This window comes from Sphaerotilus mobilis, assembly GCF_004216565.1.
In the GTDB taxonomy this organism is placed as follows: Bacteria; Pseudomonadota; Gammaproteobacteria; order Burkholderiales; family Burkholderiaceae_C; genus Sphaerotilus; species Sphaerotilus mobilis.
Genome location: NZ_SGWV01000009.1, coordinates 1 through 56,389, shown reverse-complemented (window position 1 = coordinate 56,389; position 56,389 = coordinate 1). Strand labels below are relative to the sequence as shown.

Genomic DNA, 56,389 nt, shown 5'->3' with positions numbered 1-56,389 from the left:
TGCGTCCAGCAGGTTGAAGGTGTGGGCGGCCTTCAAGACCTGCTCGTAGGCCGGCAGCGCGAGCTGCTGCGTGATCAGGTGCTGGGCATTGCCCTCGTGCGCGCCAAAGGCGCTCAGCAGGAACTCGACGTTGCTGTGCTCGAAGTTGTAGGTCGACTGCTCGACCTCGTTCTGGTGGAACACGTCGCCGTACTTGAGACCGTCTGCGTAGACCAGGTCATAGACGTTCTCGACGCCCTGCAGGTACATCGCCAGCCGTTCCAGGCCGTAGGTGATCTCGCCGGTGATGGGCTTGCAGTCGATGCCGCCGACCTGCTGGAAGTAGGTGAACTGGGTGACTTCCATGCCGTTGAGCCAGACCTCCCAGCCCAGGCCCCAGGCGCCCAGTGTGGGGTTCTCCCAGTCGTCCTCGACGAAGCGGATGTCGTTCTTCTTCAGGTCGAAGCCCAGGGCTTCGAGCGAGCCGAGGTAGAGGTCCAGGATGTTGGCCGGCGCCGGCTTGAGCACGACCTGGTACTGGTAGTAGTGCTGCAGGCGGTTCGGGTTGTCGCCATAGCGGCCGTCCTTGGGGCGGCGGCTGGGCTGCACGTAGGCGGCCTTCCAGGGCTCGGGGCCGAGGGCGCGCAGGAAGGTGGCGGTGTGGCTGGTGCCGGCGCCGACTTCCATGTCGTAGGGTTGCAGCAGGGCGCAGCCCTGGCGGTCCCAATAGTCTTGCAGGCGCAGGATGATGTGCTGGAAGGTCAGCATGGTGGCGGGCGGGCCGCGACAGCCCGCGAGGTGCAGAGGGCGAAAGGCGAAAGAGGCGAATTCTAGGGGTCAGCCCCCAGCCGCCGATGCGCGATCTGCCTGTGTTTGCCCACCCCCGGCCGGGCGGTCGATCAGGCCGGTTGCAGGGCCTGCCACTGGGCCGGCGTGCCGACGTTTTCCCAGCGCCCACCATGCATCGACACCGAGATGCGGCCTTGCGCGACGGCCTCGTGCAGCAGCGGCCCGAGCGCAGCGCGCTGGCCCCGGCCGACGCCGCGGCACAGCGCAGTACGCATCAGCGCGAGGTTGGCGTAGGTCGCGCCCGGCCGCGCCGCGTCGATCGGTGCGGCCAGGCAGGCCGCATCGTCGATGTCGACCCGGGCGGGGCCGCAGGCGAAGTCGCCGCGCGGATGGAAGGGCGGGTTGGGCACCAGCCACAGGTGGGCGTCCAGGCCGCTGGCGATGAAGCGCCGGGCCAGTTCGGCGTCGAAGCGGAAGTCGGGTGACCAGATGTCGGCCGAGACGACCCAGAAGGCCGGCCGGCCGTCTTCGCACAGCCAGTCCTGCACCTGGGCGATGCCGCCGGCGGTCTCCAGCGCCTGACCGAAGGCGGCGCCTTCGTGCGAGTAGCGCAAGGACATCCCGAGCCGGCTGCCATCGCCCAGCGCGGCGGGGAACTGGTGTTCCAGCCAGGCGGTGTTGACGACCGCCTCTTGCACGCCGTCGCGCGCCAGCGCCAAGAGCTGCCACTCGATCAGCGGCCGGCCAGCCACCGGCAGCAGCGGCTTGGGCGTGTGGTCCGTCAACGGCCGCATGCGCTCGCCGCGGCCGGCGGCAAGCACGATGGCGCGCAGGGGCGGGTGGGGCGCTTGGTGCGGTTGGGGCGGTTGGGGCGCAGAACTCATCCGGCCAGTTTAGGGACCGTCCTCAACCGAGGCCGATCGGCGCCGGTGCGCGGTTGACGATGCGCCGGAACAGCGCTTCATAGACGGCATCCGGCGCGTGACCCGTCATCGGGTCGGCGTTCTCGGTAAATGCGGCGTCGAGCAATCGCCAGTCGCCCTCGTCGAGCGTGGCCAGCGCGGCGGGCAGGACGATGTCTTCCTCGGCCCGCATGTGGCTGCGGTAGAAGTCGATGTAGTTGGTCAGCGCGACCTCGAAGGTCTCGCGGCGCGGCTCGCCGAGCATCTCCCAGCCCAGCAGCGCGTGTTCGAGCGAGCGGATCGCGCGCTCGCCAGCGGCGTGATCGCGGTCGAGCTTGTCGAGCGTGTCGACACAGGGCGCGCCGCGCTCGCGCAGCATCGGGAAGAGCAGCTGCGACTCCTTGCGGTGGTGCAGGCGCTCGGGGAACTCGTCGATGTAGAACAGCATGGCCCGCAGCAGCTCGAAGTCGGGCGCCAGTTTGTCGCGGCGGTAGTGCGACAGCAGCAGCGTGATCGACTGCAGCATCGCGGCAAGTGCCTCGTGTTCGGCGCGGATGATGCGCAGGGCGGCGTGGTTCATGGCGGGTCTCCGGACTCCGGTGGGCGGGTGGCGCCGGGTCTTGGGACGACCGGCTGTGCGAGTCGCCAGCGTCGCAGCCTGCGGCCGGTCGCGTCTTGACCTGACTCAAGCGTCGACGTCGATGCCAAGCGCCGTCCGCCGGGTGGTCCGGGGCCGGTTCGCGCTCGGTAAAATCGCCGGTTTCGTCCCCGTTTCACCACCCCTTTCCGGATCTCGCGCGCATGGCCGACACCCTCGACACCTCCCCCGCCCAGCTCGCCAACGCCATCCGGGCGCTGGCCATGGACGCCGTGCAGCAGGCCAACTCCGGCCACCCCGGCGCACCGATGGGCATGGCCGACATCGCCGTCGCGCTGTGGAAGCGTCACCTCAAGCACAACCCGTCTGATCCGCAGTGGGTCGACCGCGACCGCTTCGTGCTGAGCAACGGCCATGGCTCGATGCTGATCTATGCGCTGCTGCACCTGACCGGCTACGACCTGCCGATCGAGGAGCTGAAGGCCTTCCGCCAGATGCACAGCAAGACGCCGGGCCACCCGGAAGTTGGCGTGACCCCGGGCGTCGAGACCACCACCGGCCCGCTCGGTCAGGGCATCAGCAACGCGGTCGGCATGGCGCTGGCCGAGAAGCTGCTGGCCGCCGAGTTCAACCGCGAAGGCCATTCGGTGGTCGACCACCGCACCTACGCCTTCCTGGGCGACGGCTGCCTGATGGAGGGCATCAGCCACGAGGCCTGCGCGCTGGCCGGTGCCTGGAAGCTCAACAAGCTGATCGCGCTCTACGACGACAACGGCATCTCGATCGACGGCCAGGTCGCGCCCTGGTTCATCGACGACACGCCGGCCCGCTTCAAGGCCTATGGCTGGAACGTCATCGGCCCGGTCGATGGCCATGATGTCGACGCCGTCGATGCCGCCATCGCGCAGGCGAAGACCAGCGCCGACAAGCCCACGCTGATCGTCTGCAAGACGTCCATCGGCAAGGGCTCGCCCAACCGCGCCAACACCGCCAAGGCGCACGGCGAGGCGCTCGGCGCCGAAGAGATCGCGCTGACCCGCGCGGCGATCGGCTGGCCGCATGCGCCCTTCGAGATCCCCGCCGACATCGCCGCCGCCTGGGACTGCCGCACCGCCGGCGCCGCCGCCCAGTCCGACTGGGAAGACCGCTACTCGCTCTACGTGCGCGACTTCCCCGCGCTGGCGGTCGACTTCGAGCGCCGCATGGCCGGCGACCTGCCCGACAACTTCGCCGAGATCGCCGTGGCCGCCGTCGCCGCCGCCCACGAGAAGGCCGAGACCGTTGCCAGCCGCAAGGCCAGCCAGATCGCGCTGGAGCACTTCACCGCCGCGCTGCCCGAACTGCTGGGCGGCAGCGCCGACCTGACCGGCTCCAACCTGACCAACACCAAGAGCACGCCGGCCCTGCGCTTTGGTGCCGACGGCAGCGTGGTCGTCAACGAGGCCGGCCAGATCGGTCGCCACGTCAACTACGGCGTGCGCGAGTTCGGCATGGCTGCGGTGATGAACGGTGTCGCGCTGCACGGTGGCTTCATCCCCTATGGCGGCACCTTCCTGACCTTCAGCGACTACAGCCGCAACGCCATCCGCATGGCCGCGCTGATGAAGCTGCGCGTGGTGCATGTCTTCACGCACGACTCGATTGGCCTGGGCGAAGACGGCCCGACCCACCAGTCGGTCGAACATGCCGCCAGCCTGCGCCTGATCCCGGGCCTGGACGTCTGGCGTCCGGCCGACACGGCCGAGACGGCGGTTGCCTGGACCATGGCGCTGGCCAACAAGCACCGCCCGAGCGCGCTGCTGCTGAGCCGCCAGAACCTGCCCTATGCGCCCAAGACCGATGCCGACGTCATCACCAAGGGCGCCTACATCCTGGCCGAGCCTGCCGAGGTCGGCCTGAAGAAGAAGCCGGTCGCCGTGCTGCTGGCCACCGGCTCCGAGGTCCAGCTCGCGCTGATGGCCCAGGCCGAACTGGCCAAGCTGAAGATTCCGGTCCGCGTGGTGTCCATGCCCAGCAACACCGTGTTCGACCGTCAGGACCCGAAGTACCAGAAGGAAGTGCTGCCCGCCAAGCTCCCCCGCATCGCCATCGAAGCCGGCGTCACGTCCGGCTGGTGGAAGTACGGCTGCGCGGCGGTGATCGGCCTCGACACCTATGGCGAGTCGGCTCCGGCCGGCGTGCTGTTCAAGCATTTCGGCTTCACCACGGACAACGTCGTCGCCACCGTGCGCACGGTGCTGGGCCGCTGAGCGGAGTTCGTACTCGCGCCGTAACCGTGGCTGCGTCAAACTGGACAGTCCCCTGTCCTGCCACGACGCCGCCGCGGCCTCAAGTTCCCGTCACATCCAGGAGTCAGACATGACCATCAAGATCGGTATCAACGGATTCGGCCGCATCGGCCGCATGGTGTTCCGCGCTGCGGTGCAGAACTTCAAGGACATCGAGATCGTCGGCATCAACGACCTGCTCGAACCCGACTACCTCGCCTACATGCTGAGCTACGACAGCGTGCATGGCCGCTTCAAGGGCGAGGTCTCGGTCGATGGCGACACGCTGATCGTCAACGGCAAGCGCATCCGCCTGACGGCCGTCAAGAACCCCACCGAGCTGAAGTGGGACGAGGTCGGCGCCGACATCGTCGTCGAGTCGACCGGCCTGTTCCTGACCAAGGAAACCGCCGAGGCCCACCTGAAGGCGGGCGCCAAGAAGGTCATCATGAGCGCGCCGTCCAAGGACGACACGCCGATGTTTGTCTACGGCGTCAACGACAAGACCTACGCCGGCCAGGCCATCATCTCCAACGCGTCGTGCACCACCAACTGCCTGGCGCCCGTCGCCAAGGTGCTCAACGACAAGTGGGGCATCAAGCGCGGTCTGATGACCACGGTGCACGCCGCCACGGCGACGCAGAAGACCGTGGACGGCCCGTCCAACAAGGACTGGCGCGGCGGCCGCGGCATCCTCGAGAACATCATCCCGTCGAGCACCGGTGCCGCCAAGGCCGTGGGCGTGGTGATCCCCGAGCTGAACAAGAAGCTGACCGGCATGGCCTTCCGCGTGCCGACCTCCGACGTGTCGGTGGTCGACCTGACCGTCGAGCTCAACAGCGAGGCCAGCTACGCCGAGATCTGCGCCGAGATGAAGGCCCAGAGCCAGGGCGCGCTCAAGGGCGTGCTGGGCTACACCGAGGACAAGGTCGTCGCGACCGACTTCCGCGGCGAGGTCTGCACCTCGGTGTTCGATGCCGAAGCCGGCATCGCGCTGGACAAGACCTTCGTCAAGGTGGTGTCCTGGTACGACAACGAGTGGGGCTACTCGAACAAGGTGCTCGAAATGGTGCGCGTCGTTGCGGCCTGATCCAGCGACCTGAACGCGCTTGAAGCCACCCGGTGACGGGGGCTACTCGGGCGCCACTCGGGCGCTACTCCCGACCAACCCGCCGCTCCGCAAGGGCCGGCGGGTTTGTTTTTGTTGGCCGGCTTCGCGCTCAGCGGCCGCAGGCCCGCAGCGGCTTGCCGCGCACCAGTTCGCCCAGCGCGGCAGCCTTCTGCTGCAGTTCGGCATCGGCCCTGGGGATGCGCAGCACGTGTGTCGTGCTCGGCGGCTCCAGCCGGACGACACGGGCAAAGCGCACCTTCTGCGCCAGCAGTCGCTGACGGGCGGCGTTGGCGTCGGCCTCGCTGGTGTAGCGGCCGAACAGGAAGCCGGGTTCGTACTCGGGCAGGTCACGCACCTCCTCGAAGGCGACCTCGCGCTTGCGCAGCTCGTCGGCACGGCGCTCCATCGTCGCCTTCGACGTGTAGCGGCCCATGTAGACCATCCAGCTGCCGGGCCGCTCGCGGCTGATCTGCGACCAGCCACCCTCGGGCAAGAGCTGACGCAGCGCGGCCTCGGCCGTCACCAGCTCGGCGCCGCTCAGCGGTCCGGCCTCCAGGCAGACCGGCGGCGGCGTGCGCCGGGCCAGCGCGGCCGGCGTCAGGATCTGCAGGGCCTCGGGCGCGACCTGGGCCTCCAGGCGCTGCGGTTCGCGCTCGCGCATGCCCGCGCCGGGGCCGAGCAGGCCGTCAAGCCAGCCCAGCTGCCGGGCCCCGAGCAGGGCATTGGCCAGCAGCAGCAGCAAGAGCAGGCGGCGCAGCATCATCGGGCGGCCTCCAGGGCGGTCGACCCGCGCGGACCTTGCGGGCGCACGCTGACCTCGCCGCTGTGCACCGTGGCAAACGTGCCGTCTGCGCTCAGGATGCGCAGCGAGCCGTCGGCGGCGATGCCGTCTGCGCGCCCTTGCACGACACCGGCCTGCACCGGCCGCCCGGCCAGCACATCGCGGGACGACCAGGCCGCCAGCAGCGGGCCCAGCCCGTCGCGTTCATAGGCCTGCAGCGCGCGCCACAGCGGCAAGGCGATGCGGTGCAGCGCCTCGGGCGCCGTCATGCCGGGAATCAGCTCGGCCAGGCCGGCGTAGCCGCTGCCGTAGACCGGCGCGGCGCCGCCCGCATCAGCGTCCGGCGGCTGTGCGGCGATGTTCAGGCCGATGCCGATCACGACCGGGCGGGCGTGCGCGTCGGCACCCGTGCCGCTGCTGACCGTCTCGATCAGGATGCCGCCGAGCTTGCGGTCGGCATCGCGCAGCCACAGGTCGTTGGGCCACTTCAGGCCGATGCGCGGGTGCAGCGCCTCGGCCAGCGCCAGGCCGACTGCCAGCGACAGGCCGGACCAGTCGGCCGGTGTCATCGTCAGGCCGACCGAGACGGTCAACGAGGCCCCGGCCGCTGCGCTCCACGGTCGACCGTGCCGGCCGCGACCGGCCACCTGCCTCTCGGCCACGAGCAGCGCCGGGGAGTGGTCGCCGTGTCGGATGCGGTCGAGCAACGCCGTGTTGGTCGAGCCGACCTCGGGCAGGACCTCGATGGAGACGCCTGGCACGTTGGCCTGCAGCGCCAGCCAGAGGTCCTCGGCGCGCCAGTCCAGCGCCGTGGCGGCGAGAGCGCCCGTGTTCATCGGCCGCCGCGCTTGGGCGCCAGCATGGTGCCGCGGCAGCTGTCGGCGCCGCACCAGCAGGCGTATTCCTTCTTCAGCTTGGGCGTGTAGCGCTCGTCGATCACCAGGCGGTAGTCGAAGAACAGTTCTTCGCCGGGTTGGATGTCGCGCAGGGCCTTGATGAAGATGCGGCCGTCGTCTTCCTCGGCCTCGCAGTTGGGTTCGCAGGCATGGTTGATCCAGCGTGCCGCGTTGCCGCCGACGGCGCCGTCGATGACGTGCTGCTCGTCGATGTGGAAGTAGAAGGTGTGGTTGGGCTGGCTCGGGTCGTGCGGATGACGGCGCAGCGCCTCAGGCCAGTCGATGACCTCGCCCTTGTATTCGATCAGCGTCTCGCCCTCGGCCAGCGCCTTCAGCGCGAACACGCCCTTGCCATGCACCCCCGAGCGCCGCACCTGGATGCGCCGCGTGTCCTTGCGCTCGACCGGGGCGGGGGCGACAGGGCGGACTCGGCGCGTGGGCATGTGGGTTTCAGTTTTGGTTAGATTGAGGGTGTGGGTGCGCGCGTGCACATGCGTACATGTGTGTGCGTGCGCGCGAGAGAGCCGGATTGTATGGAGCGCCCTGGGCACTGCCGGGGCCGTCAAGGTCACAAGACATGAGCAAAGCACTGGTCATCGCCGAGAAGCCATCCGTCGCGCAGGACATCGTCCGCGCCCTGACGGCCACCTCGGGCAAGTTCGAGAAACACGCCGAGCACTTCGAGAGCGACGACTACGTCGTCACCTCAGCGGTCGGCCACCTGGTGGAGATCAAGGCCCCCGAGGCCTACGACGTCAAGCGTGGCAAATGGAGCTTCGCCAACCTGCCGGTGCTGCCGCCGCACTTCGACCTCGAACCGATCGACAAGAGCAAGGGTCGGCTCAGTGCCGTCGTCAAGCTGATCAAGCGCAAGGACGTCACCCAGCTCATCAACGCCTGTGACGCGGGCCGCGAGGGCGAGCTGATCTTCCGGCTGATCGAGCAGTACGCGCTGGGCGCCAAGGCCGGCAGCAAGCCGGTGCAACGCCTGTGGCTGCAGAGCATGACGCCGCAGGCCATCCGCGACGGCTTCAGCAAGCTGCGCAGCGACACCGAGATGCAGGGCCTGGCACAGGCCGCGCGCAGCCGCAGCGAGGCCGACTGGCTGGTCGGCATCAACGGCACCCGCGCGATGACCGCGTTCAACTCGCGCGACGGCGGCTTCTTCCTGACCACCGTCGGCCGGGTCCAGACGCCCACGCTGTCGATCGTGGTCGAGCGCGAGGAGAAGATCCGCAAGCACGTCTCGCGGCCCTACTGGGAAGTGCGGGCCGACTTCGGCGCTGCCGCCGGCCTCTACGAGGGCAAGTGGTTCGACCCGAAGTTCAAGAAGGACGACGATGCCGAGCGCCGCGCCGACCGGCTCTGGAACGCACAGGACGCCGAGGCCATCGCCGCGGCGGTGCGTGGCCAGCACGGCCGGGTCCGCGAGGAGGCCAAGCCCAGCAACCAGGCCAGCCCGCTGCTGTATGACCTGACGACGCTGCAGCGCGAGGCCAACTCGCGCTTTGGCTTCTCGGCCAAGACCACGCTGTCGATCGCCCAGGCGCTGTATGAGAAGCACAAGGTCCTGACCTATCCCCGGACCGACGCGCGCGCCTTGCCCGAGGACTACCTGCCGGTCGCAAAACAGACGCTGGGCATGATTGCCGACGAGGACCTGCCCGGCCCCTTGCGCGAGCTGGCCCAGCACGCCCGCAAGGCGCTCAACGACGGCTACGTCAAGCCGAGCAAGCGGATCTTCGACAACAGCAAGATCTCGGACCACTTCGCCATCATCCCGACGCTGCAGGCACCGCGCGCGCTGAGCGACATCGAGGCCAAGCTCTACGACATGGTCGTCAAGCGCTTCATCGCGGTTTTCTACCCCTCGGCCGAGTTCATGGTCACGACCCGGATCACCGAGGTGCCCGCCGGCAACGGCTTGCCCGCCGACCTGGCCAAGGCGGTGGGCGGCACGCTGAGCTTCCAGACCAACGGAAAGGTGCTGGTCAACCCGGGCTGGCTGGCCGTCTACGGCAAGGAAGCCCAGGACGAGGACGCCAACCTCGTGCCGGTGCAGCCCGACGAGCGGGTGTCGGCCGAAGAGCTGCGCATCGCCGCGCTCAAGACCCGCCCGCCGGCCCGCTACAACGAGGCCACGCTGCTGAGCGCGATGGAAGGCGCCGGCAAGCTGATCGACGACGAGGAGTTCAAGGCCGCGATGCAGGAGAAGGGCCTGGGCACGCCAGCCACGCGGGCGCAGGTCATCGAAGGCCTGATCCTCGAAAAGTACATGTACCGCGACGGCCGCGACCTCGTGCCCACCGCCAAGGCCTTCCAGCTGATGACGCTGCTGCGCGGCCTGGCCGTCGAGGACCTGACCAAGCCCGAGCTGACCGGTCAGTGGGAGCACCAGCTCTCGCAGATGGAAAAGGGCCAGCTCAGCCGCGACGCTTTCATGGCCGGCATCGCCGACATGGCCCAGCGCATCGTGCGCAAGGCCAAGGAATACGACCGCGACACGATTCCCGGCGACTACGCCACGCTGTCCTCGCCATGCCCGAACTGCGGCGGCACCGTGAAAGAGAATTACCGCCGCTTCGCCTGTGTCGGCAAGACGGCCGAGGCCACCGACGTGGCCGAAGGCGCCGGCTGCGGCTTCTCGATCACCAAGATCCCCGCCGGCCGCAGCTTCGAGCTGCACGAGGCCGATGCCTTCTTGCGCGATCACCGCATCGGCCCGCTGGAGGGCTTCCGCTCCAAGGCCGGCTGGCCCTTCACCGCCGAGCTGAAGCTGGTGCGCGACGAGGAGATCCACAACTGGAAGCTCGAGTTCGACTTCGGCGAGGACGAGAAGAAAGCCCAGGAGGACGGCGAGCCGATCGACTTCAGCGGCGCCGAGAGCCTGGGCGTCTGCCCGAAGTGCGCCGGTCATGTCTACGAACATGGCACCAACTACGTCTGCGAGCATGCGGTGGGCGCGCACCAGACCTGCGACTTCAAGACCGGCGCGATCATCCTGCAGCAGCCGGTCACGCATGAGCAGGTCCGCAAGCTGCTGGCCACCGGCAAGACCGACCTACTCGACGGCTTCGTGTCCAACAAGACCCGGCGCAAGTTCAAGGCCTTCCTGAGCTACGACAAGAAGGAAGGCAAGGTCAGCTTCGAGTTCGAGCCGCGCGCCGCGCGGGTCCCGGCCAAGAAGGCTGCCAAGGCTGGAAAAACCGACGCGGCCTGAAGCGTCGTCACCACACCGATGCTTGATCTGGCCCGCATCTGCGGGCCTTTCTCAAGGTCGGTGTCGAAGTGGCAGGGTTAAAGTCGACGCGACCCCGGTCTGTCGGCGACACGCCGCACCGCAGGTTCCGGCCCATGACCCAGCCCGATGCGCTGCACCTGCTCGAAGTGGGGGCCCGCAGTCATGACAGCCTCAGCGAACGCCTTGCCAGCCTGCATGCCCAGGTGCGCAGGATCGTGCCCGCCGTCGATCGGATTGCCTGCGCGCTCTACGAGACCGACGGCGACGAACTCGTCACGTTCGTGCACAGCACGCTGTCGGCCGAGCCTCTGCGGGCCTACCGGTTTCGCTTGTCCGACAGCCAGGCCTTGAGCGACCTGGTGGCGCGGCGCGGCGAGCGGGTCGTCGACGACATCCAGGTCGAGTTCGCCGACGTGCTGGCCGATCCGGGCCGCAGCCATGCGCACACACGCTGGCTGGTCGACCAGGGCTACCGCAGCTCCTACACGCTGCCGCTGTTCGACCACGAGCGCCTGATCGGCATGCTGTTCTTCGACGCCATGACGCCGGGCGCCTTCAGCCCGCTGGTGTGCGAGCGGCTGCGGCCTCATGCCAACCTGGTCGCGCTGCTGCTCAGCCAGGAGCTGACCACCATGCGCATGCTGGTGGGCTCGATCAAGCTGGCCCAGGCCTTTGCCAACCTGCGCGACATCGAGACCGGCAGCCACCTGAGCCGAATCTCGTCCTATGTCCGGCTGATGGCGCGCCGGCTGGCCGCCGAACGTGGCTGGGATGACGAGTTCATCGAGCACGTCTTCCTGTTCTCGCCGCTGCACGACATCGGCAAGGTCGGCGTGGCCGACGAGATCCTGCTCAAGCCCGGCCGGCTCGAACCGCACGAGTGGCGCGAGATGACCACCCACGTCGCCAAGGGCGAGCAGATCGTCGAGGAGATGGTCACCACCTTCGATCTCGAACACCTGCCCGGCGTGCAGGTGCTGCGCCAGATCGTGGCGGCGCACCACGAATGCCTCGATGGCAGCGGCTATCCGCGCGGTCTGAAGGGCCACGAGGTGCCCGACGCGGCCCGGCTCGTGGCCGTCGCCGACGTCTATGACGCGCTGCGCAGCGAGCGGCCCTACAAGCCGGCCTGGCCGGTCGAGACCACGCTGGCCGAGCTGCGCCGGCTGGCCAGCCGGGGTCGCCTCGATGCCGGCATCGTCGAGGCGCTGGTGTGCGACGTCGACGCCTTCGAGGCGCTGCGCCTGCGCTTCCATGATCCGGAGCCGACCGCGCCGGGCTGATCGGGCCGACCCGGCTGATGTGACGTCCCACGTCGACGCCTCGCCCTGCCCGGCCGCGACACTGTCGGCATGACCTGGGACCTTGCCTTCAAGCTGCTGGCGCTGTTCGCGATGATCGCGATCGGCTGGCTGGCCACCCGTCGCGGCATGCTCGGCGGCGCCGAGGGCCAGCGCGCCATGGCCGGCGCCGCCTTCGGCATCTTCGTGCCGGCGCTGCTGTTTCGCACCATGGCGGCGCTGGATCTGTCACAGCTGCCCGGCCAGCTGCTGCTGGCCTTCTTTGGCCCGCTGATGCTGTGGGCGCTGGCGGTCTGGGGGTGGGAGCGTCGGCGCGCCGACCGGCATGTCGATCCGGATGCCCACCCGGCCGATGCGGCCGTGCGCTCGGTCGCGCTCACCTTCGGCAACACGGTCCAGGTCGGCCTGCCCTTCGCGGCGGCGCTGTTCGGCCAAGCCGGCCTGCAAATCCATCTGGCCATCGTCGCGCTGCACGCGCTGGTCATCCTCAGCCTCATCACGGTGCTGGCCGAGATCGACCTGGCCCGCGCAGCGGCCCGGCAAGGCGAGGGCGCCGCGCTCGGGCCGATGTTGCTCGGCATCGTGCGCCAGAGCCTGTTGCACCCGGTGGTGCTGCCGGTGCTGCTGGGCATGGGCTGGCGCCTGACCGGCCTGACCCTGCATCCGGTGGCCGACCAGATGCTGCTGACGCTCGGACAGGCCGGCGTGCCGCTGTGCCTGATCCTGATCGGGGCCTCGCTGGCTCAGCATGGGCTGTCGCCCGATCCGCGCGCGCTGCTCGGGCGTGTGCTGCTCAAGCTGCTGTTGCTGCCGGCCGTGGTCGCCGCGGCGGGCTGGTGGCTGTTCGGGCTGCGCGGGTTGCCGTTGTCGGTGCTGGTGATGGCCGCCGCCCTGCCCATCGGCAGCAACGCGCTGCTGTTCGCGCAGCGCTACCGGACCCGGGAGGGCGAGGCCAGCGCGGTCATCGTCGTCTCCTCCGTGCTGTTCGCTTTCAGCGCACCGCTGTGGCTGGCTGTCCTGGCGTGGCTTTCCTGACGACGCTCCGGACTGTTCCTAGGTGGGACTAACCCTCGACGCGTGTCGAGTTATCCGTGAAATATCGCCATGCAAAAAGTAACACAAGGGTTAACCCTTCTGTTGTCAGTTTGTGTTGGCGGGACGTCAGGACTTGGTCAGTGGCTCCTTTGACAGTCCGCCCCAAGCGCCGCACCCGCGGTGTCTCAAGTTTCTTCCCAGGAGATTTCATGGCCAGCACCACCGCCAATGCACCGGCCGCCGCAACTCCGATGACCGCCGAGGAAAAGAAGGTGATCTTCGCCTCCTCGCTGGGCACGGTGTTCGAGTGGTACGACTTTTACCTGTACGGCTCGCTCGCAGCGATCATCGCCAAGCAGTTCTTCAGCGGCCTGGATCCGTCCGCCGCCTTCATTTTTGCGCTGCTCGCGTTTGCCGCCGGCTTCATCGTGCGCCCCTTCGGCGCGCTGGTGTTCGGTCGTCTCGGCGACATGATCGGCCGCAAGTACACCTTCCTGGTGACCATCCTGATCATGGGTCTGGCCACCTTCATCGTCGGTGTGCTGCCCAACTACGCGTCGATCGGCGTGGCCGCTCCGGTCATCCTGATCAGCTTGCGCATGCTGCAGGGCCTGGCCCTGGGTGGCGAGTACGGTGGTGCCGCGACCTACGTCGCTGAGCACGCGCCGCACGGCCGTCGCGGTGCCTACACCGCCTGGATCCAGACCACGGCCACGCTGGGTCTGTTCCTGTCGCTGATCGTCATCCTGTCGACCCGCACGATCCTGGGCGAAGAAGCCTTCGGTGACTGGGGCTGGCGTGTGCCGTTCATCGTCTCGATCCTGCTGCTCGCGATCTCCGTGTGGATCCGCCTGAGCATGAACGAGTCGCCCGCCTTCAAGAAGATGAAGGAAGAGGGCAAGACCTCCAAGGCCCCGCTGTCCGAGTCCTTCGGCCAGTGGAAGAACCTGAAGATCGTGCTGCTGGCCCTGTTCGGTCTTGTCGCCGGTCAGGCCGTGGTGTGGTACTCGGGCCAGTTCTACGCGCTGTTCTTCCTGACCAGCGTGCTGAAGGTCGACGGTTCCACCGCCAACCTGCTGGTCGCCGCCTCGCTGATCATCGGCACCCCGTTCTTTGTCATCTTCGGCACGCTGTCGGACAAGATCGGTCGCAAGCCCATCATCATGGCCGGCCTGCTGCTCGCTTGCCTGACCTACTTCCCGCTGTTCAAGGCGCTGACCGAAGCCGCCAACCCGGATCTGGCCAAGGCGCAAGCCACCGCCCAGGTCTCGGTCAAGGCTGACCCGGCCACCTGCTCCTTCCAGGGCAGCCCGATCGCCCGTGAAGTCGACTTCACGAACCCCTGCGACATCGCCAAGCGCGCCCTGGCGCAGAACTCGGCCTCCTACGTGAACGAAGCCGTGCCTGCTGGCACCGCGACGGTCATCAAGGTCGGCGAGAAGGAACTGGTCGTCCCGACCGGCGTGCTGACCGCCGGTGGCCACAAGTTCGACGACGAGTCGGGCAAGGCCATCGCCGCCTTCAAGAAGGACGTCGCTGCCGCCCTGAAGGAAGCCGGCTACCCGCCGAAGGCTGACCTGGCCAAGCTGGACAAGGTCAAGGTCGTCATCATCCTGTCGATCCTCGTGATCTACGTGACGATGGTCTACGGCCCGATCGCCGCCATGCTGGTCGAGATGTTCCCGACTCGCATCCGCTACACCTCGATGTCGCTGCCGTATCACATCGGCAACGGCTGGTTCGGCGGCCTGATGCCCACGATCGCCTTCGCGATGGTGGCCCAGAACGGCAACATGTATTACGGCCTCTGGTACCCGATCACGATCGCTGCAGTCACCCTGGTGATCGGCATGCTGTTCGTCAAGGAAACCAAGGACGTGGACATCTACGCTGGCGACTGATTCTTCAGTTCCCGGCTGATGGCGGCGGATGCTCCGGCATCCGCCCCTCGCACCCCAGGACGCCCGGCCTCGCGCCGGGCGTTGTCGTTTGCGGCGTCCCGATGAACCGGGTGCCGGTCTCCGGCCCGCTATCCCCACCCGGGCGCGGGTCGAGCAAGCGGTGTGTCAGCGTCCGCGTTGCATCATCGCGGCCGTGCGGCAGCGTCCGCCCCGAACACCGTTCTGCGCCCGCCTTCTCCTCCTCCGCCTCCCTCTTTCTCCCTCTCTCTCCAGCTCTCAAGGAACATCTGTCATGTGGAAGCTCGTCGTTGGTTTCATCCTGTTCGCAGCCCTCTCGCTGTACGTCCTCAGCACGGGCGGTGACATCGACATGAGCGGCGAGAAGCACGGCGTCGACACGCACGAGCCGGCGGCGTCCGCTGCCTCGGCCGCTGCGCCCGCTGCTTCCGAAGCCGCTCCGGCCGCGTCGGCCGCCTCCGGCTCCTGAGGCCTTGATGCCCTGACGCAGGACAGGCCGGCCCCGTTGCCGGCTGATCGACTGCCCCGATCGCCCCGTCTGCCTCGTGCACACGGGGCTTTCCTTTTGGTGGGTGCCACCGACAATCCGGGCCTGCCATGGCTGGACCGACCCTGAACCTCAACCTGCATCGCTTCCGTCCGCGTCTGGCCGAGGTCTGGCGTGGCTACGACCGCCGCCAGTTCGGCGCCGATGCGGCCGCCGGCCTGACGGTTGGCGTGGTGGCCTTGCCGCTGGCCATGGCGTTTGCGATTGCCTCGGGCGTCAAGCCCGAACAGGGCCTGATCACGGCCATCGTCGCGGGCTTCCTGATCTCCGCACTGGGCGGCTCTCAGGTCCAGATCGGCGGCCCGGCCGGGGCTTTCATCGTCATCGTCTACGGCATCGTCGAACGCTACGGGCTCGCCAACCTGTTGATCGCCACCATGCTGGCTGGCGTGCTGCTGCTGCTGATGGGCTGGTTCAAGCTTGGTGCGCTGGTGCGCTACATCCCGGTCAGCATCGTCATCGGCTTCACCAACGGCATCGCGGTGCTGATCGGGCTGTCGCAGGTCAAGGACCTGTTCGGCCTGCCGATCGACAAGCTGCCGGCCGACTTCCTGACCCAGCTGGGCATGCTCGCCGCCGCCCTGCCTCAGCTCGATCCGCTGGCGCTGCTGATCGGCCTGGCCAGCCTGGCGGTGGTGGCGCTGTGGCCCAAGTCCTACCGCATGGACATCGCGCCGGACCACTGGCGCGCCCGCATCAGCCGCGTCGCCGCGCATGTGCCGGGCACGCTGGTGGTGCTGGTCGGCGCGACCTTGGCGACGGCCTGGCTGCATCTGCCGGTCGAGACCATCGGCACGCGCTTCGGCGCCATCCCGCAGGCCCTGCCGCCGATCGCCTTGCCGGCGCTGAGCTGGGCCAGCGCCAAGCTCTTGCTGATCCCGACGGTGACGATCGCCCTGCTCGGCGCGATCGAGTCGCTGCTGTGTGCCCGGGTGGCCGACAACCTGGCCGATCACCCGCGCCACGACCCCAACCAGGAGCTGATGGCCCAGGGCGTTGCCAACCTGGTGACGCCGCTGTTCGGCGGCATCCCGGCCACCGGCACCATCGCCCGCACCGTCACCAATGTGCGGGCCGGCGCGCGCACGCCGGTTGCCGGCATGGTGCATGCGGGCGTCATCCTCGCCGTCATGTTGGTGGCCGCGCCGCTGGCGCAGCATGTGCCACTGGCGGCGCTGGCCGGCATCCTGCTGTTCGTGGCCTGGAACATGGGCGAGTGGCGTGCCTTTGCCCACCTGCGCCAGTTCAACCTGCCCTATCGCACGACGCTGCTGGGCACCTTCGTGCTGACGGTGGTGTTCGACCTGACGGTCGCCGTCGAGGTCGGCCTGCTGCTGGCCTGCGGCTTCTTCATCTGGCGCATGAGCCAGCTCTTCAGCGTCGATGCCGTCGACCTGCCCGGCATGCCCGGCATGCCCGCCACGACCCAGGTCCGTCGCCTGCAAGGTGCCTTGTTCTTCGGCGCGGTCGGCAAGGTCGAGGGCCTGGAGACCCAGCTGCCCGAAGGCACAACCCGCCTGGTGCTGGACCTGGACCGGCTGTTCTGGCTCGACACCTCCGGCGTCGACACGCTGCGCCAGCTGCACCGCCAGCTCGGCCGCGTCGGCATCGCGCTGGTGCTGGTCGCGCCGCAGGCCCAGGCCCGTTCGCTGATCCAGCGCTCCGGTCTCGCCACCGAACTCGGCCCGGCCGGGCTGGTCGACCGGCTGGACCCCGTGCCGACCGCAGACGAGGGACTTGCGGCTGGCACGGACAATCCGCTGCCCTGAACCCGTCCCGTCCGCCATGACCGATCCCGTCGACCGCCCGCTGACCGCCACTTCCCTGGTCCTCATCGACGACATCGACCGCCCCGAGCCGGTCCGCCGGGTCGTCGCCGAACTCGCCGCCCAATGCCATGGTCATCCGGTGCACTGGCTGAACGTGCCGGCCCGCACCGCGCAGGAGGCGGCTGACGCGCTGGGCGTCTCGCTCGGCCAGATCGCCAAGAGCGTCATCTTCCGGCGCCGCGCCGACGACGTCGCCGTGCTTGTCGTGACCGCTGGCGACCGGCGGGTCGACGAGGCCCGTGTGGTCGAACACGCCGGTCCGATCGGCCGCGCCGATGCGGCCTACATCAAGGCGCAGACCGGCTTCTCGATCGGCGGCGTCTCGCCGGTGGGCCACCTGAACAAGCCGCTGGTGCTGGTCGATGCGTCGCTGTCGCGCTTTCCGGTCATCTGGGCGGCGGCCGGTCATCCGTGCGCGGTGTTTCCGCTCAGCCCGGCCGAACTGGTCCGCCTGTGCGGCGGGGCGCCGGTGATCGATGTGGTCCAGGCGCCGGTGGACGCAGCCTGATGAGCGCCGTACCCGCGCCGGGTGGCGTCGCCAGCCCCTGCATCAACATCTGCCGGCTCGATGCGGCCAAGAGCCACTGCACCGGCTGCCTGCGCCGGCTCGACGAGATCGCGGGCTGGTCACGCATGAGCGACGCGCAAAAGCTCGCGGTGCATGCCGCCATCGCCGTGCGGCGCGAACAGGGCTTCGGCAGCCAGCCGCCGGCCGCGCCGGGGTCCTCAGGCGTCTAGCGGCGTCAGGCCGGGCGTGCCTCGGCGACGTCCTGCCGGTGCAGCCAGGCGCGGCCGAGCAGGAACTCCAACGTCGTCGCCAGGGCCATCAGGCACGAGCCCGTCGCCAGGATGACGACCGGGCTGGCGTCGTGCATGACCAGCCAGAAGCCGCCCAGCGAGATCATCCGGAACAGCCACAGGCCGGCCTCGCGCATCGCGATGCGGTCGGACAACTCGCCGTGGAAGTCCATCGCGCGCTGGTGCAGCACCTGCTCGCTGGCTTGCCAGAAGGGGCTGATGCCGGCCTGCATCAGCAGGTGCAGCACATAGAGCGCCGGCAGCCAGGCGCTGGCGCCCAGCATCAGGTGGGCGCCTGCCAGGCCCAGGGTTGACAGGGCCATGGTGCGGACCCGGTTGCCGGCATGGCGGCGGTGCCGCAGCGCCCACAGCCCGGCCGCGCCGGCCAGCGTCGCCAGCGTGGCGACCCAACCGTAGTGGCTGGCCTTGCCCAAGGCCTGCATCGCGCCGCTGGCGCTCATCACCGTGCCGACCGCGAACATCACCGACGACAGGCCGTAGAGCCGCATCGAGGCCCGCCAGCCCGCCTGTCGCACCAGCGCCCAGGGCTGATGCAGGCGCACCGGCGGCGTGTCGGGCAGTCGGTGCACAGTCGCCAACGCGCCGACCGAGGCCAGCGCGGCATAGCCCAGGTAGAGCCCGCGCGCGGTTTGCGGCCCGTCGCCGGCCCAGGTCAGCCACAGGCTGGACAGCGCCATCACCACCAGGCTGACGACCACCGAGGTCACGGTGACGTGGGCTGCATAGGTGTCGCGCCCGACGTCCTCGACCAGGCGCAGCTCGATCCAGTGCCTAGCGCCCCAGGCCACGCCGATGAAGCCGCCCACCGCCAGCGCCAACAGGCCCGGATGCCGATGCGCAAACGGCAGCACGCTTGCGGCCAGCAGCATTGCCGCCATGCCCATGCGCCGGCTGTCGACCCGCCACAGCGCCCCGCTGGCGTAGACCAGCACCAGCCCGGCCATCACCGCGCTCAGCATCAGCAGGGTGTAGACCACCGTCGCCTCGATGCCGCCTTCTGCATGCACCAGCACGGCCCCGAAACCCACCAGCGTGGACAGGCCGGCCTGCACGGCGATGTAGGGCAGCAGGCGGCGTTCGAGGGGGCTGAGTTGCATGGGGCGGAGTGTCGCTGCTGTGACGGGGCCGGAAGGATTGAGGACCTTCGCGCTGTGCTGCGTGCCAGCGTCTGGCGAGAGCTGCAGGCGCTGCAACTGGACTCGCCGCTTGTTTGCGCCAGCCCCGCGCTTTACCCCTCCACCCGCAACCACACCTCGAACACCGCGCCGGTCTGACCGTCGGTGCGGTGGCTGGCGCGCAGGTCGCCGCCGTAGCGTTCGACCAGGCTGCGGCTGATCCACAGGCCCAGGCCGGTGCCGTCCTTCTTGCGGGTCACGAAGGGCTGGAAGAGCTGGTCCATCAGCTCGGCGTCCAGGCCGCCGCCGGTGTCGGCGACCGAGAGCACGACGCCGTCGGCCGGCTGGCCTGGGGCGTCGTGCGGGTGGACGTCGCGGCTGGACAGCGTCAGCGTGCCGCCCTCGGGCATGGCGTGGATGGCGTTGACGATCAGGTTGATCAGCACCTGCTGCAGCTCGTTGCGGTTGAGCGCCGGACGGCCGCTCGCGCGCAGGTCGCGCTCGATGGCGATGCGGGTGCGGCCGAGCAGGTGGCCGGTCAGGACGAGGCAGTCCTCGACCACCGCGCGGGTGTCCAGCGGGGTGACGTAGCCGGCGTATTCGGACGGCCGGGCGAACTGCAGCAGCTGGGTGACGATCAGGCGCATGCGCTCGATCTGGGCGTCGATCAGGCGCAGTTCCTCGTCGGCGTCGCGGGCCACGTCGGCCGGCAACTGGCTGCGCAGCAAATCGAGATTGCCCTGAATCACCGCGATCGGGTTGTTGACCTCGTGGGCGATGCTGGCGGTGAGCTGGCCGACGGCGGCGAGCTTCTCGCTGCGCAGCAACTGCTTCTGGGTCGTGGCCAGTGCGTGGTTGCTGGCCTCCAGCGCGGCGGTGCGCTGGGCCACCTTGGCGTCCAGCTCGGCGTTCAGGCCTTCGAGGGCGCGGGTCTTGTCGGCGATCAGGTCCAGCAGCGCATCGAGGTGGCGGGCCAGCCGGCCCAGCTCGTCGGTGCTGTCGACCACGCCGACGCGGGCCTCGGCCGCTCCGGACTCGATGCGTCGCAGCGTCGCCTCCATCTGCTCGACCGGCCGGAAGATGGTGCCGGCCCAGCGCAGCGAGACGACCGCCGCCACCACCATCACGGCGAAGAAGATGACGCCGATGCCGGCCAGCATGCCGTATTTGAGCCAGATGAACGGCCGTTCCAGGTAGCCGACGTAGAGCATGCCGATGCGCCGCCCGCCGCCGTCGGCGATCGGCTGGTAGGCCGACACATACCAGTCGTTGACGACGAAGGCGCGGTCCAGCCAGGTCGAGCCGCGCACCAGCACCGCGTCATGCACGGCCTTCGAGACCCGCGTGCCGATGGCACGTTCGTCCTGCGCCGGGCCGAACAGGCGGACGTTGGTGCTCACCCGCACATCGTCGAGGAACAGCGTGGTGGTGCCGCGGCTGCCGAAGGGCAGCGAACCTTCCGGGTAGACGATGGCGTTGATGTGGTCGATCAGCGCCAGGTTGCGGTTGAGCAGCCGGCCGGCCTGAACGTGGCCCAGCAGGCGGCCGTCCGGCGCGCGCACCGGGTGGCTGGCCAGCATGACCATGGCGCGCTCGACCCGGCGGGTCGGGTCCGGCGCGGCATCGCGGGTGGGCAACACATCGACGCCGACCCGGTCGCCCAGCCGTGGGGCCAGCGCGGCGAACGCTTGCGCGTCCAGCACCTCGATGTGGCTGCGGGCTTGCGGCGCGTCGCGGTCGACGAGCGGACGGGCCGGGCTGTCGGCCGGTTCGGGCTGCAGGTTGCGTCCCTGGTCGGTCAGCAGCAACTGGCCATCGGCATCGCGCAGGTTGACGAAGTCCAGCGACTGGTCCTTGCGCACCTGGCGCAGCAGCGCGGCGAGCCGGTCGTCGCGCGGGCCGGCCAGGCTCAGGTGCAGCGCGTGCGAGCCGGCGACCGCCCCGGCGCTGGCGGCCAGTTCGACCTGCACGCGCTCGAAGTAGCCCTGGGCAACGGCCAGATCGGCGCGGATCTTGGTGATCAGCATCCGGTCGAAAGCGACATCGCCCCACCAGAGCAGCAGCACGCCCAGCAGCGGCAGCACGCCGGCCAGCGGCAGCAGCACCAGCGCCAGCAGCTTGGTGCGGATCGAGCGGCGCAGCGCGGCCTGCCAGCGGCGGGGCATCACGGACCTGTCAGTGGCCGTCGATCGGGCTGGCGGGCAGGGAGCCATCGGCGGCCCATTCGGCCACCCGCCGTTCGAGGGTGCGGCGCGAGATGCCCAGGCGCTGCGCGGCCTCGGTCTTGTCGCCGCCGACCGACTCCAGCACCGCCAGGATGTGGCGCTTCTCCAGCGTGTGCAGGTCCAGCGGCGCCGGTTCGGTGGACGCCGAGGCGGTCCCGGCGACCGGCTCGCTGCGGCGCAGCGCCGGCTTGGGCAGGCTCTGGTAGAGCGCGCTGACGTTGAGCGCGCCCACGATCAGCGAGCGTTCGAGCAGGTTGCGCAGCTCGCGCACGTTGCCGGGCCAGTCGTACTGCTGCAGGAAGCGCATCTCGTCGGCCGTGACCTCGATCGGCGCAACCCCCAGGCGCGGCGCCAGCGTGTCGATGAAGTGGGCGACCAGGTCGGGGATGTCCTCCTTGTGCGCACGCAGCGGCGGCAGGCGCAGCTCGACCACCTGCAGGCGGTAGTAGAGGTCGGCACGGAAGCGGCCGTCCCTCACATCGTCGGCCAGCGGCCGGTTGGTGGCCGCGACGATGCGCACGTCCACCGGCACGCTGCGCTCGCTGCCGGGCGCGCGCACGCGGCGGTCCTCCAGCACCCGCAGCAGCGTGCCCTGCAGGGCGGCCGGCAGCTCGCCGACCTCGTCGAGGAAGAGCGTGCCGCCGTGCGCCATCACGAACAGGCCTTCGCGACCGGGGCCCTGACCGCCGTGGCCGAACAGCTCGGCCTCCAGCTGGGCCGGCGCGGTGGTGGCGCAGTTGACCGGCACGAAGGGTGCGGCGGCGTGGGCGCTCAGGCGGTGCAGGGCCAGCGCGGCGAGTTCTTTGCCGGTGCCGGATTCGCCCGTCAGCAGCACCGTCGAATCAACCGTCGCGACCCGCCGCAGCGCCGCTTGCAGGCCCTTGATCACGATGGACTGTCCGACCAGCCCGTCCGCCGGCGGCGTGCGTTGCGTCAGGTTGCGGCGCAGCACCCAGTTCTCGCGCCGCAGCTGGGCGCGTTCCAGGCCATGCCGCACGGCGCCCAGCACCTGGGTCAGGCGGAAGGGCTTGAGCAGCATGTCGCCGGCACCGGCGCGCAGCGCCTCGATGGCGGTCTCGAGGTCGGCGAAGGCGGTGATCAGCACCACCTCGGCGGTGATGCCTTGGGCGCGCATGTCCTTGAGCAGGTCGATGCCGTTGCGGCCGGGCAGGGCGATGTCGAGCAGGACCAGGTCGTAACGGTGGCTGCGCAGCAGTTGCTCGGCCTCCTCGGCCGAGCCGGCGCCCATGACCTCGCGCACCCGAGGGGCCAGCGCCTTTTCCAGGAAGTGGCGCATGCCGGGCTCGTCGTCGACCACCAGGATGCTGGCGCGCGGCCAGTGGTCGGGCATCGTCGCCGCATGGGTGACGGCCTCGGCGGCGACCTGTCGGGCGGCCGCTTCCTGGGGCGAGCGGGAGGGGTCGTCAAGGTCAGCGGGGAGCATGCAGGTCAGCCAGTGTGTTGAGGTTGTCGAAGGCGGTGACGTCGTCGAAGCGGACGATCGCCACGCGGCGACTGCCGGCCCAGCGCATCACGCGCCGTTCGCCGTCGCGCAGCGCGTCGGCCAGCGGCAGGGCCAGTTCGCGGCGCAGCAGGCAGAAGACCGGCTGGGGACGCAGGGTCGGCGCCCCCGGGTCGGACGTCGCGGTGTCGGATGTCGCGGTGTCGGGCGTGGCCGCGACGGCCAGCTCGGCATCTTCGGCCAGCAGCGCGGCGGCCAGGCGTGCGGCCAGGTCAAGCGGGAAGGCGGGCGTGTCGCACGGCACCGTCAGCAGCCAGGGCGTGCGGACCTGCTGCAGGCCGGTCAGCCAGCCGGCCAGCGGACCGGGGCGGGGCGGCACGCCATCGGGCAAGGCATCGGCCCAGACCGGCCAGCCCCAGGCGCGATAGTCGTCCAGGTGGCGGTTGGCATTGATCGCCAGCGTGCCGACTTGCGGTGCCAGCCGTTCGGCCGCATGGCGCGCCAGCGCCTTGCCCGCGAGCGCCTGCAGGCCCTTGTCCAGCCCGCCCATGCGCCGGCCTTCACCGCCGGCCAGCACCAGGCCGGTGATCCTTTGAGTGATCGACGGGATCGGGTCCGGGGAGTCCATGGCCGGGCAGGATAGCGGCGCGACCGGGGCGCGCCGGATGCCGGGCCAGCCGGGCAGTCGCCAGGGCGACAAGGTCTCGCCGGACGGCGCTCTGAGACAATCCGCGCCCCCGAGCCGCTGGTGCCCTTGCGCCCCGGCGGCTTGTGCTTTTCAACGCCTTTGCGCCACCCGCGAGCCCGCGCCGGTGGCGTCATCCCACCGGGCCATGTCGAGGAACACCATGTACAAAAACCTCCCGGGCGCACGCCGTGCGCTCCTCTCTTGCGTCTGGTCCTGCACGTTGAGCGCTGCGGTTCTGGCGCTGTCGGGCACCCCAGCGGTGGCCGCCGATGCGCTGCCGATCAAGGTCGCCTTCGTCTACGTCAGCCCGGTCGGCAGTGCCGGCTGGACCTACCAGCACAACATGGGCCGGCTGGACATGGAACGCCGGCTCGGCGCGGCGGTGCAGACCACCTACGTCGAAAACGTTGCCGAAGGACCGGACTCGGAACGGGTCATGCGCGACCTTGCCGCGCAGGGCTACCAGCTGATCTTCGCGACCAGCTTCGGCTACCTGGAGCCGGCGCTGCGGGTGGCGCAGGACTACCCGCAGGTCCGCTTCGAGCACATGGGCGGCTACAAGACCGCGCCCAACCTCAACGTCTACAACGCCCGCTTCCACGAGGGCCGCTGGCTGGCCGGCTACATGGCCGGCAAGATGAGCCGCACGGGTGTCAGCGGCTACGTCGCCGGCTTCCCGATCCCGGAGGTTGTCCAGGGCATCAACGCCTACACGCTGGGCATGCGCGCGGCCAACCCGAAGGCGCAGGTCAAGGTCAGCTGGCTCAACACCTGGTTCGACCCGGCCCGCGAGCGCGAGGCCGCGCTGGCCCTGATCGCCCAGGGTGCCGACACGCTGACCCACCACAGCGGCTCGACCGCCATCCCGCAACTGGCCGAGGAGAAGGGCGTGATGCTGCTGGGCTACCAGAGCGACATGAGCCACATCGCGCCGACCGCGCAGCTGACCAGCGTCACGCACGTCTGGGGCGAGCGCTATGCCAAGGTCGCCAGCGATGTGCGTGCCGGCCGCTGGAAGCCGCAGCCCTACTCGGGCGGCCTGCGCGACGGCGTCATCAAGCTGGCGCCCTTCAACAAGAAAGTCCCGGCCGACGTCGCCCACCAGGTGCGCGAGCGTGAACGGGCCATCGCGATGGGCAAGCTGCAGCCCTTCTCGGGCCGCATCGTCGACCAGTCTGGCCGCGTCCGTCAGGCCAGCGGCACGATGAAGGAAGAGGCGCTCGCCAAGATGGACTTTCTGGTCGACGGCGTGGTGGGCGGCATCGCCAGCAAGCCCTGACGCCGGCCGGCGACGACGACCGGTTTGACGGCGAACAAATCCGCTGCGATCCGACGCCCTGCTGCTGGTTGATCCGGAGTCCGCCGACCGCCGCTCGGGTTTACGGTCTGCCGTCAGGAGTACCTGCATGAACGACGCCAGCCTGCTCGAGGACGCGATCGCACCGCGTCCGACCGATCTGTCCCTGATCGAAGCCATGATCTGGACCGAACTGGACCGCGCGGTGCACCACCGGGCCGCGGCCGGTCGGCCGGCCCACCCGTGGCGCCGTGCCGCCCTTGCCAATGTCGGCGAGGACGGCCCGGAGGTGCGCAGCATCGTGCTGCGCGACCTCCAGGTCGACCGCCGCGAGCTGGTCTTCTATGCCGACGCGCGGTCGCCCAAGGTGGCTCAGCTGCGGGCCGATCCGCGCGGGCAGATCCTGTGCTGGAGCGAGCCGCTGGGCTGGCAGCTGCGGCTGCGTTGCCGCGTCGACGTCGCCACCGACGGGCTGGACGTGACCGCGCGCTGGGCGCTGATCCGGCACCGGCCTGCCGCCCACGACTACCTCTCGCCCCTCGCACCCGGCTCGCCGCTGGAGGCATCGGCGGCCCCGCTGGCGCCCGAGCGTGTGCGCGAGTCCTTTGCGGTGCTGACCGCCACGGTTGAGGCGATCGACTGGCTGGAGCTGCATGCGCAAGGCCACCGGCGCGCCCGTTTTGCGCGCGGCGAGTTGCCACAGTGGCTGGTGCCGTGACGGGCTGAACGTCCGACAAGGCCGTTGGCATCGGATGGACCGGCGGGGCCGGTGACAATTCGTCACGTCGAACCTTCCCGTCCACCGACTTCAGCCCCGCGCCCTCCGGCGCCGCCCCGATCGTGCCCTCGTCCAGCTCTCCCGTCGCCGCCCCCATCCTCCCCAACCCCGTCGCGCTGAAGCTGGCCCATGCCGGACTGGCGCCCTTTGTGCTCGGCGCCCTGCTGACGATGCTGATCCCGGCCGACCTGCACGAGGGCGCGGTGCTGGACTTTGTCTTCCACGGCCTGATGGCCTATGCCGCGCTGATCGTGTCCTTCCTGGGCGGCATCCACTGGGGCCTGGGCATGCGGTCGAGCGTGCCGTCGCCGGTGCCCTTTGCCTGGGGCGTCATGCCTTCGCTGGCGGCCTGGTTTGCGATGCTGCTGCCGGCCCACGCCGGGCTGATCATCGCGGGGCTGTCGCTGGTCGCCTGCTACCTGGTCGACCGCCGCAGCTACCCTGCGCACGGTCTGGGCGCGTGGCTGACGCTGCGCTTCCGGCTGACCCTGGTCGCCAGCCTGAGTTGTTTCCTGGCGGCCGCGAGCTACTGAGGCCCAAATGGTCCGCTACCACGTCGAACTGGCCGATCTGCATGCCCACCACTACCGCGTCACGCTGACGCTGGCGCAGCCCGCGCCGCGCCAGCGGCTGACCTTGCCGGTGTGGATTCCCGGCAGCTACCTGGTGCGCGAGTTCTCGCGCCACCTGAGTGGTCTGGAGGCACGACAGGGCCGCGAGGCCCGGCCGCTGCGCCAGATCGACAAGTGCAGCTGGGAGATCGACTGCAGCGGCCGGGCTGCACTGACGGTCACTTGGCTCGTGTACGCCTTCGACGCCTCGGTGCGCACAGCCTGGCTGGACACGCAACGCGGCTTCTTCAACGGCACCAGCCTGTTCCTGAGCGCCGCCGGCCGCGAGGACGAGGAACACGTTGTCACGCTGGGCGATCTGCCCGAGGGCTGGCAGGTCTCGACCGGCCTGGACGGCACGCCCAAGAAGGGCTACGCCGCACCCAGCTATGACGCGCTGATCGACCATCCCTTCGAGCTGGGCCCGTTCTGGATCGGCCGCTTCGAGGCCTGCGGCGTGCCGCACGAGTTCGTCGTCGCCGGTGCGGCGCCGGGCTTCGACGGCGAGCGGCTGCTGGCCGACACGCAGCGCATCTGCGAGGCCGAGATCCGCTTCTGGCACGGCGACCAGCCGCCGCCGTTCACACGCTACGTGTTCCAGCTGGCCCTGGTCGACGACGGCTACGGCGGCCTGGAGCACCGCAACAGCACCGCGCTGATCGCCGGCCGGCGCGACCTGCCGCGCCGCGGCCAGTCGGCCAGCGAGATGAGCGAGGGCTATGTGACCCTGCTCGGGCTGATCAGCCACGAGTACTTCCACACCTGGAACGTCAAGCGCCTGAAGCCGGCCGAGTTCCTGCCCTACGACCTGGGCCGCGAGAACCACACCGAGCTGCTGTGGTTCTTCGAGGGCTTCACCAGCTACTACGACGACCTGTTCTTGCTGCGCACCGGCCTGATCGACCAGGCCCGCTACCTCAAGCTGCTGGCCAAAACGATCAACCAGGTCCTGGCCACCCCCGGCCGGCAGGTGCAGAGCGTCGCCGAGGCCTCGTTCGACGCCTGGCTGAAGTACTACCGCCCGGACGAGAACAGCGCCAACGCGACCGTCAGCTACTACACCAAGGGCGCGCTGGTGGCGCTGACGCTGGACCTGCGCCTGCGTGGCGAGGGCCGGGGCTCGCTCGACGAGGTCATGCGCTGTCTCTGGCAGACCAGCGGCGCGGCCGCCGGCCACGACGGACCGGTCACGCACGATGACATCGCCGCCGCGCTGCAGGCGGTCGGCCGGCGGCGCGACCCGCAGGCCTGGGCCGCCGAACTGGAGGCGCTGGTGCGCGGCACCGACGAGCTGCCGCTGGCCAGCCTGCTGGCCGACGTGCTGGGCTACGCCTGGCGCCACGAACCGCCGACCGTTGCCCAGCGCCTGGGCGCCCGGGTGGCCGACGGCAGCCTCAAGGTCCAGGCGGTGCAACGCGGCAGCGCGGCCGAACGTGCCGGCCTGGCCGCCGGGGACGAGCTGCTGGCGCTCAACGGCTGGCGACTGGCGCGGCTGGACGACCTGCTGCTCTACGGCGGGCTCGACCAGGCCCAGCCGCTGCTGGTCGCGCGCGATCGCCGCGTGCTGACACTGACGCTGCCGGCCTCGCGTCCGGCCGGCCTGGTGGCGCTGTCGCCGCAGGACAAGGCCACCGCCGTGACACTGCGCCGCCGCAGCGCCTGGGCCGCGCCGAGCGGCGGATGAAGCCTGCCTGGCGTCGCCTGACGCCGGCATGGGCGGTCGCGCTGCTGCTGGCGCTGGCCGGCCATGTCTGGTTGGTGGACACGTTGCGGGACGCCTTGCAGTCGCCCAGCCTGATGGCACCGGCGATCCAGCGCACGGCGGTCCGCTTCGACCGCGTGCTGGCGCCGGCCGCGCCGGTGCAGGTGCAGGCTGCCCCGCCCCACGTCGCGCCGCGCCGTGTCGCGTCCCGATCGGAAGCGCCAAAAGCGCCGGCTCCATCGGCGTCTTCGGCGGCCGATGCCAACCCGGACATGGTCGCCGCTGAACAGGCGGCCAGCGCCGCTGTCGAACCACGTCGAGCGGAGGCCGAACTCGCCGCTTCGGCGGCGGCGTCTGCCGTGGCGGCTGCCGCGAGCGCCGAACAGGCCGCTGCCGCGGCCCGGGCGGCGTCGGAAATGGCAGCACAGGCGACGGCATCAGCGGCAGCTTCTGCGTCGGTGTCGTCGTCTGCGTCTGCCTCCACCGCCGACCGCCCCGGCTTGCCCGAGTTCACCTGGCCCGCGTCCACCCGCCTGAGCTACCGCCTGACCGGCTGGTACCGAGGCGAGGTCCATGGCCAGGCCGAGGTCGAGTGGCTGCGGGTCGACGCGCAACGCTACCAGGTCCATCTGAGCGTGACGGTCGGCCCGTCCTTCGCGCCGCTGATGACCCGGCGCATGAGCAGCGAAGGCCGCATCACGCCCGACGGGCTGGCGCCGCAGCGCTACGAGCAGCTCACGACGCAGATCATCGGCCGCGACCGCCAGCTGACGATGGCCTTCGGGCCGGCCGGCATCCGGCTGGCGCGCGGCGAGTCGGTGCCCTTTCAGGCCGACGTGCAGGACACCGCCAGCCAGTTCATCCAGATCATCTACCTGCTGCGCACCCGGCCCGAGCTGGCGCAGAAGGGCCAGGCCATGGCCTTCGCGCTGGCCCTGCCCAACCGGGTCGATCCCTGGGTCTACGAGGTCGCCGAACAGGTGGTCGAACAAACGCCGGTCGGCCCGCTCGAGACCCTGCACGTCAAGCCACGCCGCCGCGCCGAGGGCGGCAACCTGACCGCGCAGATGTGGTACGCCCCGGCGCTGCAGATGCTGCCGGTGCGCATCCGCATCGAGCAGGATGCGCAGACGTGGGTGGACTTGCGCTTGGAGAAGGCGCCGGAGCAAGGGGGTTGATGGAGCCCCTCGGTCGGCGGGTACGCCGACCGATCCCCCAAGGGGATGCGCAGGCCGCTTGGGGCGGCCCGGCGCTGGCCTGCGGGGTGCGACAGCTTCGTCGGCGGGTGTGCCGACCGATCCCCCGGGGGGATGCGCAGGCCTCTTGGGGCGGCCCGGCGCTGGCCTGCGGGGCGCGACAGCTTGCCGTGAGGGCCCGTCGCTATAGTCTTCTGCTTCAAGCCGCACCCCAGGAGACCCGTCCCCCATGAGCACCCCGACCTACGAGAACATCCTCGTCGAGACCCGCCCCGGCGCCGGCGAGATGCGCTACGGCTGGATCACGCTGAACCGGCCCAAGGCGCTCAATGCGCTGAACGATCCGCTGATGGACGAGCTTGGCGCCGCGCTGCTGGCGCTGGATGCCGACGACAGCGTCGCCTGCATCGTGCTGACCGGCAGCGAGAAGGCCTTCGCGGCCGGCGCCGACATCGCGCTGATGCACCCCTTCGACTTCCCCAACGCCTACCGCAAGGGCCTGATCTCGCGCAACTGGGACACCCTGCGCCAGGTCCGCAAGCCCGTCATCGCGGCGGTCGCCGGCTTTGCGCTGGGCGGCGGCTGCGAGGTCGCGATGGCCTGTGACCTGATCATCGCGGCCGACACCGCGAAGTTCGGCCAGCCCGAGATCAAGCTGGGGATCATTCCTGGTGCCGGCGGCACGCAGCGCCTGCCGCGTGCGGTTGGCAAGAGCAAGGCCATGGATCTGGCCCTGACCGGCCGCATGATGGACGCCACCGAGGCTGAGCGCGCCGGGCTGGTCTCGCGTGTGGTGCCCGCCGCAGCACTGCATGCCGAGGCCGACAAGATCGGCCAGACGCTGTCGGGCTACTCGACGCTGGCGCTGATGGCGGTCAAGGAGAGCGTCAACCGCGCCTACGAGTCGCCGCTGTCCGAGGGCCTGCTGTTCGAGCGCCGGCTGTTCCACGCGCTGTTCTCCAGCGCCGACCAGAAGGAGGGCATGGGCGCCTTCCTCGAGAAGCGTCCGCCGACCTTCACGCACCGCTGATGCAGCCGGGTCCGGCGTCCGGACCCACCATCAACAACGCCCCGCATGCGGGGCGTTGTCGTTGAGGCGGGCGGTCCGCTCAGGACTTCGCTGCGGCCAGGATGCGGCGCTCGACCTCGGCGGCCGGGATCGCGCCTGGTGCGCGGGTGCCGTCCTCGAACACGATGGCCGGCGTGCCGGTGACCTTGAACTTGCGCGCCAGGGCGCTGTTGCGCTCGATCGCGGCGGTGTCGCAGCCCGCGCCCATGGACTTCGGCGCCCGCACGCCGTCGACCATCCAGGCGCGCCAGGCGGCGGTGTTGTCCTTGGCGCACCAGAGGTCGCGCGACTTGTCCGGCGAGTCGCCGCCGAGGATGGGGATCACGAAGGTGTAGACAGTCACGTCCTTGACGTTGAGCAGGTCCTTTTCCAGCTTCTTGCAATAGCCGCAGTTCGGGTCGGCAAACACGACGATCTTGCGGCTGCCCTTGCCGTTCTTCCAGACGATCGCGTCCTTCAGCGGCAGGCTGGCGAAGTCGATCGCGGTCAGCTTGGCGACACGTTCTTCGGTCAGGTTGCGGCGGGTCGCCGTCTCGATGATCTCGCCCTGGATCAGGTAGGCGCCCTTGGCATCGGTGTAGACGACGTCGGTGCCCAGGCGGACCTCGAACAGACCCGGCATCGGCGCGGCGCGGACCTCGTCGATGGCCGGCAGGGTCGGGTAGCGCTCGGCGAGGTTCTTGCGGATGACCGCTTCATCGGCGCGGGCGGCGCCCGACAGCGCCGCGCAGAGCGACAGGGCGAGGGCGGCAAGGGCGCGCAGCTTCATGGGGTGTTCCGGTCAGATCAAGAAAACGAAGATGGTAGTGGCGCCCCCGCGTCCGCGTTGCCGCCAGGGTGTGACGGGTGGCGCAGACCGGCTGCCCGCCGCGCCCGGGCGGGCCACCGTTCAGGCGTCCAGCGCGCGCGCGGTCAACCAGCGCTTGACCGGGCCGAGCCGGTCGACCGCCGACATGCCGGCGTTGCGCAGGCTGCGCAGCGGCGCGTCAGGGGCCGCGAACAGGTGCAGCAGACCATCGGTCAGCGTGCCCATCGCGCGGGTCGGCGCCTGCCGCTGCCGCACATAGCGGCGCAAGGTGCGCTCGTCGCCAGCCGCACGCCAGGGCGTGTCGGCGCGGGCGGCAACCAGCACGTCGACCAGGGCGCGCACGTCGCCCAGACCGAGGTTCAGGCCTTGTCCGGCCAGCGGATGCACGGCATGCGCCGCGTCACCCAGCAGCACCCAGCCGGGGCCACACCAGCGCCGCGCCTGCGCCAGCATCAAGGGCCAGGCGACACGCGGGCCGGCCAGCCGCAAGGTGCCGGCCGCGCCGCCGCTGGCCTCGTTCAGGGCCGCCTCGAAACCGGCATCGTCGAGCGCCAGGCGCTCGGCCACCATCGCGTCCGGCAGCGACCAGACCAGCGCGTAAGAGCGCGTCGGCTCCGGCCGGTCAAAGGGCAGCAAGGCCAGGATGTCCGGGCTGCGGAACCACTGCCGCGCCACGCCCTGGTGGGGCACGTCGGCAACCAGCCGGGCGGCGATGGCCTGGTGGCCGTAGCCGTGCTTGTGCCAGTCGGCGCCGAGGATGTCGCGGGTCGCCGAGTCACGGCCTTCGCAGACCGCCAGCAGCGGACGGGTCGGGTCGAAGGCCGCGCCCGCGTGGGTCGGTTGCACCCGCGCGTCGTCCGCCTTCAGCCGCTGCACATGCGGCGCGAAATGCAGCGCCTGCGCCAGGGCCTCGTCCAGCGCGGCCGCATCGACGATCCAGGCCAGCGCATCGACCGACTGGGTCCAGGCGCTGAAGCCAAGCCGGCCGCCGTCGTCGCCGCGCACATCCATCGTGTCGACGGCGGTGATCGCGTGGGCGGGCAAGGCGTCCCAGACCCGCAACTCGCGCAACAGCCCCATCGATGCGGCATTCAGGGCATAGGCCCGCACATCCGGTTCGCGACGCGGTGTGTGGCCATTGGCGGTTTCTGCCGGTCCTGCCGGTCCCGCCAATCCCGCCAATCCAACCTGCCAGCCCTGCCGGCTGAGCGCCAGCGCCAGACAGGAACCGACCGCGCCCTGGCCGCGGATGCACACGTCGAGGGGTCGGGAAGCCGTGCTGTTCATGGCGCCGGATTGTAGGGAGCACCCCCCGCGCGACCGGTCGGGCGCCGGGCTCGCCACAATCGCGAAAGGCCGGCACTTGCGCTGGATCAGCCCACGGCAACCGAACGGGAAGGCCCATGAACACGAACGAATCCCACGCAGGCGCGGACCACGACGACAACGACAACGACAACGACAACGACAACGACAACGACGACGGCAGCAGCGCCGCCCGCATCGCCAGCCTGCACGCGCACCCGCTGAAGTCCGGCGCGGTCGTCAACCTCGATGCCGTCCTGTTGACGACGACCGGTTTCGAGCACGACCGCCGCTGGATGCTGGTCGACCCGCAGGGCGACTTCCACAGCCAGCGTGAACACCCCCGCATGGCCCTGCTGCGCGCCGTCGTCGACGGTGGCCGGCTGCATGTGCAGGCGCCGGGCTGCGCGCCGCTGTCGGTGCCGATCGAGCCGCCGGTGGCGCGTCCGGTGCGGGTCGATGTCTGGGGCGACCGCTTCGAGGCCCTCGCGGTCGACCCGGCCGCCGATCGCTGGTTCAGCGACTTCCTCGGCGAGCCGGCCCGCCTGGTCGTCACCCACCCCGCCATGCACCGCCCGTCTAGCCGCGCGCGAACCGGCGACATCGAGGCCCTCAACGGCTTTGCCGACGGCTACCCGATCCTGGTGATCTCGACCGCCTCGCTGGCCGACCTCAACCGCCGCCTGGCCGACCAGAACCTGCCGCCGGTGGAGATGGCCCGCTTCCGTCCCAACCTCGTGCTTGATGGCCTGGACGCGCACGCCGAAGACAACCTCGACGAGTTGCACATCAGCACCGACGACGGCCCTGTCGTGCTGCGACTGGTCAAGCCCTGCCCGCGCTGCCCCATGCCCGACGTCGATCCCGCCACGGGTGTGCGCGGCGTCGAACCCGGCCTGACGCTGATGGGCTACCGCGCCGACCCGCGCCTGGACGGCGCCATCACCTTCGGCATGAACGCGGTGATCGTCGACGGCATCGGCCGCACGCTGCGGGTGGGTCAGGGGGTTCGGGGCACGGTGAGGTTCTGACGGCGCGATTGGTACCGGCACCCGCACCACCACGGCCATGCACAGGCTGCTGCGCCCGCTTCCAGATCCGGCTGGCGCAGACGCGCTGAGCCTGCCCGTTTCCACGCCCGTCGTTTCTCTTCTCCGCTTGTGCTTCTCTTTCTCACCTCATGCGACCTGGGTGCTGGGCGGCGCGCGCTGACCGTCAGCGGTCCCTGAGCAGCACGTCTTCCAGCACCTCCGCCAGATGGCTGGCCGCCAGATCGATCTGCTGGACCAGCACGGCGTCCCAGCGTTGCGCGTAGGCCCCATCGATCTTGTGCGCGGGCGGGTAGTAGCCGTCGGCGCGGGCGATGCGGCAGGACGCTTCGGCCCAGTCGGCGGGGGATGAGCCGGGGGCAGGCTTTCGGGCCTGCTTCAGCACGTCGCGGCGCAGGGCTGGCGTGCCGCCGGGGCGGGACTCGATCAGGCCGGAGTCCCACAGCGCGTGCAGGTTCGAGCCCTGCGTGCCCCAGCGGATCTGAAAGGTGTTGCCGCCACGGTCATCGGCGCGGCCGGCGTGCAGCGGCTGGTGCAGGTCGGCCACCAGGTGGACGACGTAGCGCAACGCTTGCGCCCGTTCGTCGTCGTCCTGATGGAGCGCCAGCACCGCCAGCTGGCGGTTGACCGCTTCGACCGCGCACTGGCCCTTCATGCAGTGCTCGGCCGGCTTGTACTCGCAGCGGTCAGGCGGCAGGTTGACGTAGTGCCAGCGGGCGGTCGTCGCGGTGCGGAACTCGTCGGCCCAGGTCGCGACCTCGGCCAGCCGGCTCGCACCGCGCAGCGCCAGCAAGCGGCGAGCCTCGGCATGGGCGGCGGGACTCAGGCGCGACTGCGCCAGGTCGGCGATCAGTTCATGGCCGGTGTGGCCCCAGGCCAGGGCGATGCCAGGCAGGGCGAGCGAGGTCAGCAGCAGGCCGATCGCTGCCAGGTGAGGTGAGTGCTTCATCGCGCCAGTGTCGCCAGACTCGGCCGCAGCCGTCGGCGCGCAGGTGTGCAAAACCTACAATCCGCGCTTCTCCGTCGCCCGCTCGGGCGATGCCGACCCGAACCTCCCGAGATCCCGACATGAGCCTCAAGTGCGGCATCGTGGGCCTGCCCAACGTGGGCAAGTCCACCCTCTTCAATGCGCTGACCAAGGCCGGCATCGCCGCCGAGAACTACCCCTTCTGCACCATCGAGCCCAACGTCGGCGTGGTCGAAGTGCCCGATCCGCGGCTGGGCAAGCTGGCCGAGATCATCTCGCCCGAGCGCATCGTCCCGGCCATCGTCGAGTTCGTCGACATCGCCGGTCTGGTGGCCGGTGCCAGCAAAGGCGAAGGCCTGGGCAACCAGTTCCTCAGCCACATCCGCGAGACCGACGCGATCGTCAATGTGGTGCGCTGCTTCGAGGACGACAACGTCATCCACGTGGCCGGCCGGGTCGACCCGATCGCCGACATCGAGGTGATCCAGACCGAGCTGTGCCTGGCCGACCTGGGCACCGTCGAAAAGAGCCTGCACCGCTACAACAAGGCCGCCCGCTCGGGCAACGACAAGGAAGCCGCCGCGCTGGTCAAGGTGCTGGAGAAGTGCCAGGCCGCGCTGGACGAGGCCCGCCCGGTTCGCTCGATCGACTTCAGCAAGGAAGAGCTGGTCATCGTCAAGCCGCTGTGCCTGATCACCGCCAAGCCGGCGATGTTCGTCGGCAACGTCTCCGAGACCGGCTTCGAGAACAACCCGCTGCTCGACCGCCTGAAGGCCTACGCGGCCGCCCAGGGCGCGCCGGTGGTGGCGATCTGCGCCAAGACCGAGTCCGAGCTGTCCGAGATGGAGGACGAGGACCGCGCCATGTTCCTCGCCGAGATGGGCCAGGACGAGCCGGGCCTGAACCGCCTGATCCGCGCCGCCTTCAAGCTGCTGGGCCTGCAGACCTACTTCACCGCTGGCGTGAAGGAAGTGCGCGCCTGGACCATCCACATCGGCGACACCGCGCCCAACGCGGCAGGCGTGATCCACACCGACTTCGAACGTGGCTTCATCCGCGCCCAGACCATCGCCTACGAGGACTTCATCGCCTTCAAGGGCGAACAGGGCGCCAAGGACGCCGGCAAGATGCGCGCCGAAGGCAAGGAATACGTCGTCAAGGACGGCGACGTGATGAACTTCCTGTTCAACGTCTGAGGCCAGCGCGGCACCGACCATGGCCACGAAGAAGATCACCCGCATCGAAGTCCAGCGCTGGAAATCGGCCAGCAACACGCACGGCCTGGTGGACATCGGCTTCGACGGCCTGTTCATCCAGCAATTCCCGCCCGATGACCGCGAGCCCATGCACGTCCTCAGCATGAGCGAGGCCGACGCCCGCCTGCTGTTCGTGCTGCTCAAGTCGCAGCTGGCGGAGTTCGACGGCCGCAAGGCGCGCAGCCAGCGCTGAGGGGCCCGGAGGGCGGGGGGCGGTTCACCCCACCCGATAGGTCTGCAGATGGATGCTCGTCTCGGTCGCGCCGATGCCCTTGATCAGGCGGACACGTTCGAGCACCGCCGCGAGTTCCTGCAGGTTGGCGGCGCGCAGTTCGGCCAGCAGGTCCCAGCGGCCGTTGGTGTCGTGCAGGGCGGTCACGCCGGGTTCGCCCAGCAGCGTGGCGATCACGGCGCGGGTCTGGTTGCCTTCGACGGCGATGCTGGTCCAGGCGCTGATCTGGGTGGTCTCGACATCGGGCTTGAGCCGCACCGTGTAGCCGACGATCACGCCAGCGTCTTCCAGCCGGGCGATGCGGTTGCTGACGGTGCCGCGCGAGACGCCCAGCCGGTGCGCCAGGTTGGCGATGCTCTCGCGGGCGTTCGCGCGCAGCAGGCCGATGAGCTGCAGGTCGACGGTGTCCATGGCAGTCCCCTTTTGTGCAGATTGTCAGCAGGCGCTGCCGTTTTGCCAAAGGCCTGACGAAAACGCAGCGTTCTGCCGGCTGGCGGCTGGCGCGCCTCGCTCAAAGAATCGTCTTCATTCGTCGGACCCAGACGCCGACCCGACCTTGGAGACACGCCCCATGACCGCCCCCACGTTTCTGTCGCCCCGCGACGTTGCCCGCATCGTCGCCACGCAAGGCATCGCTGGCACCTTCGAGCGACTGGCCGGCTACCTCGACGCCGACTACCGCCGCTGGTCCGACTTCGACAAGACGCCGCGTGTGGCGGCACATTCGCGCCAGGGCGTGATCGAGCTGATGCCGATCGCGGACGCCTCGCTCTACAGCTTCAAATACGTCAACGGCCACCCCGGCAACACACGCGCCGGCCTGCCGACCGTGATGGCGTTTGGCGTGCTGGCCGAGGTCGCCACCGGCCTGCCGCTGCTGCTGTCGGAACTGACCCTGACGACGGCGCTGCGCACCGCCGCGATGTCGGCGCTGGCCGCCCGCACACTGGCGCGGCCGGGCAGCCGGCGCATGGCGCTGATCGGCAACGGCGCGCAGAGCGAGTTCCAGGCGCTGGCCTTCCACCACCTGGTGGGCATCGCCGAGATCGCCTTGTTCGATGTCGACCGCGCGGCCACCGCCCGCCTGCAGCGCGCGCTGGCTGGCGTGCCGGGGCTGCGCCTGATCGCCTGCGACAGCGTCGACCAGGCGGTGCAGGGCGCGGACATCGTCACCACCGTCACGGCCGACAAGACCCGCGCGACCATCCTGCAGCCGCAGCACGTCGCGCCGGGCATGCACCTCAACGCGGTCGGCGGTGACTGCCCGGGCAAGACCGAGCTGGACCCGGCCATCCTCGAACGCGCGCGCGTCTTCGTCGAATACGAGCCACAGAGCCGCATCGAGGGTGAGATCCAGCAGATGCCGGCCGACTTCGGCGTGACCGAGTTCTGGCGCGTGCTGACCCGCCAGGCCGCCGGCCGCCGCAGCGCCGACGAGGTGACGGTGTTCGACTCGGTCGGCTTCGCGCTGGAGGACTTCTCCGCCCTGCGCTGGCTGCGCGACAGCGCGCGCGAACTGGGCCTGGGCGAGCCGCTGGCGCTGATGCCACAGCAGGCCGACCCGAAGGACCTGTTCGGCGCGCTCGGGCTGGACCTGAGCCTTGCGTCCGCCCAGGTCGCCTGAGGCGCTCGCCTGGGTTAGCCGTTACGCTGTCGGGCTCTTGCCTTGCAGGCTGGCCCGACCGACATGACCGACACCCCCGCCACGACGACCCGCACGCCCACCCTGTCCCGCCCCTGGCGACGCCTGCTGATCACCGCCGCCAGCCTGGCGGCCGTGGCCGTCCTGTGGACGGTGCTGATCGGCGTCTGGCTGCCCGGTTTCGTCAAGGACAAGGCCGAGGCCGCTGCCCGCGACGCGCTGGGTGTGCCGGTGACGATCGAGCGCATCGGCATCGCGCCGTGGCAGGTCGCGTTGACGGTCGAGGGCCTGCGCATCGGCACCGCTGAGGCGCCGGTCGCCACGCTGGGCCGGCTGCAGGCCGACGTCGCGGTGCGGCAGAGCCTGTGGCTGCGTGCGCCGGTCATCGAACGCCTGACGATCGAGGCGCCTGCGGTGAACGTCGAGCGGCTGGACGCGCAGCGCTTCAACTTCAGCCCGATCGTCGATCGCCTGCGTGAACGTGCCGCTGCCGAGCCGCCCCAGCCGGCCGGCGATGCGGCCCGTTTTGCCCTGCACAACCTGACCCTGGCCGACGGCGCCCTGCGCTACCGCGACGGCCGCGACGCGGCCCGGCCGATTGAGCACCGCGTCGAGGCCTTGCGGCTGGCGCTGCCGATGCTGTCCAACCTGCCGGCGGACGTGGCTACCGAGGTGCAGCCGCTGATCGAGGCCCGCATCGACGGCAGCTCGCTGCGGCTCGGCGGCGAGGCCAAGCCCTTCGTCCCCGAGCGTCCGGCCGATCTGGCCTTGGCCTGGCGCGAGATCCAGCTGGCTGAATGGCTCAGCCTGCTGCAGGCGGTGTTGCCGCCGTCGCTGGCGCCGTCCAGCCTCAAGGGCAGCGTGTCGACCGACCTGACCGTGGCCTTCGAGGCCCGTCCGGCGCCGCAGCCGCCCGAACTGCGCGTGCGCGGCCAGCTCGCCATCGACGGTTTTGCCTTGGCCTTGCCTGGCCTGGGCGTGGACGCCGCCTGGCAGCAGATGCGCATCGAGGCCATCGACACCCAGCCGCTGGCGGCACGGCACGCCATCGGCCGTGTCGCCTTCGACGGTCTGACGCTGGATCTGGTTCGCCAGCCGGTCACCGACCCTGCCGCAGCGGACAAGCCCGTGGCAGCGGCAACGCCTGCGTCTGCCGCGTCTGCCGCGTCGCAAGCGGTGTCGGCCGAACCCGCCCCGCCCTTGGCCTGGCAGCTCGACGCGTTCACCTGCCGGGGCTGCGCCATCCACCTGCGTGACGACACGCAGCAGCCGCCCGTGCGGCTGGCGCTCGACGAGCTGGCGTTGACGCTGCAAAAGCTGGCCCAGCCGGCCGCCGCGCCCTGGACCTTCGACCTCGCCACCCGCGTGCTCGCCGCCAGTGGCGCGACACGGGCGGCTTCGGCCAAGGACAGCGCGAACGGCGGGCGGCTCATGCTCAAGGGCGACATCAGCGGGCTGTTGCCGCCAGCTTCGGCCACAGCGGCCACAGCGGCCACATCCTCCGCACCTGCCGTGCCCTTGGCCGTGCAGGCCCAGATCGAGATCGAGGCGCTGGACCTGCAGGCCCTGCAGGCCTACCTGGACCCCTACGTCAACCTCCAGCTGATCGGTGCGCGGGTGTCGACCCAGGGCCAGCTCAAGCTGTCGGCGCCCGCCTCGCCACTGGCCGATCCGGCGGCGATGAAGGCGCTGGACGCGAGCTACGCCGGCCGCTTCAGCCTCGACGGCCTGCAGACCCAGGACAGCGTCACCGGCGCCGAGTTCGTGCGCTGGCGCCGCTTCGGGCTGGACGGCCTGAGCGCGCGCTGGCAAGGCGCAGCGGCCGCCGGGCGGGGTCAGCTCGATGCCGACTTTGGCCGCATCGGCCTGGACGGCCTGCAGGCCCGGGTGATCCTGCATCCCGACGCGCACCTGAACCTGGCCGACATCGTCAAACGTGAACGGGGCGCGGCGGCGCAGTCGATCACGACGCCACAAGGTGCGGCTTCAGCCACGGTCCCGAAGCCCGATCTCGTCGGACCGACCGCCGGCCCGGTCCTCAACCTGCGCTGGCAGGGCGTGACCTTGCGCGACGGCGGCGTGTTCTTCACCGACAACTTCATCAAGCCCAACTACTCGGCCCGGCTGACCCAGCTCAAGGGCGAGCTGTCGGCGCTCAGTTCGGCCGCGCCGGAGCCGGCCCGGCTGTCGCTGACCGGTGCGCTCGACGACGGCGCGCCGCTGCGCATCGCCGGGCGTGTGCACCCGCTTGGCGCCCGGCTGTCGACCGACATCGAGGCCTCGGCGCGCGGCATCGCGCTGACCCGCATGAGCACCTATGCCGAGCGCTACGCCGGCTACGCGATCGAGAAGGGCTCGATGTCGGTCAGCGTGCGCTACCAGATCGAGCAGGGCCAGTTGCAGGCCGAGAACCAGCTCTTCCTGGACCAGCTGACCTTTGGCGACAAGGTCGACAGCCCGGACGCGACCTCGCTGCCGGTGCGGCTGGCGGTGGCCTTGCTCAAGGACAAGAACGGCGTCATCGACATCCGAATGCCGGTGTCGGGCACGTTGGACGACCCGCAGTTCTCGGTCGGCGGGGTGATCTGGAAAGTGGTCGTCAACCTGATCGAGAAGGCGGTGACCGCGCCCTTCGCGATGCTGTTCGGCGGCGACAGCAACGAGGCCAGCGCGCTGGCCTTCGCCCCCGGTTCGGCCGAGCTGGACGACGCCGGCCGCGAGCGGCTGGACGCGCTGGCGCAGCGCCTGATCGACAAGCCGGCCCTGAAGCTCGAAGCGACCGGCCGGGCCGATCCGGCGCTGGACGGCGCGGCGATCCAGGCCGCACATGTCGAAGCCCTGAAGGCGCAGGCGATGAAGGCTGAGGCGATGAAGGCCGAGGGGACGAAGGCAGCAGCCGGCGCCGCGCGTGTGGCGGCTGCGCCCGCGTTGGCCGCGTCTGCTGCATCGGCCGTTTCAGCCGCGTCGGCTGCTTCCGCCGCCACAGCACCGATCCCGCCGCTCGAACCCGCCGAGCTGGAGCGCGCCTTGCGCACACTGGCCGATGCCCGCGGCGACCGGGTGCTGGCCCATCTGGCCGCGAAGCTGCCAGCCGAACGGGTGCTGCTCAACCGCTCGCAGCTGACGGCCGAGCGGCCGTCCGGCGACAGCGGGCCGACGACCCGGGTGCAGTTCGAGCTGCGCTGAGCCGCGTCGCCAACCTCGCAAAGGAACCCGCGCAGGATCCCGCGCGGGGCGATCCGCTCACTGTGGCTTGAAGCCGCTGTCCGCGATGATGCGGCGCCAGACCTTGGCGTAGGCGGCCTCGCGCTCGCCCAGCTGGGCGGCGCTCATCAGGCCGACGCTCAGGCCCATGGCGCTCAGGCGCTCGTGCACATCGGCTTGGGCGAGCACCTTGCCGAGCGCCGCCGAGAAGGTGTCGATCGCTGCGCGCGGCGTGCCGGCCGGTGCGAACACGCCGTAGTAGGGCACGTCCTCGAAGCCGGCCAAGCCCAGCTCGGCAAAGGTCGGCACGTCCGGCAGGGCCGCCTGACGGCTGTTGCCCAGCACGGCCACCACGCGGATCTTGCCGGCCTTGTGGTTCTCGATGAAGTCGGGGATGGAGCCCACGCCGGCCGCGATCTGGTTGCCCAGCATGTCCGTCAGCATCGGCGCACTGCCCCGGTAGGGCGCGGCGACCAGGTCGAGGTCGAACTTGCGGCCGATCACCTGCACCAGGAACTCCGGCACCGACGCCGGCGCCGGCACGCCGATGGCGCCCTTGCCCTTGCCCTGCGTGCGGACCCAGGCGACGTGTTCGGCCAGGCTGCGTGCCGGCGTGCCGCCCGACAGGGCCAGCGCGTTGACGAAGGTCGCGAAGCCGGCCACCGGCACGAAGTCGCGCGCCGGTTCGTAGCCCGGGTTGCGCACCACCAGCGGCAGGATGGAGATGGTGTGGTCGTGGCTCAGGAACAGCGTCGTGCCATCGGCTGGCGCGGCCTTGAGCGCCTGCGCGGCCAGCTGGCCGCCGGCACCGGGCTTGTTCTCGACGATGACGGTCACGCCCAACTGATCCTTGAGCCGCTCGGCCAGCAAGCGCGCAATGGCATCGGTGCCGCCGCCGGCCGGGAAGCCGACGAGCAGGCGGACGGTCTTGCCGTCCTGTGCCCGCGCCAGGCCGGGCAGGGCCGCACCGGCCAGCGTCGCGCCCGCCAGCGCGAGCACGTCACGGCGGCGGTACAGGGAGGCGTTGTTCGTGTTCATCGGCATCTCCGTCGGCATCACCGTCGATCAGGCTTCGCGCCGCAGCGCCGGGAACAGCACCACGTCGCGGATGCTGGGTGAGTCGGTCAGCAGCATCATCAGGCGGTCGATGCCGATGCCGCAGCCGCCCGTGGGGGGCATGCCGTATTCGAGCGCGCGGATGAAGTCGGCGTCGAAGAACATCGCCTCCTCGTCACCCGCGTCCTTGTTGGCGACCTGGGCGTGGAAGCGCGCGGCTTGGTCCTCGGCGTCGTTCAGCTCGGAGAAGCCGTTGCCGAACTCGCGCCCGGTGATGAACAGCTCGAAGCGTTCCGTGATGGCCGGGTTGGCGTCGCTGGCGCGTGCCAGCGGCGAGACCTCGACGGGGTAGTCGATGATGAAGGTGGGCTGCCAGAGCTTGTCCTCGACCGCCGCCTCGAACAGGCCGAACTGCAGCTGCGCGAGCTTCCAGTGCGCCGGCGGTTCTTCGCCCAGCGACTTCAGACGGGCATGGATCGCGTCGGCGTCATCGGCCTCGGCCTCGCTCAGGCCGGCATGGACGACCAGCGAGTCACGCACCGACAGCCGCGCGAAAGGCTCGTCCAGATGCACCGGCTTGCCCGCATACGTGACCCGCGCCGAGCCCGTCGCCTGCTGCGCGGCGTGGCGCAGCAACTGCTCGGTGAAGTCCATCAGGTCGTGGTGGTTCCAGTAGGCCGCATAGAACTCCATCATCGTGAACTCCGGGTTGTGCCGGACGCTGATGCCTTCGTTGCGGAAGTTGCGGTTGATCTCGAACACACGTTCGAAGCCGCCGACCACCAGGCGCTTGAGGTAGAGCTCGGGCGCGATGCGCAGAAACATCTCCTGGTCCAGCGCGTTGTGGTGCGTGACGAAGGGCTTGGCGTTCGCGCCGCCCGGGATCGGGTGCAGCATCGGCGTCTCGACCTCCAGGAAGGCGTGCTGGAGCATGAAGCTGCGGATGCTGGCGACGGCATTGCTGCGGGCGCGGAAGCGGGCGCGGGCACCGTCGTCGGTCATCAGGTCGACATAGCGCTGGCGGTACTTCTGCTCCTGATCGGTCATGCCGTGGAACTTGTCGGGCAGCGGTCGCAGGCTCTTGGTCAGCAGGCGCAGCGTCGTGACCTTGATCGACAGCTCGCCGGTCTTGGTGCGGAACAGCGTGCCTTCTGCGCCGAGGATGTCGCCCAGGTCCCAGTGCTTGAAGGCGGCCAGCAGCTCGGGTCCGACGTTGTCCTGGGTGATGTAGAGCTGGATGCGCGGGTTGCCTTCGGACGAGCCGTCCTGCAGCGTCGCGAAGCAGGCCTTGCCCATCACGCGCTTGAGCATCATCCGGCCGGCGACGCAGGCGGTGACGGGGGCCGCTTCGAGCGCCTCGTTGTCCTGGCCCTCGTGGCGCACATGCAGCGCGGCGGCGTGGTCGCGCGGCTTGAAGTCGTTGGGGAAGACCGCTGCGCCGGCGGCACGGGCCTGTTCGCGCAGGGCGGCGAGCTTGTCGCGGCGTTCGGCGATCAGCTGGTTGTCGTCGGACGAGACCGGTGCGGCGGTCGTGGCGTGCGGGGTGCTGGGGTTCGTAGCGGTCATGGCTAACTCGTTGTGGCGTCAGCAATTTTAGGGTTGCGATGCTGACGCTTCGGGTCGGGTTCATAGAATCGACGGTCTTGCCCGGACGGTCCGGGCCTTGCTCGCGCCTCGCACCTCACCCGCCTCGATGTCCTCCCACCCGGTCGCCTTGCCGCGCGCCACGCTGACGCTGCTGGCCGGCGCCTTGCTGGCCCAGGCCCTGCCGCTGGCGCTGGGGCCCTGGCTGGCGCGGCTCTACAGCCCGGAGGACTACGGCCGCTACACCACCTTCGCCGCCGTCGCCGCCAACTTCGCGGTGGTGGCTTGCGCCCGCTACGACTACGCCCTGCCAATGGCCCGCGACGAGGCCGAGGCCGACGCGCTGCTGGCGCTTGCCGTGCGCGTGCTGATCGGCGTCATCGTGCTCGCGGGGCTGATCGGTGCGCTGGCCGGCGCGCTGGGCTGGTTGCCGCACGCCGGCTGGCTGGCGCTGGCGGTCGGCGCGGCAGGGGCGGCACAACTCGGCACGATGTGGGCGACGCGGCGCCAGCGCTTCCTGCCGCTGGCCGTCAGCCGCGTGGTCCAGCACGGCGGTGGCGCGCTGCTGCAGCTGTTGGCGGGACTGGCGCTGATCGGCTCGGTCGGCCTGGTCATCGGACCGCTGCTGGGCGCCCTGGCCGGTGCGCTGCTGCTGGCGCTGTGGGGCGGTGGCATCGCGTGGCGACGGGTCGTGGCGGTCGACCGCGAACGTCTGCGCGAGGTGGCCCATCGGCACCGCGAGTTCCCCTTGCTCAACACACCACATGCCTTCCTCGGGGCCCTGCAGGACACCGTCACCGTCGCGCTGATCGGTGCCTGGGCCGGCGATCCGGCGGTCGGCCTGTGGGGCCTGGCGCTGCGCTACCTGAAGGCGCCGGCGTCGTTGATCGGCGGGGCGGTGTCGCAGGCGCTCTACCCGCGCCTGACCGGCGCGACCAGCGGGGCCGACGCCCGCCGCGCGGTGCGCCAGGTCATCGCCGTGCTGGGGGGCATCGCTGCCGTGATCGCCGTGAGCTTGCTGCTGGCCGGACCGGCGCTGTTTGCCTGGGCCTTTGGCGAACGCTGGCGCGAGGCCGGCGAGCTGGCCCGCGCGCTGGGCCCCTACATCGGCCTGCACTTCATCGCCTCGCCGATGGCTGTCGTGACCATGGCCTGGCAGGCGCAAGCCTGGGCACTGCGGCTGGCGCTGTTCGGCCAGCTGCTGTTCGTGCTGGCGCTGGGCATCGGCCTGTGGCTGGGCGACCTTCGTGGTGCGGGCTGGTGCCTGTCGGCGGCCATGAGCGGCTACTTCGGCTACTACCTCTACACCTTGTGCACCTGGTCGGACCCGCCGGTCGTGGCGGTGACACGGACGGTTCCCGCATGAACGCTGTCGACGCCCTGGCGCGTATCCCGCCGGATCGTGCCTTGCTGATCTTCGGCGACGCCTCCAGCGTGCACACCCAGCGCTGGGCACGCGAGATGGTGGCGCGCGGCCATGTCGTGGTCGTTGCGACCCGCCTGCCGGCCGCGATCGAGGGCGTCGCCGCCGTCGTGCCGCTGCAGCCCGGTCGTGACGGCGCGGGCTGGTTCCGCGCCTTGCCAGCCGTGCGCCGGCTGGCCGGCACCTTGCGACCGCGCATCGTGCACGGCCACTACGTCACCGGCTACGGCCTGTGGGCGGCGGCCTGTGGCTGGGGCCCGGTGGTGCAGACGGCCTGGGGCTCGGACATCCTGGTGACGCCGCGCGAGAGCGCCGTGATGCGCCACATCGTCGGCTGGTCGCTGCGCCGGGCCGACCTGATGACCGCCGACTCGCAGGACGCGCTCGATGCCATGGCCTTGTTCGGCGACGGTGCCGTCGCCCCGCGCCACGAGATCCTCTGGGGTGCCGACACCGAACGCTTCGTGCCGGCGGCTGATGCCGATAACGCCGATAACGCCGCAAACGCGGCGATACCCGATGAACACAGGCCTTTCCGCATCCTGAGTCTGCGCAGCTGGGAGCCGAACTACCACATCGACGTGCTGATCGACGCCGTGGCCCGCGTGCGTGCGGCGCGTCCGGGAAGGGCCGTGATGCTCGAACTGCTGGGTGGCGGACCGGATGCCGATGCCTTGAAGGCCCGTGCCGCCGCCGCTGGCCTGGGCCCGGACGTCGCCCGCTTCACCGGCCGGGTCGGCGATGCGGCGATGGTCGCGGCCATGCAGGCGGCCGACGTGTCGGTGACGGTCCCCGGCAGCGATGCCACCTCGGTCTCGCTGCTGGAGTCGCTGGCCTGTGGCCTGCCCATCGTCGCCAGCGATCTGCCGGCCAACCGCCGCTGGGTCGGTGCGCAGGCGGGCGTGATCGTGCCAGTGCGTGATGGGGCGGAGCTGGCCGACGCGCTGCTGGCCTTGCTCGACGACCCGGCGCGTCGACGGGCCATGTCGCGGCACAACCGCGCGCTGGCCTTGCGCGAGGCGTCGCGGCGGGTCCAGATGGACCGCATGGATGCGCTCTACCGGCAACTGCCGCCGAGCGGGCCGCGCCGCCTGTGGGAGACGGTGCGATGAGCACGGCCCGGCGCACCGTCAGCGTGATCGCACCCTGCCGCAACGAGCAGGGCCACATCGTCGACTTCTGCCGCGCCTTGACGGCCCAGCACCTGCCCGAGGGCATGGCGCTGGAGGTGCTGATCGCCGATGGCCGCAGCGACGACGGCACCCGCGAACTGCTGGACGACTGGTGCCGCCGCGACGACCGTTTCGTGCGGGTCGACAACCCCGGGCGCATCGTCTCGACCGGCCTGAACCGCTGCCTCGCGCAGGCCCGCGGCGAGGTCATCGTGCGCATGGACATCCACACCCGCTACGCCAGCGACTACATCGCCCAGTGCCTGGCTGCCCTGCAGCGCAGCGGCGCGGACAACGTCGGCGGGCCCTGGGTGGCGCAGCCGGCGACGCCCGAAGGCTGGCCGGCGGCGATCGCGGCGGCCTTCCAGTCGCGCTGGGTGGCCGGCGGTGCGCGTTCACGCGACCGGGCCTATGAAGGCGAGGTCGACACGGTCTACCTCGGCTGCTGGCCGCGTGCGAGCTTCCAGCGCTACGGCGGCTTCGACGAGCAGCTGGTGCGCAACCAGGACGACGAACACAACCTGCGCATCCGCGCCGCTGGCGGCAAGGTCTGGCAGAGCGGGCGCATCCGCTCGGTCTACCAGTCGCGCAGCACGCCCGGCCAGCTGGCGCGGCAGTGGCGCCAGTACGGCTACTGGAAGCCCTTCGTGATGCGCAAGCACGGCCAGGCGGCGTCGTGGCGGCATCTCGCGCCGGGCGTGTTTGTCGGCCTGCAAGGGCTGCTGCTGCTGGCGTCGACCGTGTCGGACCACGCCCTTGCGGGCTTCCTGACCCTCACGCTGCTGTACCTGCTGGCCGTGCTGGCGACGGCCTTGCTGGTCGCCCGGGAGGCCGGCTGGCGCCTGCTGCCGCGCCTGCCGGTCGTCATCGGCCTCTACCACCTGGCCTATGGCGCCGGCTCGCTGCAAGGCTGGGCCGACGTGCTGCGTGGCCGCGAACCCGATCCGGCCTTCGGCCGACTGACCCGATGAACACGGACATCCCGCCCGATCCGCAGGCCGATGCGGTGCGTGACGAGCCCACCGCCGTGGCCGAGCGCTACGGCCGTCGACGGGCCTTCGACGCCCGCTACAGCCTGCTCGACCGCGCCGCGCTGGCCGAGCAGCAGGGCCGGTTGCGCGCCTGGGCGGGCCTGTGGTCGGCCCAGGCCGCCCAGCTGTCGGACTGGCGCATCACCGAGGTCGGCTGCGGCGACGGCGGCAACCTCCTGGACGCCATCCGTCTGGGCGCCCAGCCCGGGCACTTGCGCGGCCTCGAACTGCTGCCCGCACGGGCCGAGCGGGCCCGGGCACGGCTGCCGGCCGCCGTACGCATCGACACCGGCGACGCCGTGCGGGCCGACATCGCCCCGGCCAGCCAGCATGCGGTGCTGCAGTTCACCGTGTTCTCGTCGCTGCTCGACGATGCCTTCCAGCAGCGCCTGGCCGACACGATGTGGCGCTGGGTGCGGCCCGGCGGCGGCGTGCTCTGGTATGACTTCGCGGTCGACAACCCGCGCAACCCCGACGTGCGCGGCGTGCCGCTGCGGCGCGTGCGCGAGCTGTTCCCGCAGGCCAACGCACAGGTCCGTCGCCTCACGCTGGCGCCCCCGCTGGCGCGTGCGGCCTGCCGCATCCACCCGATGCTCCACGGCCTGTTGAATGCGCTGCCGCCGCTGCGCACCCATCGCCTCGTGTGGCTGATCAAGCCGGAATGACGACATGACCCACCGAACCGCACCGCATCGCCCCTGTCTGCCGGGAGACGCCCGATGAGCCGCTGGCGGGGCCACCTCAACCGCTGGCGTCGCCGGCTGCTGCACGCGCTGTCGTTCCGCATCGTGTTCGGCGAGTTCTCGCGCGGGCGCTGGCTGCCCGACACGCGCATCTCGCCGTCGACCTGCATCGAGCACGAGGACCGGCTGGTGCTGGGCGACCACGTCTACATCGGCCACTTCAACCTGATCGAGGCCAGCGCTGGTGTGGTGATCGAGGAGGGCGTGCAGATCACCAACCACGTCAGCATCGTCACCCACAGCTCGCACCGCAGCCAGCGCCTGCTGGGCCGCGCCTTCGCGAGCTGGCCGGTGGGCGCGCCCGCGCCGGTCGAAGCGCCGACCGAGCCGGCGCGCGACTGGATCTCCGGCAAGCCACTCGACCGCCCGCGCCAGCCACCCGGCTGGATCGGCGGGCCGGTGCACATCGGGCCCTACTGCTTCATCGGCCCGCACAGCCTGATCGAGGCCAACTCGCGCCTGGGTCGCGGCTGCATCGTCTGCGCCGGCAGCCAGGTGCGCGGCGAGTTCGCCGAGTTCTCGGTCCTCGAAGGCGCCCCGGCCCGCGTCATCGGCGACAGCCGCCGGGCCGACAAGCGCCTGTTGATGCGGCATCCGGAGCTGGCCGACCTGTATGCGGCGTGGGCCGGGGACGAGGTCTGAAGGGCGGCTCGAACCTGTCGCTTGGCTACCATGGGTTGACAACTTCGGGCCGCGATCCAGCCCTCTTGGACCTGACATGACCCTCACCTTGCCATCGTTCGCCGCACCGGCCGCCTTGTTGACCACGCTGGCCCTGGTCGCCTGCGGCGGTGGCAGCGAGGGCGGTGTGTCCGGCACGGCTGGCCCGAACGTGCCCGCCATGGGTGCGCGCCTGTCGGTCGGCACGGGCAACTACGAGACCGTGGCGGTCGATGCCGTCTACAGCGCGGCGCAGTTCGCCAGCCAGGCCTCGATGACGACGCTGGTGGGCGCGCTGTCCAGCGGCACCGTGTTGTGCGCGGGCGGTGGCTCGGTCGATGTCAAGCTGGGTGCCGGCAGCAACGGCCGGCTCGATCAGGCGCTGGAGAACGCGACCCTGGTCTTCGATGGCTGCGTGCAGTCGGGCTATGTCTTCAACGGCAAGCTGGTCCTGGGTCTGAATGCGGCGCCAACTGGCAGCGTTGCCAGTGGCAGCTACGCGGTGGACGCGACCTTGCTGATGACGAACTTTTCCGCCGACGATGGCCAGATCAGGCTGGTGGCCAACGGCCTGCTCGGCCTGACGTCGACGCGCACGGCCGCCGGCACTGGCCGCGATCAGGTCGACACCTCGGCGCTGGCGCTGAGCGTGACACCTTCCGGAGGCAGCTCGGCGAGCTACGTCTTGCACGGCTACAGCGCCGAACTGGTGCTGAGCGCCGGTGCGTTGTCGGCGACCTATCGCGGCTCGCTGACCTCGTCGCGGCTGGGCAACCGGTCGGTGGACTTCAGCACGACCACACCGTTCACCACGGCCGCCGGAGCCACCTTCCCGTCGGCCGGCGTCGCCATCGCGATCGGCAGCAACAACAGCAAGGCGACGTTGACGGTGCTCGACGCCACGCGTGTCCGGCTGGATGTGGACACCACCGGCGACGGCTCGGTCGAGTCGACCGTCCCTTGCACCTGGGCCAGCATCGCGGTGGGCGACCGCTGCGTGGTGCCCGCTCCATAAAATCGGCCGATGACCTCCGACCACCCGCCCTTCCTGCCCTTCGCCCTGCCCGAGATCGGGGACGAGGAGATCGCCGAGGTCATCGACACGCTCAAGTCCGGCTGGGTCACGACCGGCCCGAAGGCGCGCCGCTTCGAGCAGGACTTCGCCACCTTCCTGGCCCAGGGCCATCGAAGCGACGACACGCGCGAGATCCACTGCATCGCGGTCAATAGCGCCACCGCCGGCCTGCACCTCGCGCTCGAAGCCATGGGCATCGGCCCGGGCGACGAGGTCATCACGACCACCCACACCTTCACCGCGACCGCCGAGGTGGTGCGCTACCTGGGGGCGGACGTGAAGCTGGTCGACATCGATCCGGCCACGCTCAACATCGACGTCGCCGCGGTCGAGGCCGCCATCACGCCGCGCACCAAGGCGCTGATCCCCGTGCATTACGCCGGCCTGGCCGCCGACATGCCCGCGCTGCTGGCGCTGGCGCAGCGCCATGGCCTGAAGGTGCTGGAAGACGCGGCCCACGCACTGCCCACGACGGTCGGCGGCGGTCTGGTCGGCACGCTGGCCAGCGATGCGACGGTCTTCAGCTTCTACGCCAACAAGACCATCACGACCGGCGAGGGCGGCATGCTGGTCACGCGCGACGCGGCCATCGCCGCGCGCGCCAAGGTCATGCGCCTGCATGGCATCAACCGCGATGCCTTCGACCGCTTCACCGCCAAGGTGCCGAGTTGGTACTACGAGATCGTCGCGCCCGGCTTCAAGTACAACCTGACCGACATCGCCGCCGCGCTGGGTCTGCACCAGTTGCAACGCGCGCACGGCTTCCAGCAGCGCCGCGCGGCGCTGGCGGCGCAATACGACGCGTTGCTGGCCGACCTGCCGATCGTGCGACCGCCGCGTCCGGCCGAGGGTGAACTGCATTCCTGGCATCTGTATGTCGCCCGGCTGGCCGACGATGCGCCGATCGGCCGCGACGCGCTGATCGAGGCGCTCTACGCCGACGGCATCGGCTGCAGCGTGCACTACATCCCCCTGCACCTGCATCCCTACTGGCGCGAGCGCTACGACCTGAAGGCGGCCGACTTCCCGCACAGCCAGCACGCCTACGAACGCATGTTGAGCCTGCCGCTCTACACCCGCATGGGCGAGGCCGACGTCGAGCGGGTCGTGCGTTCGCTGCGGCGAGCCTTCGGCCGCTGAGCGACGCCACACCGGCCTGCCTCGATCCGTGAAGCCGACGTCCCTCGGGCCACGCCTGGTCAAACGCGCCTTCGACCTGAGCGTCGCCAGCATCGCCTTGCTGTTGTTGTCGCCGCTCTTGCTGGGCGTGGCGATCGCCGTGCGGCTGGACTCGCCCGGGCCGGTCTTCTACCGCCAGCAGCGGGTCGGTCGCGGGGGGCGCATCTTCCGCATCCACAAGTTCCGCACCATGGCGCATGCGCCGCAGGGCGGCGGGCCGCTGCTGACGGTCGGCGAGGACCGTCGCATCACCCGCATCGGCCGTTTCCTGCGCCACAGCAAGTGGGATGAGCTGGCCCAGCTGATCGACGTCTGGCGCGGCGACATGAGCATCGTCGGCCCGCGCCCCGAGGTGCCGCGCTACGTCGCGCACTACCCCGAGGCGCTGCGCACGCAGGTCCTGTCGGTCAAGCCCGGCATCACCGACGACTGCTCGCTCGACTTCCGCGACGAGTCCGACTGGCTGGCCCGTTCGGCCGACCCAGAGCGCACCTATGTCGACGAGATCCTGCCGATCAAGCTGGCGCTGCAGGCACGTTATGTGGCCGATGCCAGCCTGCTGACGGACGTGCGCATCGTCGCGCGCACGGCGGCCGTCCTGCTCGGCCGCATCGCCGGCCGGCGCAAGGCCTCGCCGCCGACCTCGCAACCCTGAACCGGAACCCGCGCCACGATGATCTGGAACGCCCTCGACGACCTGCTGACTCGCCTGCGTCCGCACCGCGAGGCGCTGGTGCTGGCCTGCGACGCGGTGGTGGTGGCGATCTGCTGGCACATCACCTACCTGTTCCGGCTCGGCTTCGAGCGCTGGCACAGCGCCCGGCCCGGCTACGACGCCTGGGTGATGCTCGCGCTGGTGGCGCTCTACGCGGCAGTCTTCCTGCTGCTGCGCGTGCCCAAGGGCATGTGGCGCTTCTCGGGCTTTGGCGAGGTCCAGCGACTGACGCTGGCCTGCGGCATCGCTGGCCTGATCGGGGCGACCGGCGTGCTGATGGCCCAGTTGGTCGAGGTGCCACGCGCCGTGCTTGCGCTGCACCCGGTCGTCACGCTGATGGGGCTGGCGATGCTGCGCATCGGCTACCGCATGGTCTATGAGCACCTGCGCTCGCGCCTGAACGGCCGCGACCTCGATCACCGCCGCGCGCTGGTGATGGGCGCGGGCGATGCGGCGCGGCTGCTGATCGCGGGCATCCAGCACCAGGGCTGGCGCGTGGTCGGCCTGCTCGACGACGACCCAGCGCGGCTGGGCTCGCGGGTCGGCAACGTGCCCGTGCTCGGGCCGCTGGACAGCGCCGGCCGCTGGGCGCTGCGCCATGACATCACCCACCTGATCGTGGCGATGCCCTCGGCCACGCCGGCCGAACGGCGCCGAGCGCTCGACCTCGCTTCGGCCACCCGCCTGCCGGTCGTCACCGTGCCCAGTGCGGCTGAGCTGCGCGAGGGCCGCACGCTGACCTCCGTGCGCGACATCGAACCCGAGGACCTGCTCGGCCGCGAGCCGGTCCAGCTCGACGAGGGCGGCATCTCCGAGGCGCTGTCGGGCAAGGTGGTGCTGATCACCGGCGCCGGTGGCTCGATCGGCTCGGAGCTGTGCCGCCAGGTCGCCCGCTACGGCCCGCGCCGGCTGGTGCTCTACGAGCTGAGCGAGTTCGCGCTCTACCGCATCGAGCAGGAACTGGGCGAGCAGTTCGCCCACGTGCCGCTGGTCCGCCTGGTCGGCGACGTTCGCGACGCCGAACACCTGCGCGAGACCTTCACGCGCCTGCGCCCGCAGCTTGTCTTCCACGCGGCGGCCTACAAGCACGTGCCGCTGATGGAGGACGACAACGCCTTCTCCGCCCTGCGCAACAACTTGCTGGGCACCTTCCGGGCGGCGCAGGCGGCGTGTGAGGCGGGTGCCGAACGTTTCGTGCTGATCTCGACCGACAAGGCCGTCAACCCGACCAACGTGATGGGAGCGACCAAGCGGGCGGCCGAGATGGTGGTGTCGCGCCTGGCCGCGCAGGTCGCTGACAACGGCGGACACACGCGCTGCATGGCGGTGCGCTTCGGCAACGTGCTGGGCTCGTCGGGCAGCGTGATCCCGAAGTTCAAGGAACAGATCGCCCGCGGCGGGCCGGTCACGGTGACGCATCCGGACATCACCCGCTTCTTCATGACCATCCCCGAGGCGGCCCGGCTGGTGGTGCAGGCCGCCGCGATCGGCGAGGGCGGTCAGGTCTTTGTGCTCGACATGGGCGAGCCGGTGCGCATCGTCGACCTGGCGCGCGACCTGATCCGCATGAGCGGCCACACACCCGAGCAGATCCCGATCGCCTACAGCGGCCTGCGCCCGGGCGAGAAGCTCTACGAGGAACTGCTGGCCGATGCCGACGCGACCTTGCCCACGCGCTTCGAGCGTCTGCGCATCGCCCGGCTGGATGACCAGCGCAGCGACGACGTCCAGGCCCTGATCGACTGGGCCGCCGCACGCAGCACGGCGCCCGACGACGAGGTGCGGGCCCGGCTGGCCCGGGTCGTCAGCGAGTACCGGCCCGGCGGACGCTGATCCGCCGGCTGGTCTGCGGGGCGCTTCAGCCGCGTGCCAGCAGCGGCTTGAGGAAGCGTCCGGTGTGGCTTTCCTCGCAGGCCGCGATGGCCTCGGGCGGACCGGCGCACAGCAGCCGGCCACCGCCAGAGCCGCCTTCCGGGCCCATGTCCAGCAGCCAGTCGGCGGTCTTGATGACGTCGAGGTTGTGCTCGATCACCACGATGGTGTTGCCCGCGTCGCGCAGCTGGTGCAGCACCTTGAGCAGCAGCTCGATGTCGTGGAAGTGCAGGCCGGTGGTCGGCTCGTCCAGGATGTAGAGCGTGCGGCCGGTGTCGCGCTTGCTCAGCTCCAGCGCGAGCTTGACGCGTTGCGCCTCACCGCCCGAGAGCGTCGTCGCCGCCTGGCCCAGCTGGATGTAGCCCAGGCCCACATCCAGCAGCGTCTGCAGCTTGCGGGCGATGGCGGGCACGGCGCTGAAGTAGGCATGTGCGTCCTCCACCGTCAGCGCCAGCACCTCGGTGATGTTCTTGCCCTTGTAGAGGACTTCGAGCGTCTCGCGGTTGTAGCGCTTGCCGTGGCAGACGTCGCAGGGCACGTAGACGTCGGGCAGGAAATGCATCTCGACCTTGAGCACGCCGTCGCCCTGGCAGGACTCGCAGCGCCCGCCCGAGACGTTGAAGCTGAAGCGGCCCGGGCCGTAGCCCCGTTCGCGGGCGGTGGGCACCTCGGCGAACAACTCGCGGATCGGCGTGAACAGGCCGGTGTAGGTGGCCGGGTTGCTGCGGGGCGTGCGGCCGATCGGGCTCTGGTCGACGTTGATGACCTTGTCGAAGGACTCGATGCCGTCGATGCCGTCGTGAGCCTCGGGCTCGGCATGGCTCTGATAGATCTTGCGCGCCACGGCCGCATAGATCGTGTCGTTGACCAGCGTGCTCTTGCCCGAGCCCGACACGCCCGTGATGCAGGTGAACAGGCCGACCGGAATGGCCGCGTCGACGCCCTTGAGGTTGTTGCCGCGTGCGTTGCGCACCTTCAGCCAACCGTCGCGTGCATCGGCCGCCGGCGGGCTGCGGCGCGCGGGGATCTCGATGCGCAGCGTCTGCGCCAGGTAGCGCCCGGTCAGCGAGGCCGGGTCGTCCGTGACCTGCTGCGGCGTGCCCTGCGACATCACCTGACCGCCGTGCACGCCAGCGCCCGGGCCCATGTCGACGACATGATCGGCCGCGCGGATCATGTCCTCGTCGTGCTCGACCACCAACACGCTGTTGCCGAGGTCACGCAGATGTTTGAGCGTGCCGATCAGGCGCTCGTTGTCGCGCTGGTGCAGGCCGATGCTGGGTTCGTCGAGCACATACATCACGCCCGACAGCCCCGAGCCGATCTGGCTGGCCAGGCGGATGCGCTGAGCCTCGCCACCCGACAGCGTGTCGGCGCTGCGGTCCAGACTCAGGTAGTTCAGGCCGACGTCGTTGAGGAAGCGCAGCCGAGAACGGATCTCGCGCACCACCTTGTCGGCGATCTCGGCCTTGGCGCCCTTGAGCCGCAGCCCGTCGAAATAGGCCAGGCACTCCGCCAGCGTCGCATGCTCGACCTCGTAGATGGCACGGTGCGGGGTCGCAGCGGCGCCGTCGGCGGCATCGACCAGCACGACGTGGCGCGCCTCGCGCCGCAGCCGTGAGCCGCCGCAGTCGGGACAGGGCTTGTTGGCCTGGTAGCGGGCCAGGTCCTCACGCACGGCCGGCGAGTCGGTCTCTTTGTAGCGCCGCGCCAGGCTGGGCAAGATGCCTTCGAAGGCATGCGCCCGCTTGACGCTGCGCTTGCGGCCGTTGGTGCCCTCGGCCTCATAGGTGAAGGTGATCTCGTCCTCGCCCGAGCCGTGCAGCAGGATCTGGCGGTGACGCGCGTCGAGGTCCTCGAAAGGCGTGTCGATGTCGAAGCCGTAGTGCGCGGCCACCGTTTCCAGCAGCGTGAAGGTGTAGGCGTTGCGGCGGTCCCAGCCCTTGACCGCGCCGGAAGCCAGGCTGAGCGACGGGAAGGCGACGACGCGGTCCGGATCAAACACCGTCACGTGGCCGATGCCGTCGCAGCTCGGGCAGGCGCCGACCGGGGAGTTGAACGAGAACAGGCGCGGCTCCAGTTCCGACAGCGAGTAGCTGCAGACGGGGCAGGCGAACTTGTTGGAATAGAGGTGCTCGCGGCTCGCGTCGAGGTCCAGCGCGATGGCGCGGCCTTCGGCGATGCGCAGGGCGGCCTCGAAGCTCTCAGCCAGTCGCTGCTGCGCATCGGGGCGGGCCTTGAGGCGGTCGATGACGACGTCGATGTCGTGCTTCTCCGCCTTCTTCAACTTGGGCACGTCAGCCGCCTCGTGGATCTGGCCGTCGACCCGGAAGCGCACATAGCCCTGCGCCTGCATGCTCTCAAACAGCTCGGTGAACTCGCCCTTGCGGTCGCGCACGACCGGGGCGAGCACCATCAGGCGGGTCTCCTCCGGGAAGGCGAGCACCGCGTCGACCATCTGGCTGACGTTCTGTGCTTCCAGCGGCAGGCCGTGGTCCGGGCAATGCGGCGTGCCGGCGCGGGCGTAGAGCAGGCGCAGGTAGTCATGGATCTCTGTGATCGTGCCGACCGTGGAGCGCGGGTTGTGGCTGGTGGCCTTCTGCTCGATCGAGATGGCGGGCGAGAGGCCGTCGATGACATCGACGTCCGGCTTGTCCATCAGCTGCAGGAACTGGCGCGCATAGGCCGACAGGCTTTCGACGTAGCGGCGCTGGCCTTCTGCATAGAGCGTGTCGAAGGCGAGGCTGGACTTGCCCGAGCCCGACAGGCCGGTGATCACCACCAGCGCATGCTTGGGCAGATCGAGGTCGATGTTCTTCAGGTTGTGCGTGCGGGCACCGCGCACGCTGATCGTGGGCGAGAGCGCACCTCGTGGTGCGCCTGGCACGGCGCCGGTCTGGCCGGATCTGTCTGCGGAAGTCATGGAGGCAAGGCGCTGGACGCAGCGTCCGAAAGGCAACCGGCCATGATACCGAGGGGGTGGCGCGCGCCGGGGGTCTCCAGCACGGAAGGGGCGGATGCGCTCCATCGGGTACAGGCAGCAGGACGTCTGGCGCGCGGCTCTATATCTAGGAAGGCTGGCCCAGGCGCGAGGGACCGACCCGTGGGTTGACGCGGGTCCTGAGGTCCTGAGCAAGTTTTTTGCGAGGGGCTTGCGCGCCTCGTTCGTTTCACTGCATAATTGCGGTCTTCGCTGATCGCAACAACTTTCGGGTTGCAGCAGTCAGCGAGGCGAAGCGAAGGCTTCGGTGTCGAGGGT

At 70.2% G+C, this 56,389-nt stretch carries 47 protein-coding genes (1 of these 47 cut by a window edge); 30 read left to right on the top strand and 17 right to left on the bottom strand.

Features of this window, described 5'->3' with window-relative positions:
- From glyQ to EV685_RS09465, 3 genes are all read right to left on the bottom strand, one after another.
- On the bottom strand, positions 1 to 747 hold the 5' portion of the coding sequence (gene glyQ, locus EV685_RS09475) for a glycine--tRNA ligase subunit alpha (RefSeq protein WP_130481790.1). 195 nt of this gene lie to the left of the window's left edge; the window shows 747 of its 942 coding nt (coding positions 1-747); its start codon is at positions 745 to 747; its stop codon lies beyond the left edge, outside the window.
- 131 nt (positions 748 to 878) lie between these two features.
- Positions 879 to 1,652 (bottom strand): nucleotidyltransferase family protein, encoded by a 774-nt coding sequence (locus EV685_RS09470; RefSeq protein WP_130481789.1) that lies wholly within the window; start codon positions 1,650 to 1,652, stop codon positions 879 to 881.
- Positions 1,653 to 1,674: 22 nt separating this feature from the next.
- Positions 1,675 to 2,250: a hemerythrin domain-containing protein gene (locus tag EV685_RS09465; RefSeq protein ID WP_130481788.1), complete on the bottom strand. Its 576-nt coding sequence runs from the start codon at positions 2,248 to 2,250 to the stop codon at positions 1,675 to 1,677.
- 221 nt (positions 2,251 to 2,471) lie between these two features.
- Between EV685_RS09465 and tkt the strand changes: the two genes are divergently transcribed.
- Positions 2,472 to 4,517, top strand: coding sequence for a transketolase (gene tkt, locus EV685_RS09460; protein WP_130481787.1), 2,046 nt, complete (start codon positions 2,472 to 2,474; stop codon positions 4,515 to 4,517).
- Positions 4,518 to 4,626: 109 nt separating this feature from the next.
- Positions 4,627 to 5,625, top strand: coding sequence for a type I glyceraldehyde-3-phosphate dehydrogenase (gene gap / locus EV685_RS09455; RefSeq protein ID WP_130481786.1), 999 nt, complete (start codon positions 4,627 to 4,629; stop codon positions 5,623 to 5,625).
- A 130-nt stretch (positions 5,626 to 5,755) separates the two neighbouring features.
- Here gap and EV685_RS09450 read toward each other — a convergent pair whose 3' ends face one another.
- The 3 genes from EV685_RS09450 to EV685_RS09440 are packed head-to-tail and all read right to left on the bottom strand — an operon-like array spanning position 5,756 to position 7,766.
- A complete protein-coding gene (locus tag EV685_RS09450) occupies positions 5,756 to 6,409 on the bottom strand; it encodes a hypothetical protein (protein WP_130481785.1) in 654 nt (217 codons plus the stop codon).
- Positions 6,406 to 7,263 (bottom strand): biotin--[acetyl-CoA-carboxylase] ligase, encoded by an 858-nt coding sequence (locus tag EV685_RS09445; protein WP_130481784.1) that lies wholly within the window; start codon positions 7,261 to 7,263, stop codon positions 6,406 to 6,408. Before EV685_RS09445 ends, EV685_RS09450 begins: the two co-directional genes overlap by 4 nt.
- The gene (locus tag EV685_RS09440) at positions 7,260 to 7,766 is read right to left on the bottom strand and encodes an SET domain-containing protein (RefSeq protein WP_130481783.1); all 507 of its coding nucleotides are present in this window, start codon (positions 7,764 to 7,766) and stop codon (positions 7,260 to 7,262) included. The genes EV685_RS09445 and EV685_RS09440 overlap by 4 nt, the downstream gene beginning before the upstream one ends.
- Positions 7,767 to 7,900: 134 nt before the next feature.
- On the opposite strand from EV685_RS09440, the gene EV685_RS09435 reads away from it, so the two are divergent.
- The 8 genes from EV685_RS09435 (at position 7,901) to EV685_RS09400 (ending at position 17,933) form a co-directional block, all read left to right on the top strand.
- Entirely contained in the window at positions 7,901 to 10,543 is a 2,643-nt protein-coding gene (locus tag EV685_RS09435) for a DNA topoisomerase III (protein WP_130481782.1), read from the top strand.
- A 134-nt stretch (positions 10,544 to 10,677) separates the two neighbouring features.
- Complete coding sequence (locus tag EV685_RS09430) at positions 10,678 to 11,847, top strand: HD-GYP domain-containing protein (protein WP_130481781.1); 1,170 nt, start codon at positions 10,678 to 10,680, stop codon at positions 11,845 to 11,847.
- 69 nt (positions 11,848 to 11,916) lie between these two features.
- On the top strand, positions 11,917 to 12,900 hold the full coding sequence (locus EV685_RS09425) for an AEC family transporter (protein ID WP_130481780.1): 984 nt from the start codon (positions 11,917 to 11,919) through the stop codon (positions 12,898 to 12,900).
- Between the two features lie 209 nt (positions 12,901 to 13,109).
- A complete protein-coding gene (locus EV685_RS09420) occupies positions 13,110 to 14,801 on the top strand; it encodes an MFS transporter (RefSeq protein WP_130481779.1) in 1,692 nt (563 codons plus the stop codon).
- A gap of 292 nt (positions 14,802 to 15,093) precedes the next feature.
- The gene (locus EV685_RS09415) at positions 15,094 to 15,288 is read left to right on the top strand and encodes a hypothetical protein (protein WP_130481778.1); all 195 of its coding nucleotides are present in this window, start codon (positions 15,094 to 15,096) and stop codon (positions 15,286 to 15,288) included.
- Positions 15,289 to 15,416: 128 nt separating this feature from the next.
- Positions 15,417 to 17,135, top strand: a complete 1,719-nt coding sequence (locus tag EV685_RS09410) for a SulP family inorganic anion transporter (protein ID WP_130481777.1) — start codon at positions 15,417 to 15,419, stop codon at positions 17,133 to 17,135.
- A 16-nt stretch (positions 17,136 to 17,151) separates the two neighbouring features.
- The gene (locus EV685_RS09405; RefSeq protein WP_130481776.1) at positions 17,152 to 17,703 is read left to right on the top strand and encodes a YbaK/EbsC family protein; all 552 of its coding nucleotides are present in this window, start codon (positions 17,152 to 17,154) and stop codon (positions 17,701 to 17,703) included.
- Positions 17,703 to 17,933, top strand: a complete 231-nt coding sequence (locus EV685_RS09400; RefSeq protein WP_130481775.1) for a DUF1289 domain-containing protein — start codon at positions 17,703 to 17,705, stop codon at positions 17,931 to 17,933. Before EV685_RS09405 ends, EV685_RS09400 begins: the two co-directional genes overlap by 1 nt.
- 5 nt (positions 17,934 to 17,938) lie before the next feature.
- On the opposite strand, the gene EV685_RS09395 is transcribed toward EV685_RS09400, so the two are convergent.
- From EV685_RS09395 to mobA, 4 genes are all read right to left on the bottom strand, one after another.
- Entirely contained in the window at positions 17,939 to 19,111 is a 1,173-nt protein-coding gene (locus tag EV685_RS09395) for a hypothetical protein (RefSeq protein ID WP_130481774.1), read from the bottom strand.
- Between the two features lie 131 nt (positions 19,112 to 19,242).
- A complete protein-coding gene (locus tag EV685_RS09390; RefSeq protein WP_130481773.1) occupies positions 19,243 to 21,294 on the bottom strand; it encodes a sensor histidine kinase in 2,052 nt (683 codons plus the stop codon).
- Positions 21,295 to 21,304: 10 nt separating this feature from the next.
- Complete coding sequence (locus tag EV685_RS09385; protein WP_338054444.1) at positions 21,305 to 22,798, bottom strand: sigma-54-dependent transcriptional regulator; 1,494 nt, start codon at positions 22,796 to 22,798, stop codon at positions 21,305 to 21,307.
- The gene (mobA, locus tag EV685_RS09380) at positions 22,785 to 23,444 is read right to left on the bottom strand and encodes a molybdenum cofactor guanylyltransferase MobA (protein WP_130481772.1); all 660 of its coding nucleotides are present in this window, start codon (positions 23,442 to 23,444) and stop codon (positions 22,785 to 22,787) included. The genes EV685_RS09385 and mobA overlap by 14 nt, the downstream gene beginning before the upstream one ends.
- 280 nt (positions 23,445 to 23,724) lie before the next feature.
- On the opposite strand from mobA, the gene EV685_RS09375 reads away from it, so the two are divergent.
- From EV685_RS09375 to EV685_RS09350, 6 genes are all read left to right on the top strand, one after another.
- Complete coding sequence (locus tag EV685_RS09375; protein WP_242615514.1) at positions 23,725 to 24,783, top strand: BMP family ABC transporter substrate-binding protein; 1,059 nt, start codon at positions 23,725 to 23,727, stop codon at positions 24,781 to 24,783.
- 127 nt (positions 24,784 to 24,910) lie between these two features.
- Positions 24,911 to 25,519, top strand: coding sequence for a PNPOx family protein (locus EV685_RS09370; RefSeq protein WP_130481770.1), 609 nt, complete (start codon positions 24,911 to 24,913; stop codon positions 25,517 to 25,519).
- Between the two features lie 122 nt (positions 25,520 to 25,641).
- The gene (locus EV685_RS09365; protein WP_242615513.1) at positions 25,642 to 26,112 is read left to right on the top strand and encodes a DUF3429 domain-containing protein; all 471 of its coding nucleotides are present in this window, start codon (positions 25,642 to 25,644) and stop codon (positions 26,110 to 26,112) included.
- A gap of 7 nt (positions 26,113 to 26,119) precedes the next feature.
- On the top strand, positions 26,120 to 27,874 hold the full coding sequence (locus tag EV685_RS09360; protein ID WP_130481768.1) for a M61 family metallopeptidase: 1,755 nt from the start codon (positions 26,120 to 26,122) through the stop codon (positions 27,872 to 27,874).
- Positions 27,871 to 29,070, top strand: a complete 1,200-nt coding sequence (locus EV685_RS09355) for a DUF3108 domain-containing protein (protein ID WP_130481767.1) — start codon at positions 27,871 to 27,873, stop codon at positions 29,068 to 29,070. Before EV685_RS09360 ends, EV685_RS09355 begins: the two co-directional genes overlap by 4 nt.
- Before the next feature lie 247 nt (positions 29,071 to 29,317).
- Positions 29,318 to 30,118, top strand: coding sequence for an enoyl-CoA hydratase (locus EV685_RS09350; protein ID WP_130481766.1), 801 nt, complete (start codon positions 29,318 to 29,320; stop codon positions 30,116 to 30,118).
- A gap of 79 nt (positions 30,119 to 30,197) precedes the next feature.
- Here the strand turns inward: EV685_RS09350 and EV685_RS09345 are convergent, their stop codons facing one another.
- The gene (locus tag EV685_RS09345; RefSeq protein ID WP_130481765.1) at positions 30,198 to 30,926 is read right to left on the bottom strand and encodes a DsbC family protein; all 729 of its coding nucleotides are present in this window, start codon (positions 30,924 to 30,926) and stop codon (positions 30,198 to 30,200) included.
- Between the two features lie 120 nt (positions 30,927 to 31,046).
- Entirely contained in the window at positions 31,047 to 32,252 is a 1,206-nt protein-coding gene (locus tag EV685_RS09340; RefSeq protein WP_130481764.1) for an FAD-dependent monooxygenase, read from the bottom strand.
- 116 nt (positions 32,253 to 32,368) lie between these two features.
- On the opposite strand from EV685_RS09340, the gene EV685_RS09335 reads away from it, so the two are divergent.
- Positions 32,369 to 33,301: an MOSC domain-containing protein gene (locus EV685_RS09335; protein ID WP_130481763.1), complete on the top strand. Its 933-nt coding sequence runs from the start codon at positions 32,369 to 32,371 to the stop codon at positions 33,299 to 33,301.
- A 184-nt stretch (positions 33,302 to 33,485) separates the two neighbouring features.
- Here the strand turns inward: EV685_RS09335 and EV685_RS09330 are convergent, their stop codons facing one another.
- The gene (locus EV685_RS09330) at positions 33,486 to 34,268 is read right to left on the bottom strand and encodes a S1/P1 nuclease (protein WP_130481762.1); all 783 of its coding nucleotides are present in this window, start codon (positions 34,266 to 34,268) and stop codon (positions 33,486 to 33,488) included.
- Positions 34,269 to 34,387: 119 nt separating this feature from the next.
- On the opposite strand from EV685_RS09330, the gene ychF reads away from it, so the two are divergent.
- Together ychF and EV685_RS09320 are read left to right on the top strand one after the other, a co-directional pair.
- Complete coding sequence (gene ychF, locus EV685_RS09325; RefSeq protein ID WP_130481761.1) at positions 34,388 to 35,482, top strand: redox-regulated ATPase YchF; 1,095 nt, start codon at positions 34,388 to 34,390, stop codon at positions 35,480 to 35,482.
- Positions 35,483 to 35,501: 19 nt separating this feature from the next.
- A complete protein-coding gene (locus EV685_RS09320; protein ID WP_130481760.1) occupies positions 35,502 to 35,735 on the top strand; it encodes a hypothetical protein in 234 nt (77 codons plus the stop codon).
- Between the two features lie 24 nt (positions 35,736 to 35,759).
- Here the strand turns inward: EV685_RS09320 and EV685_RS09315 are convergent, their stop codons facing one another.
- Positions 35,760 to 36,185, bottom strand: a complete 426-nt coding sequence (locus EV685_RS09315; protein ID WP_130481759.1) for an Lrp/AsnC family transcriptional regulator — start codon at positions 36,183 to 36,185, stop codon at positions 35,760 to 35,762.
- 160 nt (positions 36,186 to 36,345) lie between these two features.
- On the opposite strand from EV685_RS09315, the gene EV685_RS09310 reads away from it, so the two are divergent.
- Both EV685_RS09310 and EV685_RS09305 read left to right on the top strand, forming a co-directional pair.
- Entirely contained in the window at positions 36,346 to 37,398 is a 1,053-nt protein-coding gene (locus tag EV685_RS09310; RefSeq protein WP_130481758.1) for an ornithine cyclodeaminase, read from the top strand.
- 63 nt (positions 37,399 to 37,461) lie between these two features.
- On the top strand, positions 37,462 to 40,602 hold the full coding sequence (locus tag EV685_RS09305) for a DUF748 domain-containing protein (protein WP_130481757.1): 3,141 nt from the start codon (positions 37,462 to 37,464) through the stop codon (positions 40,600 to 40,602).
- Between the two features lie 57 nt (positions 40,603 to 40,659).
- Here the strand turns inward: EV685_RS09305 and EV685_RS09300 are convergent, their stop codons facing one another.
- Both EV685_RS09300 and lysS read right to left on the bottom strand, forming a co-directional pair.
- Entirely contained in the window at positions 40,660 to 41,658 is a 999-nt protein-coding gene (locus tag EV685_RS09300; RefSeq protein WP_130481756.1) for a Bug family tripartite tricarboxylate transporter substrate binding protein, read from the bottom strand.
- A 27-nt stretch (positions 41,659 to 41,685) separates the two neighbouring features.
- The gene (gene lysS / locus EV685_RS09295; protein ID WP_130481755.1) at positions 41,686 to 43,242 is read right to left on the bottom strand and encodes a lysine--tRNA ligase; all 1,557 of its coding nucleotides are present in this window, start codon (positions 43,240 to 43,242) and stop codon (positions 41,686 to 41,688) included.
- 127 nt (positions 43,243 to 43,369) lie between these two features.
- Here lysS and EV685_RS09290 point away from each other — a divergent pair, with 127 nt between their 5' ends.
- The 9 genes from EV685_RS09290 to EV685_RS09250 all read left to right on the top strand — a co-directional run bounded on the left by EV685_RS09290 (position 43,370) and on the right by EV685_RS09250 (position 53,091).
- On the top strand, positions 43,370 to 44,626 hold the full coding sequence (locus tag EV685_RS09290; RefSeq protein ID WP_130481754.1) for a lipopolysaccharide biosynthesis protein: 1,257 nt from the start codon (positions 43,370 to 43,372) through the stop codon (positions 44,624 to 44,626).
- A complete protein-coding gene (locus EV685_RS09285; protein ID WP_130481753.1) occupies positions 44,623 to 45,795 on the top strand; it encodes a glycosyltransferase in 1,173 nt (390 codons plus the stop codon). The genes EV685_RS09290 and EV685_RS09285 overlap by 4 nt, the downstream gene beginning before the upstream one ends.
- On the top strand, positions 45,792 to 46,826 hold the full coding sequence (locus tag EV685_RS09280; protein ID WP_130481752.1) for a glycosyltransferase family 2 protein: 1,035 nt from the start codon (positions 45,792 to 45,794) through the stop codon (positions 46,824 to 46,826). The genes EV685_RS09285 and EV685_RS09280 overlap by 4 nt, the downstream gene beginning before the upstream one ends.
- The gene (locus tag EV685_RS09275; protein ID WP_130481751.1) at positions 46,823 to 47,551 is read left to right on the top strand and encodes a methyltransferase domain-containing protein; all 729 of its coding nucleotides are present in this window, start codon (positions 46,823 to 46,825) and stop codon (positions 47,549 to 47,551) included. The genes EV685_RS09280 and EV685_RS09275 overlap by 4 nt, the downstream gene beginning before the upstream one ends.
- Before the next feature lie 54 nt (positions 47,552 to 47,605).
- The gene (locus EV685_RS09270; protein WP_130481750.1) at positions 47,606 to 48,271 is read left to right on the top strand and encodes an acyltransferase; all 666 of its coding nucleotides are present in this window, start codon (positions 47,606 to 47,608) and stop codon (positions 48,269 to 48,271) included.
- Positions 48,272 to 48,347: 76 nt separating this feature from the next.
- On the top strand, positions 48,348 to 49,304 hold the full coding sequence (locus EV685_RS09265; RefSeq protein ID WP_130481749.1) for a hypothetical protein: 957 nt from the start codon (positions 48,348 to 48,350) through the stop codon (positions 49,302 to 49,304).
- A 9-nt stretch (positions 49,305 to 49,313) separates the two neighbouring features.
- A complete protein-coding gene (locus EV685_RS09260; RefSeq protein ID WP_130481748.1) occupies positions 49,314 to 50,504 on the top strand; it encodes a DegT/DnrJ/EryC1/StrS family aminotransferase in 1,191 nt (396 codons plus the stop codon).
- A gap of 55 nt (positions 50,505 to 50,559) precedes the next feature.
- A complete protein-coding gene (locus EV685_RS09255; RefSeq protein ID WP_130482330.1) occupies positions 50,560 to 51,198 on the top strand; it encodes a sugar transferase in 639 nt (212 codons plus the stop codon).
- Between the two features lie 18 nt (positions 51,199 to 51,216).
- The gene (locus EV685_RS09250) at positions 51,217 to 53,091 is read left to right on the top strand and encodes a polysaccharide biosynthesis protein (RefSeq protein WP_130481747.1); all 1,875 of its coding nucleotides are present in this window, start codon (positions 51,217 to 51,219) and stop codon (positions 53,089 to 53,091) included.
- A 25-nt stretch (positions 53,092 to 53,116) separates the two neighbouring features.
- On the opposite strand, the gene uvrA is transcribed toward EV685_RS09250, so the two are convergent.
- Entirely contained in the window at positions 53,117 to 56,053 is a 2,937-nt protein-coding gene (gene uvrA / locus EV685_RS09245) for an excinuclease ABC subunit UvrA (RefSeq protein WP_130481746.1), read from the bottom strand.
- Between the last annotated feature and the right edge of the window lie 336 nt (positions 56,054 to 56,389).

What these genes read in the sequence shown, in the direction of transcription:
- EV685_RS09470 (WP_130481789.1), bottom strand. Translation starts at nt 1,652, where the DNA reads ATGAGTTCTGCGCCCCAACCGCCCCAACCGCACCAAGCGCCCCACCCG.
- EV685_RS09465 (WP_130481788.1), bottom strand. Translation starts at nt 2,250, where the DNA reads ATGAACCACGCCGCCCTGCGCATCATCCGCGCCGAACACGAGGCACTT.
- tkt (WP_130481787.1), top strand. Translation starts at nt 2,472, where the DNA reads ATGGCCGACACCCTCGACACCTCCCCCGCCCAGCTCGCCAACGCCATC.
- gap (WP_130481786.1), top strand. Translation starts at nt 4,627, where the DNA reads ATGACCATCAAGATCGGTATCAACGGATTCGGCCGCATCGGCCGCATG.
- EV685_RS09450 (WP_130481785.1), bottom strand. Translation starts at nt 6,409, where the DNA reads ATGATGCTGCGCCGCCTGCTCTTGCTGCTGCTGCTGGCCAATGCCCTG.
- EV685_RS09445 (WP_130481784.1), bottom strand. Translation starts at nt 7,263, where the DNA reads ATGAACACGGGCGCTCTCGCCGCCACGGCGCTGGACTGGCGCGCCGAG.
- EV685_RS09440 (WP_130481783.1), bottom strand. Translation starts at nt 7,766, where the DNA reads ATGCCCACGCGCCGAGTCCGCCCTGTCGCCCCCGCCCCGGTCGAGCGC.
- EV685_RS09435 (WP_130481782.1), top strand. Translation starts at nt 7,901, where the DNA reads ATGAGCAAAGCACTGGTCATCGCCGAGAAGCCATCCGTCGCGCAGGAC.
- EV685_RS09430 (WP_130481781.1), top strand. Translation starts at nt 10,678, where the DNA reads ATGACCCAGCCCGATGCGCTGCACCTGCTCGAAGTGGGGGCCCGCAGT.
- EV685_RS09425 (WP_130481780.1), top strand. Translation starts at nt 11,917, where the DNA reads ATGACCTGGGACCTTGCCTTCAAGCTGCTGGCGCTGTTCGCGATGATC.
- EV685_RS09420 (WP_130481779.1), top strand. Translation starts at nt 13,110, where the DNA reads ATGGCCAGCACCACCGCCAATGCACCGGCCGCCGCAACTCCGATGACC.
- EV685_RS09415 (WP_130481778.1), top strand. Translation starts at nt 15,094, where the DNA reads ATGTGGAAGCTCGTCGTTGGTTTCATCCTGTTCGCAGCCCTCTCGCTG.
- EV685_RS09410 (WP_130481777.1), top strand. Translation starts at nt 15,417, where the DNA reads ATGGCTGGACCGACCCTGAACCTCAACCTGCATCGCTTCCGTCCGCGT.
- EV685_RS09405 (WP_130481776.1), top strand. Translation starts at nt 17,152, where the DNA reads ATGACCGATCCCGTCGACCGCCCGCTGACCGCCACTTCCCTGGTCCTC.
- EV685_RS09400 (WP_130481775.1), top strand. Translation starts at nt 17,703, where the DNA reads ATGAGCGCCGTACCCGCGCCGGGTGGCGTCGCCAGCCCCTGCATCAAC.
- EV685_RS09395 (WP_130481774.1), bottom strand. Translation starts at nt 19,111, where the DNA reads ATGCAACTCAGCCCCCTCGAACGCCGCCTGCTGCCCTACATCGCCGTG.
- EV685_RS09390 (WP_130481773.1), bottom strand. Translation starts at nt 21,294, where the DNA reads ATGCCCCGCCGCTGGCAGGCCGCGCTGCGCCGCTCGATCCGCACCAAG.
- EV685_RS09385 (WP_338054444.1), bottom strand. Translation starts at nt 22,798, where the DNA reads ATGCTCCCCGCTGACCTTGACGACCCCTCCCGCTCGCCCCAGGAAGCG.
- mobA (WP_130481772.1), bottom strand. Translation starts at nt 23,444, where the DNA reads ATGGACTCCCCGGACCCGATCCCGTCGATCACTCAAAGGATCACCGGC.
- EV685_RS09370 (WP_130481770.1), top strand. Translation starts at nt 24,911, where the DNA reads ATGAACGACGCCAGCCTGCTCGAGGACGCGATCGCACCGCGTCCGACC.
- EV685_RS09360 (WP_130481768.1), top strand. Translation starts at nt 26,120, where the DNA reads ATGGTCCGCTACCACGTCGAACTGGCCGATCTGCATGCCCACCACTAC.
- EV685_RS09355 (WP_130481767.1), top strand. Translation starts at nt 27,871, where the DNA reads ATGAAGCCTGCCTGGCGTCGCCTGACGCCGGCATGGGCGGTCGCGCTG.
- EV685_RS09350 (WP_130481766.1), top strand. Translation starts at nt 29,318, where the DNA reads ATGAGCACCCCGACCTACGAGAACATCCTCGTCGAGACCCGCCCCGGC.
- EV685_RS09345 (WP_130481765.1), bottom strand. Translation starts at nt 30,926, where the DNA reads ATGAAGCTGCGCGCCCTTGCCGCCCTCGCCCTGTCGCTCTGCGCGGCG.
- EV685_RS09340 (WP_130481764.1), bottom strand. Translation starts at nt 32,252, where the DNA reads ATGAACAGCACGGCTTCCCGACCCCTCGACGTGTGCATCCGCGGCCAG.
- EV685_RS09335 (WP_130481763.1), top strand. Translation starts at nt 32,369, where the DNA reads ATGAACACGAACGAATCCCACGCAGGCGCGGACCACGACGACAACGAC.
- EV685_RS09330 (WP_130481762.1), bottom strand. Translation starts at nt 34,268, where the DNA reads ATGAAGCACTCACCTCACCTGGCAGCGATCGGCCTGCTGCTGACCTCG.
- ychF (WP_130481761.1), top strand. Translation starts at nt 34,388, where the DNA reads ATGAGCCTCAAGTGCGGCATCGTGGGCCTGCCCAACGTGGGCAAGTCC.
- EV685_RS09320 (WP_130481760.1), top strand. Translation starts at nt 35,502, where the DNA reads ATGGCCACGAAGAAGATCACCCGCATCGAAGTCCAGCGCTGGAAATCG.
- EV685_RS09315 (WP_130481759.1), bottom strand. Translation starts at nt 36,185, where the DNA reads ATGGACACCGTCGACCTGCAGCTCATCGGCCTGCTGCGCGCGAACGCC.
- EV685_RS09310 (WP_130481758.1), top strand. Translation starts at nt 36,346, where the DNA reads ATGACCGCCCCCACGTTTCTGTCGCCCCGCGACGTTGCCCGCATCGTC.
- EV685_RS09305 (WP_130481757.1), top strand. Translation starts at nt 37,462, where the DNA reads ATGACCGACACCCCCGCCACGACGACCCGCACGCCCACCCTGTCCCGC.
- EV685_RS09300 (WP_130481756.1), bottom strand. Translation starts at nt 41,658, where the DNA reads ATGAACACGAACAACGCCTCCCTGTACCGCCGCCGTGACGTGCTCGCG.
- lysS (WP_130481755.1), bottom strand. Translation starts at nt 43,242, where the DNA reads ATGACCGCTACGAACCCCAGCACCCCGCACGCCACGACCGCCGCACCG.
- EV685_RS09290 (WP_130481754.1), top strand. Translation starts at nt 43,370, where the DNA reads ATGTCCTCCCACCCGGTCGCCTTGCCGCGCGCCACGCTGACGCTGCTG.
- EV685_RS09285 (WP_130481753.1), top strand. Translation starts at nt 44,623, where the DNA reads ATGAACGCTGTCGACGCCCTGGCGCGTATCCCGCCGGATCGTGCCTTG.
- EV685_RS09280 (WP_130481752.1), top strand. Translation starts at nt 45,792, where the DNA reads ATGAGCACGGCCCGGCGCACCGTCAGCGTGATCGCACCCTGCCGCAAC.
- EV685_RS09275 (WP_130481751.1), top strand. Translation starts at nt 46,823, where the DNA reads ATGAACACGGACATCCCGCCCGATCCGCAGGCCGATGCGGTGCGTGAC.
- EV685_RS09270 (WP_130481750.1), top strand. Translation starts at nt 47,606, where the DNA reads ATGAGCCGCTGGCGGGGCCACCTCAACCGCTGGCGTCGCCGGCTGCTG.
- EV685_RS09265 (WP_130481749.1), top strand. Translation starts at nt 48,348, where the DNA reads ATGACCCTCACCTTGCCATCGTTCGCCGCACCGGCCGCCTTGTTGACC.
- EV685_RS09260 (WP_130481748.1), top strand. Translation starts at nt 49,314, where the DNA reads ATGACCTCCGACCACCCGCCCTTCCTGCCCTTCGCCCTGCCCGAGATC.
- EV685_RS09250 (WP_130481747.1), top strand. Translation starts at nt 51,217, where the DNA reads ATGATCTGGAACGCCCTCGACGACCTGCTGACTCGCCTGCGTCCGCAC.
- uvrA (WP_130481746.1), bottom strand. Translation starts at nt 56,053, where the DNA reads ATGACTTCCGCAGACAGATCCGGCCAGACCGGCGCCGTGCCAGGCGCA.